This window comes from Sphingomonas sp. R647, from assembly GCF_020177055.1.
Lineage (GTDB): Bacteria > Pseudomonadota > Alphaproteobacteria > Sphingomonadales > Sphingomonadaceae > Sphingomonas.
Genome location: NZ_JAIQXT010000005.1, coordinates 270,336 through 326,218, shown reverse-complemented (window position 1 = coordinate 326,218; position 55,883 = coordinate 270,336). Strand labels below are relative to the sequence as shown.

At 66.7% G+C, this 55,883-nt stretch carries 57 protein-coding genes and 1 tRNA gene (2 of these 58 cut by a window edge); 28 read left to right on the top strand and 30 right to left on the bottom strand.

The window, feature by feature from the left end; all coding sequences use genetic code 11:
* On the bottom strand, positions 1–4,003 hold the 5' portion of the coding sequence (rpoB, locus tag K9B35_RS14620; RefSeq protein WP_224922692.1) for a DNA-directed RNA polymerase subunit beta. It extends 182 nt beyond the left edge of the window; only the first 4,003 of its 4,185 coding nucleotides appear in the window; it begins with the start codon at positions 4,001–4,003; its stop codon lies beyond the left edge, outside the window.
* A gap of 295 nt (positions 4,004–4,298) precedes the next feature.
* Between rpoB and K9B35_RS14615 the strand changes: the two genes are divergently transcribed.
* Together K9B35_RS14615 and K9B35_RS14610 are read left to right on the top strand one after the other, a co-directional pair.
* Positions 4,299–4,382: transfer RNA gene (locus K9B35_RS14615), tRNA-Leu, on the top strand.
* Between the two features lie 43 nt (positions 4,383–4,425).
* A complete protein-coding gene (locus K9B35_RS14610; protein ID WP_224922690.1) occupies positions 4,426–4,710 on the top strand; it encodes a hypothetical protein in 285 nt (94 codons plus the stop codon).
* On the opposite strand, the gene K9B35_RS14605 is transcribed toward K9B35_RS14610, so the two are convergent.
* Positions 4,707–6,905, bottom strand: coding sequence for a TonB-dependent receptor (locus K9B35_RS14605; RefSeq protein ID WP_224922688.1), 2,199 nt, complete (start codon positions 6,903–6,905; stop codon positions 4,707–4,709). The genes K9B35_RS14610 and K9B35_RS14605 overlap by 4 nt on opposite strands.
* Positions 6,906–7,291: 386 nt before the next feature.
* Complete coding sequence (locus K9B35_RS14600; RefSeq protein ID WP_224922686.1) at positions 7,292–8,755, bottom strand: PLP-dependent aminotransferase family protein; 1,464 nt, start codon at positions 8,753–8,755, stop codon at positions 7,292–7,294.
* Between the two features lie 166 nt (positions 8,756–8,921).
* Here K9B35_RS14600 and K9B35_RS14595 point away from each other — a divergent pair, with 166 nt between their 5' ends.
* The 8 genes from K9B35_RS14595 to K9B35_RS14560 all read left to right on the top strand — a co-directional run bounded on the left by K9B35_RS14595 (position 8,922) and on the right by K9B35_RS14560 (position 19,582).
* Positions 8,922–9,551 carry an FMN-binding negative transcriptional regulator gene (locus K9B35_RS14595; RefSeq protein ID WP_224922685.1) on the top strand — a complete coding sequence of 210 codons (630 nt, stop codon included), beginning with the start codon at positions 8,922–8,924 and terminating at the stop codon, positions 9,549–9,551.
* Between the two features lie 3 nt (positions 9,552–9,554).
* On the top strand, positions 9,555–10,919 hold the full coding sequence (locus K9B35_RS14590; protein ID WP_224922683.1) for an amidohydrolase family protein: 1,365 nt from the start codon (positions 9,555–9,557) through the stop codon (positions 10,917–10,919).
* Entirely contained in the window at positions 10,916–12,172 is a 1,257-nt protein-coding gene (locus K9B35_RS14585; protein ID WP_224922681.1) for an amidohydrolase family protein, read from the top strand. The genes K9B35_RS14590 and K9B35_RS14585 overlap by 4 nt, the downstream gene beginning before the upstream one ends.
* A complete protein-coding gene (gene proC / locus K9B35_RS14580; RefSeq protein ID WP_224922679.1) occupies positions 12,172–12,948 on the top strand; it encodes a pyrroline-5-carboxylate reductase in 777 nt (258 codons plus the stop codon). Before K9B35_RS14585 ends, proC begins: the two co-directional genes overlap by 1 nt.
* A gap of 130 nt (positions 12,949–13,078) precedes the next feature.
* On the top strand, positions 13,079–16,261 hold the full coding sequence (locus tag K9B35_RS14575; protein ID WP_224922677.1) for an amidohydrolase family protein: 3,183 nt from the start codon (positions 13,079–13,081) through the stop codon (positions 16,259–16,261).
* Complete coding sequence (locus tag K9B35_RS14570; protein WP_224922675.1) at positions 16,243–17,205, top strand: alpha/beta hydrolase fold domain-containing protein; 963 nt, start codon at positions 16,243–16,245, stop codon at positions 17,203–17,205. Before K9B35_RS14575 ends, K9B35_RS14570 begins: the two co-directional genes overlap by 19 nt.
* Before the next feature lie 77 nt (positions 17,206–17,282).
* A complete protein-coding gene (locus tag K9B35_RS14565; RefSeq protein WP_224922673.1) occupies positions 17,283–18,359 on the top strand; it encodes a PepSY-associated TM helix domain-containing protein in 1,077 nt (358 codons plus the stop codon).
* 38 nt (positions 18,360–18,397) lie between these two features.
* Complete coding sequence (locus K9B35_RS14560; RefSeq protein WP_224922671.1) at positions 18,398–19,582, top strand: carbohydrate porin; 1,185 nt, start codon at positions 18,398–18,400, stop codon at positions 19,580–19,582.
* Between the two features lie 17 nt (positions 19,583–19,599).
* Here the strand turns inward: K9B35_RS14560 and K9B35_RS14555 are convergent, their stop codons facing one another.
* The gene (locus K9B35_RS14555) at positions 19,600–20,223 is read right to left on the bottom strand and encodes a TetR/AcrR family transcriptional regulator (protein WP_224922669.1); all 624 of its coding nucleotides are present in this window, start codon (positions 20,221–20,223) and stop codon (positions 19,600–19,602) included.
* A 160-nt stretch (positions 20,224–20,383) separates the two neighbouring features.
* Between K9B35_RS14555 and K9B35_RS14550 the strand changes: the two genes are divergently transcribed.
* The 6 genes from K9B35_RS14550 to K9B35_RS14525 are packed head-to-tail and all read left to right on the top strand — an operon-like array spanning position 20,384 to position 29,065.
* Positions 20,384–22,627: a TonB-dependent receptor gene (locus K9B35_RS14550; RefSeq protein WP_224922668.1), complete on the top strand. Its 2,244-nt coding sequence runs from the start codon at positions 20,384–20,386 to the stop codon at positions 22,625–22,627.
* Positions 22,624–23,673, top strand: a complete 1,050-nt coding sequence (locus tag K9B35_RS14545; protein ID WP_224922666.1) for a serine hydrolase domain-containing protein — start codon at positions 22,624–22,626, stop codon at positions 23,671–23,673. Before K9B35_RS14550 ends, K9B35_RS14545 begins: the two co-directional genes overlap by 4 nt.
* A 4-nt stretch (positions 23,674–23,677) precedes the next feature.
* On the top strand, positions 23,678–25,045 hold the full coding sequence (locus K9B35_RS14540) for a DUF1254 domain-containing protein (RefSeq protein ID WP_224922664.1): 1,368 nt from the start codon (positions 23,678–23,680) through the stop codon (positions 25,043–25,045).
* On the top strand, positions 25,045–26,988 hold the full coding sequence (locus tag K9B35_RS14535) for a pyrroloquinoline quinone-dependent dehydrogenase (RefSeq protein WP_224922662.1): 1,944 nt from the start codon (positions 25,045–25,047) through the stop codon (positions 26,986–26,988). Before K9B35_RS14540 ends, K9B35_RS14535 begins: the two co-directional genes overlap by 1 nt.
* Positions 26,985–27,758 (top strand): hypothetical protein, encoded by a 774-nt coding sequence (locus K9B35_RS14530; protein ID WP_224922661.1) that lies wholly within the window; start codon positions 26,985–26,987, stop codon positions 27,756–27,758. The genes K9B35_RS14535 and K9B35_RS14530 overlap by 4 nt, the downstream gene beginning before the upstream one ends.
* Positions 27,755–29,065: a hypothetical protein gene (locus K9B35_RS14525; RefSeq protein WP_224922659.1), complete on the top strand. Its 1,311-nt coding sequence runs from the start codon at positions 27,755–27,757 to the stop codon at positions 29,063–29,065. Before K9B35_RS14530 ends, K9B35_RS14525 begins: the two co-directional genes overlap by 4 nt.
* A gap of 5 nt (positions 29,066–29,070) precedes the next feature.
* Here the strand turns inward: K9B35_RS14525 and K9B35_RS14520 are convergent, their stop codons facing one another.
* From K9B35_RS14520 to K9B35_RS14510, 3 genes are all read right to left on the bottom strand, one after another.
* The gene (locus K9B35_RS14520) at positions 29,071–30,090 is read right to left on the bottom strand and encodes a sensor histidine kinase (protein WP_224922657.1); all 1,020 of its coding nucleotides are present in this window, start codon (positions 30,088–30,090) and stop codon (positions 29,071–29,073) included.
* Between the two features lie 118 nt (positions 30,091–30,208).
* Entirely contained in the window at positions 30,209–30,478 is a 270-nt protein-coding gene (locus K9B35_RS14515; protein WP_224922655.1) for an SWIB/MDM2 domain-containing protein, read from the bottom strand.
* Between the two features lie 361 nt (positions 30,479–30,839).
* Positions 30,840–33,551 (bottom strand): TonB-dependent receptor, encoded by a 2,712-nt coding sequence (locus tag K9B35_RS14510; RefSeq protein ID WP_224922652.1) that lies wholly within the window; start codon positions 33,549–33,551, stop codon positions 30,840–30,842.
* Positions 33,552–33,780: 229 nt separating this feature from the next.
* On the opposite strand from K9B35_RS14510, the gene folE reads away from it, so the two are divergent.
* The 6 genes from folE (at position 33,781) to secA (ending at position 39,233) form a co-directional block, all read left to right on the top strand.
* On the top strand, positions 33,781–34,404 hold the full coding sequence (gene folE / locus K9B35_RS14505; RefSeq protein WP_224922650.1) for a GTP cyclohydrolase I FolE: 624 nt from the start codon (positions 33,781–33,783) through the stop codon (positions 34,402–34,404).
* Complete coding sequence (locus tag K9B35_RS14500) at positions 34,404–35,153, top strand: SDR family oxidoreductase (protein ID WP_224922649.1); 750 nt, start codon at positions 34,404–34,406, stop codon at positions 35,151–35,153. Before folE ends, K9B35_RS14500 begins: the two co-directional genes overlap by 1 nt.
* On the top strand, positions 35,146–35,520 hold the full coding sequence (locus K9B35_RS14495; protein ID WP_224922647.1) for a dihydroneopterin aldolase: 375 nt from the start codon (positions 35,146–35,148) through the stop codon (positions 35,518–35,520). The genes K9B35_RS14500 and K9B35_RS14495 overlap by 8 nt, the downstream gene beginning before the upstream one ends.
* Positions 35,507–35,977 carry an energy transducer TonB gene (locus tag K9B35_RS14490; RefSeq protein WP_224922645.1) on the top strand — a complete coding sequence of 157 codons (471 nt, stop codon included), beginning with the start codon at positions 35,507–35,509 and terminating at the stop codon, positions 35,975–35,977. Before K9B35_RS14495 ends, K9B35_RS14490 begins: the two co-directional genes overlap by 14 nt.
* Before the next feature lie 124 nt (positions 35,978–36,101).
* The gene (locus K9B35_RS14485) at positions 36,102–36,371 is read left to right on the top strand and encodes a hypothetical protein (RefSeq protein WP_224922644.1); all 270 of its coding nucleotides are present in this window, start codon (positions 36,102–36,104) and stop codon (positions 36,369–36,371) included.
* A 120-nt stretch (positions 36,372–36,491) separates the two neighbouring features.
* Positions 36,492–39,233, top strand: coding sequence for a preprotein translocase subunit SecA (secA, locus tag K9B35_RS14480; protein WP_224922642.1), 2,742 nt, complete (start codon positions 36,492–36,494; stop codon positions 39,231–39,233).
* Positions 39,234–39,442: 209 nt separating this feature from the next.
* Here secA and K9B35_RS14475 read toward each other — a convergent pair whose 3' ends face one another.
* From K9B35_RS14475 to K9B35_RS14385, 19 genes are all read right to left on the bottom strand, one after another.
* Positions 39,443–40,030: a CC0125/CC1285 family lipoprotein gene (locus tag K9B35_RS14475; RefSeq protein ID WP_224922640.1), complete on the bottom strand. Its 588-nt coding sequence runs from the start codon at positions 40,028–40,030 to the stop codon at positions 39,443–39,445.
* 271 nt (positions 40,031–40,301) lie between these two features.
* The gene (locus K9B35_RS14470; protein WP_224922638.1) at positions 40,302–40,529 is read right to left on the bottom strand and encodes a helix-turn-helix transcriptional regulator; all 228 of its coding nucleotides are present in this window, start codon (positions 40,527–40,529) and stop codon (positions 40,302–40,304) included.
* Positions 40,526–40,753 (bottom strand): hypothetical protein, encoded by a 228-nt coding sequence (locus K9B35_RS14465; RefSeq protein WP_224922637.1) that lies wholly within the window; start codon positions 40,751–40,753, stop codon positions 40,526–40,528. Before K9B35_RS14465 ends, K9B35_RS14470 begins: the two co-directional genes overlap by 4 nt.
* A gap of 226 nt (positions 40,754–40,979) precedes the next feature.
* Positions 40,980–42,764 (bottom strand): type IV secretory system conjugative DNA transfer family protein, encoded by a 1,785-nt coding sequence (locus K9B35_RS14460; protein ID WP_224922635.1) that lies wholly within the window; start codon positions 42,762–42,764, stop codon positions 40,980–40,982.
* Positions 42,761–43,522: a hypothetical protein gene (locus K9B35_RS14455; protein ID WP_224922633.1), complete on the bottom strand. Its 762-nt coding sequence runs from the start codon at positions 43,520–43,522 to the stop codon at positions 42,761–42,763. The genes K9B35_RS14460 and K9B35_RS14455 overlap by 4 nt, the downstream gene beginning before the upstream one ends.
* Before the next feature lie 265 nt (positions 43,523–43,787).
* The gene (locus tag K9B35_RS14450; RefSeq protein WP_224922631.1) at positions 43,788–45,815 is read right to left on the bottom strand and encodes a ParB/RepB/Spo0J family partition protein; all 2,028 of its coding nucleotides are present in this window, start codon (positions 45,813–45,815) and stop codon (positions 43,788–43,790) included.
* Complete coding sequence (locus tag K9B35_RS14445; RefSeq protein ID WP_224922629.1) at positions 45,805–46,239, bottom strand: hypothetical protein; 435 nt, start codon at positions 46,237–46,239, stop codon at positions 45,805–45,807. The genes K9B35_RS14450 and K9B35_RS14445 overlap by 11 nt, the downstream gene beginning before the upstream one ends.
* Positions 46,239–46,469: a hypothetical protein gene (locus K9B35_RS14440; RefSeq protein WP_224922628.1), complete on the bottom strand. Its 231-nt coding sequence runs from the start codon at positions 46,467–46,469 to the stop codon at positions 46,239–46,241. The genes K9B35_RS14445 and K9B35_RS14440 overlap by 1 nt, the downstream gene beginning before the upstream one ends.
* Positions 46,469–46,633, bottom strand: a complete 165-nt coding sequence (locus K9B35_RS14435) for a hypothetical protein (protein WP_224922626.1) — start codon at positions 46,631–46,633, stop codon at positions 46,469–46,471. Before K9B35_RS14435 ends, K9B35_RS14440 begins: the two co-directional genes overlap by 1 nt.
* Complete coding sequence (locus tag K9B35_RS14430; RefSeq protein ID WP_224922624.1) at positions 46,630–46,863, bottom strand: hypothetical protein; 234 nt, start codon at positions 46,861–46,863, stop codon at positions 46,630–46,632. Before K9B35_RS14430 ends, K9B35_RS14435 begins: the two co-directional genes overlap by 4 nt.
* Entirely contained in the window at positions 46,863–47,219 is a 357-nt protein-coding gene (locus K9B35_RS14425; RefSeq protein WP_224922622.1) for a hypothetical protein, read from the bottom strand. Before K9B35_RS14425 ends, K9B35_RS14430 begins: the two co-directional genes overlap by 1 nt.
* Positions 47,219–47,458 carry a DUF2312 domain-containing protein gene (locus K9B35_RS14420; RefSeq protein ID WP_224922621.1) on the bottom strand — a complete coding sequence of 80 codons (240 nt, stop codon included), beginning with the start codon at positions 47,456–47,458 and terminating at the stop codon, positions 47,219–47,221. Before K9B35_RS14420 ends, K9B35_RS14425 begins: the two co-directional genes overlap by 1 nt.
* Entirely contained in the window at positions 47,455–47,745 is a 291-nt protein-coding gene (locus K9B35_RS14415) for a hypothetical protein (protein WP_224922619.1), read from the bottom strand. The genes K9B35_RS14420 and K9B35_RS14415 overlap by 4 nt, the downstream gene beginning before the upstream one ends.
* Before the next feature lie 187 nt (positions 47,746–47,932).
* Positions 47,933–48,106, bottom strand: a complete 174-nt coding sequence (locus tag K9B35_RS14410; protein ID WP_224922618.1) for a hypothetical protein — start codon at positions 48,104–48,106, stop codon at positions 47,933–47,935.
* Positions 48,103–48,555: a helix-turn-helix domain-containing protein gene (locus K9B35_RS14405; RefSeq protein WP_224922616.1), complete on the bottom strand. Its 453-nt coding sequence runs from the start codon at positions 48,553–48,555 to the stop codon at positions 48,103–48,105. The genes K9B35_RS14410 and K9B35_RS14405 overlap by 4 nt, the downstream gene beginning before the upstream one ends.
* A 76-nt stretch (positions 48,556–48,631) precedes the next feature.
* Complete coding sequence (locus K9B35_RS14400; protein WP_224922614.1) at positions 48,632–48,976, bottom strand: ogr/Delta-like zinc finger family protein; 345 nt, start codon at positions 48,974–48,976, stop codon at positions 48,632–48,634.
* Positions 48,973–49,476, bottom strand: a complete 504-nt coding sequence (locus K9B35_RS14395) for a hypothetical protein (RefSeq protein ID WP_224922613.1) — start codon at positions 49,474–49,476, stop codon at positions 48,973–48,975. The genes K9B35_RS14400 and K9B35_RS14395 overlap by 4 nt, the downstream gene beginning before the upstream one ends.
* Positions 49,473–49,694, bottom strand: a complete 222-nt coding sequence (locus tag K9B35_RS14390) for a hypothetical protein (protein ID WP_224922611.1) — start codon at positions 49,692–49,694, stop codon at positions 49,473–49,475. Before K9B35_RS14390 ends, K9B35_RS14395 begins: the two co-directional genes overlap by 4 nt.
* A gap of 364 nt (positions 49,695–50,058) precedes the next feature.
* Positions 50,059–50,355 carry a hypothetical protein gene (locus K9B35_RS14385; RefSeq protein WP_224922609.1) on the bottom strand — a complete coding sequence of 99 codons (297 nt, stop codon included), beginning with the start codon at positions 50,353–50,355 and terminating at the stop codon, positions 50,059–50,061.
* Between the two features lie 66 nt (positions 50,356–50,421).
* Between K9B35_RS14385 and K9B35_RS14380 the strand changes: the two genes are divergently transcribed.
* The 6 genes from K9B35_RS14380 to K9B35_RS14355 all read left to right on the top strand — a co-directional run bounded on the left by K9B35_RS14380 (position 50,422) and on the right by K9B35_RS14355 (position 53,260).
* Entirely contained in the window at positions 50,422–50,814 is a 393-nt protein-coding gene (locus K9B35_RS14380) for a helix-turn-helix domain-containing protein (RefSeq protein WP_224922607.1), read from the top strand.
* A 292-nt stretch (positions 50,815–51,106) separates the two neighbouring features.
* Complete coding sequence (locus K9B35_RS14375; RefSeq protein WP_224922605.1) at positions 51,107–51,754, top strand: zinc ribbon domain-containing protein; 648 nt, start codon at positions 51,107–51,109, stop codon at positions 51,752–51,754.
* Between the two features lie 185 nt (positions 51,755–51,939).
* Positions 51,940–52,278 carry an excalibur calcium-binding domain-containing protein gene (locus tag K9B35_RS14370; RefSeq protein WP_224922896.1) on the top strand — a complete coding sequence of 113 codons (339 nt, stop codon included), beginning with the start codon at positions 51,940–51,942 and terminating at the stop codon, positions 52,276–52,278.
* 39 nt (positions 52,279–52,317) lie between these two features.
* Positions 52,318–52,578, top strand: coding sequence for a hypothetical protein (locus tag K9B35_RS14365; protein WP_224922603.1), 261 nt, complete (start codon positions 52,318–52,320; stop codon positions 52,576–52,578).
* Positions 52,571–52,963: a hypothetical protein gene (locus K9B35_RS14360; RefSeq protein ID WP_224922602.1), complete on the top strand. Its 393-nt coding sequence runs from the start codon at positions 52,571–52,573 to the stop codon at positions 52,961–52,963. The genes K9B35_RS14365 and K9B35_RS14360 overlap by 8 nt, the downstream gene beginning before the upstream one ends.
* Positions 52,964–53,260 (top strand): hypothetical protein, encoded by a 297-nt coding sequence (locus K9B35_RS14355; protein ID WP_224922600.1) that lies wholly within the window; start codon positions 52,964–52,966, stop codon positions 53,258–53,260.
* On the opposite strand, the gene K9B35_RS14350 is transcribed toward K9B35_RS14355, so the two are convergent.
* The 4 genes in view from K9B35_RS14350 to K9B35_RS14335 are tightly spaced (at most 10 nt apart) and all read right to left on the bottom strand, a layout consistent with a single transcriptional unit that may run on beyond the window.
* A complete protein-coding gene (locus K9B35_RS14350) occupies positions 53,257–54,267 on the bottom strand; it encodes a contractile injection system protein, VgrG/Pvc8 family (RefSeq protein ID WP_224922598.1) in 1,011 nt (336 codons plus the stop codon). The genes K9B35_RS14355 and K9B35_RS14350 overlap by 4 nt on opposite strands.
* Positions 54,254–54,556 carry a hypothetical protein gene (locus tag K9B35_RS14345; protein WP_224922597.1) on the bottom strand — a complete coding sequence of 101 codons (303 nt, stop codon included), beginning with the start codon at positions 54,554–54,556 and terminating at the stop codon, positions 54,254–54,256. The genes K9B35_RS14350 and K9B35_RS14345 overlap by 14 nt, the downstream gene beginning before the upstream one ends.
* A gap of 10 nt (positions 54,557–54,566) precedes the next feature.
* A complete protein-coding gene (locus tag K9B35_RS14340; RefSeq protein WP_224922595.1) occupies positions 54,567–54,944 on the bottom strand; it encodes a phage tail protein in 378 nt (125 codons plus the stop codon).
* Positions 54,944–55,883, bottom strand: the 3' portion of a protein-coding gene (locus K9B35_RS14335) for a phage tail tape measure protein (RefSeq protein ID WP_224922593.1). It continues 1,469 nt past the right edge of the window; the window shows 940 of its 2,409 coding nt (coding positions 1,470–2,409); its start codon lies off the right edge, out of view — the gene reads right to left on this strand; its stop codon occupies positions 54,944–54,946. The genes K9B35_RS14340 and K9B35_RS14335 overlap by 1 nt, the downstream gene beginning before the upstream one ends.

The following is a 55,883-nucleotide window of genomic DNA, read 5'->3' as shown; positions in this document are numbered from 1 at the left end:
CGTCGTCGGACTTCACCGTCAGCATTTCCTGCAGCGTGTAGGCGGCACCGTACGCCTGCAGCGCCCAGACCTCCATTTCGCCGAAGCGCTGGCCACCGAACTGCGCCTTACCGCCCAGCGGCTGCTGGGTGACGAGCGAGTACGGACCGATCGACCGTGCGTGGATCTTGTCGTCGACCAGGTGGTGCAGCTTGAGCACATACTTGTACCCGACGGTCACCTTGCGGTCGAACATGTCGCCCGTGCGTCCATCGAACAGGTCGACCTGGCCGCTCTCGTCCAGTCCGGCGAGCCGGAGCATGTCGGTCACGTCCGCTTCGACCGCGCCGTCGAACACCGGGGTGCCCATCGGAACGCCGCCACGGACATTCTGCGCCAGATCGATCAGCGATGCGGTGTCGCGGCTCTTGATCTGCTCGGCATAGTTGTCGCCGTAGATTTCGAGCAGCAGTTCCTTGACCGCTTCGGGGGCTTCGCCCGCCTGCGGGTTCGGATTTGCCTCACGCCATGCGTCCAGCGCCTCGCCGATCTTCTTGCCCAGACCGCGCGCGGCCCAGCCAAGATGCGTTTCGAAGATCTGTCCGACGTTCATACGCGACGGCACGCCCAGCGGGTTGAGCACGAAGTCGACCGGAGTCCCGTCCTCAAGGAACGGCATGTCCTCCTGCGGCAGGATGCGGCTGATGATGCCCTTGTTACCGTGACGGCCGGCCATCTTGTCGCCCGGCTGCAGCTTGCGCTTCACCGCGACGAACACCTTGACCATCTTCAGCACGCCCGGCGGCAGCTCGTCGCCCCGCTCGAGCTTCTCGCGGCGGTCCTCGAACTTGTCCTTGATGCGCTTGACGGCCTCGTCATACTGCGCCTTGACCGTCTCCAGATCGCCCTGGACCTTGTCGTCCTGGACGGCGAACTTCCACCACTCGTGGCGGTCGACGCTGTCGAGCAGATCCTGATCGATCTCGGAGCCCTTCTTCAGGCCCTTCGGCACGCCGGTCGCGACCTGACCGAGCAGCATCTCGCGCAGCCGCGACCAGGTGGCGCGGTTGAGGATGTTGCGCTCGTCGTCGCTGTCCTTCTTCAGGCGCTCGATCTCTTCGCGCTCGATCGCCATCGCGCGCTCGTCCTTGTCGATGCCGTGACGATTGAAGACGCGGACGTCGACGATCGTACCGGCAACGCCCGGCGGCAGGCGAAGCGAGGTGTCACGCACGTCGCTGGCCTTTTCACCGAAGATCGCGCGGAGCAGCTTCTCTTCCGGCGTCATCGGGCTCTCGCCCTTCGGCGTGATCTTGCCGACCAGAATGTCGCCCGGCTCAACCTCGGCGCCGATGTACACGATGCCCGCCTCGTCGAGGTTGCGCAGCGCTTCTTCACCGACGTTCGGGATGTCGCGGGTGATGTCCTCCGGCCCCAGCTTGGTGTCGCGGGCCATCACTTCGAACTCGTCGATATGGATCGACGTGAACACGTCGTCCTTCACGATCCGCTCGTTGATGAGGATCGAATCCTCATAGTTGTAGCCGTTCCACGGCATGAACGCGACGAGCACGTTGCGGCCCAGCGCCAGCTCGCCGAACTCGGTCGACGGGCCGTCGGCGATGATGTCGCCGGCATTGACCAGATCGCCCACCTTCACCAGCGGACGCTGGTTGATGCAGGTCGACTGGTTCGAACGCTCGAACTTCATCAGCGTGTAAATGTCGACGCCGCTTTCTTCCGCCGACACTTCGCCGGTGGCGCGGATGACGATACGGCTGGCATCGACCTGATCGACGACGCCGCCACGGCGTGCACCGATTGCGGCGCCCGAGTCACGGGCGACGGTCTCTTCCATACCGGTGCCGACGAACGGTGCCTCGGCCTTGACCAGCGGCACCGCCTGGCGCTGCATGTTCGAGCCCATGAGCGCGCGGTTGGCGTCGTCATTTTCCAGGAACGGGATCAGCGATGCAGCGACCGAAACCAGCTGCTTCGGCGACACGTCCATCAGCGTGACCGTGTCGGGCAGCGCCATCAGGAACTCGCCCGCCTGACGCGCCGAGACCAGATCCTCGGTGAAGCGCTTCTCACTATCGGTTTCGGCCGAAGCCTGCGCGATGGTGTGCTTGGCCTCTTCCATTGCCGACAGATAGACGACCTCGTCGGTCACCTTGCCGTCGATCACCTTGCGGTACGGCGTCTCGATGAAGCCGTACTTGTTCACGCGGCTGAAGGTCGCGAGGCTGTTGATCAGACCGATGTTCGGGCCTTCCGGCGTCTCAATCGGGCAGATGCGGCCATAATGGGTCGGGTGAACGTCGCGGACTTCGAAGCCAGCGCGCTCACGCGTCAGACCGCCCGGGCCAAGCGCCGACACGCGGCGCTTGTGGGTGACTTCGGACAGCGGGTTGGTCTGATCCATGAACTGCGACAGCTGCGACGAGCCAAAGAACTCGCGCACCGCGGCAACCGCAGGCTTCGCGTTGATCAGGTCGTTCGGCATGACCGTCGAGACGTCGACCGACGACATGCGCTCCTTGACCGCACGCTCCATGCGCAGCAGGCCGACGCGATACTGGTTCTCCAGCAACTCGCCCACCGAACGCACGCGGCGGTTGCCGAGGTTGTCGATGTCGTCGACTTCGCCCTTGCCGTCCTTGAGGTCGACCAGCGTCTTGACCACCGCGAGGATGTCGTCGACGCGCAGCGTCGTCACCGTGTCCTCGGCGTCGAGGTCGAGGCGCATGTTCAGCTTCACGCGGCCCACGGCCGACAGGTCGTAGCGCTCCGGATCGAAGAACAGGCCGCCGAACAGCGACTCTGCAGTCTCAAGCGTCGGCGGCTCGCCGGGGCGCATGACGCGATAGATGTCGGACAGCGCCTGCTCGCGCTCTTCGGCCTTGTCGACCTTGAGCGTGTTGCGGATCCAGGGACCGGTCGAAATGTGGTCGATGTCGAGCAGCTCGATGCGATCGATGCCGGCCTTGTCGAGCAGTTCGAGATTTTCGGCCGACACTTCGTCGCCCGCCTCGATGTAGATCTCGCCGGTCGACTCGTTGATCAGGTCGAACGCGCTGTAGCGGCCGAAGATTTCCTCGGTCGGGATCAGCAGCGTCTCAAGACCGTCCTTGCCCGCCTTGTTGGCAGCGCGCGGGCTGATCTTCTGGCCCGCGGGGAAGATCACTTCGCCCGACTTGGCGTCGACGATGTCGAACATCGGCTTGGCACCGCGCCAGTTTTCCGGCGCGAACGGGATCTGCCAGCCACCTGGACCGCGCACATAGGTGACGGTGTTGTAGAAGTGGTTGAGGATCTGTTCGCTGTTCAGGCCCAGCGCATACAGCAGCGTCGTGACCGGCAGCTTGCGCTTGCGGTCGATACGGACGTTGACGATGTCCTTGGCGTCGAACTCGAAGTCGAGCCACGAGCCGCGATACGGGATCACGCGTGCGGCGAAGAGGTACTTGCCCGACGCGTGGGTCTTGCCGCGATCATGGTCGAACAGGACGCCCGGCGAACGGTGCATCTGCGACACGATCACGCGCTCGGTGCCGTTGATGAAGAAGGTGCCGTTGCCCGTCATCAGGGGCATGTCGCCCATGTAGACGTCCTGCTCCTTGATATCGAGGACCGAGCGGGCATCGGTATCGGGATCGACCTCGAACACGATCAGGCGAAGGGTAACGCGCATCGGCGCGGCGTAAGTGATGCCGCGCTGACGGCATTCCTCGACGTCGAACTTGGGATGCTCAAGCTCGTAGGTCACGAAGTCGAGCTCGGCCGTGCCGGCGAAGTCGCGGATCGGGAACACGCTGCGCAGCGTCTTTTCCAGGCCCGAAACATAACCGATCGACGGGTCCGACCGCAGGAACTGTTCGTAGGATTCGCGCTGAACCTCGATCAGGTTCGGCATCTGCACGACCTCGTGGAGATCGCCGAACACTTTGCGGATGCGGCGCTTTGCAGTGCCGCTGGAGCTCGCGCGGGTTGCCGCGCCAACTTCGGTCGCCTTGGTTGCCATGTGCTGTTTTCGCCTTCTCAGCCTGAATTTCGCCCCGGTATCCGCCGGGACAGGCACGCAAACAGACGCGAAAAGGGCCGAGCGATTCCCTTCGTCGAAACGGGGAAAAACTCAGCCTCTCAAGCGTCTATGATACCCGTCCGGTCCATTCGTACGGCGCGCTGCGCGACGGCACACCATGTCCCGACCGGACGGGGTAGGGCCGCGATATAGGCCGGGGCAGGGCGAGTGTCAAACGCATGCGCCTTAAAGGCTTGCCCAAGCCGGGACCTTCGTCTAGCCACGCTCGCTCGCTGCCCCTGTGGCGAAATGGTAGACGCAGTCGACTCAAAATCGACCGCCGCAAGGCATGCTGGTTCGAGTCCGGCCAGGGGCACCACCACCTTCATCCGAACAATGCGATCGCGGCACGCGTCCGGCTGGTGTGGCTGGTCCTGTGTCGGGGGCCAGCGCTGGCTCGCCCGTACTATTCCCGCTTCCACAAGACGCTCGATCTGTTCTTCGTCGAGCCCGCAGTCGCGCGGCACCTGGCGGCCGGTGCCGCAACAGGCGTCTCGCCCGAACGGTGGATGCTGGCGCCGGAAACCGATGCAGCGGGGCAAGTCGAGCTACCAGATGGTCAGCCGGGTCACCATGATCTGCTTTGCGGTGCGATAAACCGGCTGGAAGGGGCGCGCATCGGCGATGCGCGCCCCCCATTCGCTTAGAAGTCGGCGGTAACCGACAGTTTGAATGTGCGCGGCAGCCCTTGCAGCAGCGACGCATCGAAGGTCGGGAAGCTGGTGAACGACGCCGCCCAGTAACGATCGTTGAGCACGTTATCGACATTGGCGCGGAAGGTGATCGGGCTGCCGCCCATCACCGTCACGAACCGCGCGCCAAGGTCGAAGCGGGTCCATGCGCCCAATTCCAGCGTGTTGCGCATCGTCACCATCTGCGGCCCGGTGTGCATCACGCGGCCGGTGAGCGTGAGGCCGCCGATGACGTCCCATTCGACATTGGCGTTGGCGGTATAGTCGGGCACGCCCACCGCCTTCATGCCGTTCAGCGTCGCGTCGGCGTTGCGCGTCAGCTTGGCATCGTTGATCGCGGCACCGGCGATGACGCGCAGCCCCTCGGTCAGCTCCCCGTCGAGCGACAGTTCGACGCCCTGATTGCGCTGCTCACCCTCGATCACAAAGATGCGCGTCGGTCCGGCGGTCGGCACCGGCGTGATGTTGCGGGTAAAGGCATTGGGGCGCTTGAGCTGGTAGAAGGCGAGGGAGGCGTTGAAATTCCCGATCGCCGCCTTGCCGCCGAACTCATATTGGGTGGTCTTGAACGGCGCGAACACCTCGCCCGAGTTGATCACCGCGGCATCCACCGGAGCGACGCTGCCGGCGACCAGTCCCTCGATGCGGTTGGCGTAAAGCGAGATGCCCTCGCTCGGCTTGATGACAAGCCCGACGATCGGCGTGGTCGTGCCCTTCTGGTACCGGCTGGTCTGTCCGCCCGGCGCGATCGTGCCGGTCTGGTTATAGGCGTAGCGGCGATCCTTGATGATCTGGTGGCGCGCACCGACCGTCAGGAACACCATGTCGTCGGCAAAGCCCAGCGTGTCGGAGACGTAGAAGCTGTGATAGCGGGTCCGTGCGACCGGGAAAGGATCGACCAGATTGCCGCCACGCACGGCGTTCTCCGCCGGACGCGCGACCTGAACCGGGTTGTAGATGTTGGTCGTGTAGGTGTCGTAGCGTTGATAGGCGTTGCGGTTGACCTGCCAGCTGAGCGAGAAACCAAGGTTCAACTGGTGCGAAATGCCCGCCGTGTCGCCCTTGACGCGGAAACCCGCCTGCGCCGCCTCATTATTGTCGGTACGCGGCGTGAACTGCGCGTTGGCGCTGACCGCAGCGCCCGTCGCCAGGTTGGTGAGCGTAACCGCGTTGAGCGACACGCCTGCCTCCATCCCGTCGCGCGCGCCGAACGAGGCATAGAACATCGCCTTGTCGGTCAGGTCATATTCCAGCCCGACAATCCCGAACACGTCGCGCTGTTCATAGGTCTGCCATTGCTGCGAGTAATTGACATTGCCGCGCGGCACTTCGGGGATCACGGTGGTCGTCGTGGGGATCGCGACCTTGTGGCGCAGGCCGCGTACGAACAGCCGCTGATAGGCGAAGTCGGCGGTCAGCCGCAGGCCGCCCGAGTTCCAGTCGAAGCTCGCGCCCAGCACCGTCGCGCGGCGGAACTCGTCATCGACCGCGGTGTCGCCGGCGCGGAACGCGCCGTTGAGGCGGACGCCGAATGCGCCGTCGCCGAAGCGCCGCCCGAAATCAAACGCGCCGCCGAAATGCGCCGTACCCGCATAGTTGAGCGTGACACGGTTGAGATCCTTGTCACCCGCGCGCTTCGAGATGAGGTTGATACCCCCGCCCAGACCCGATCCGCCCGGTGCCGCGCCATTCAGAAACGCACTGGCACCGTTGAGCACCTGAACCTGATCATAGAGTTCGGGCGCGACCAACTGACGCGGGGTCAGGCCGTACATGCCGTTGAATCCGATATCGTCCGACGCAAGGTTGAACCCGCGGACCACGAACAGCTCGGCGGGCGTGCCGAAGGCGGTGCTGACGCGGATCGCCGGATCGTTTTCGAGAACCTGGCCCAACGTCTGCGGTTGCTGGTTGAGGATCAGCGCGGCGTTGTAGCTCTTGACCGAAAAGGGCGTGTCCATTGCGTCCTGATCGCCGAGCGCGCCCAGCTTGCCGCTCCGGCTGACCTGGCTCTGGTTGTCGCGCTGCGCGGTGATCAGCACTTCGTCGTCGCTCTGCGCCTCCTGCGCGAACGCCGGCCCTCCCGCCAGCATCGCGGCAGTCATCGCGAAGAGGCCGACCCCGCGCAGTGCATTCGTTCTCGAAACCATGATACTTCCCCCGAGTTGGTTGTGTCTTCCCTCCCGATACGGCTGGATCAGGGTCCAAGCCTGTTATCGCAGGATCAGCATGTCGGCCTGAACTGGCCCGCGGAACATCCAGTTTGCACAGATGCAAGGGACCAATTGGGTAACTGCTTCACAGCGGCGGGTAAGTCGCTCAGCCGAAACGCTGAACGCCGCCGACAATGGTGCGTAGCACTGACATACTGTTGAGCAAATGCGAATCAGTCGCGACTAGGCCTTGGTGTTCCAGCGATAACGGCGAGGACGGTCATGCGATCGCTCATGCTTGTGTTTGCCTGGCCGTCACCTTCCATCCAGGGGCTGGATCAGCAAACATCCAATTGTGTTGGGACTCGCGGGACCAGTGCTGTTCACCCCGCCGCCTTGCGCAGCGCGGCAATGGCAGTGCGTGCCTCATGCTCGTTGAGGCTGGCAAAGCCGATGCGCAGGCCGCGCGGGGCATCGTCGCGGGTCATGAACGACCGCGATGCGGCAAAGCGCAGCCCCATCGCTGCAGCGCGAGCCTCCATCGTATCGAGGTCGGTGTTGGGAAAACGCAACCAGAAGGCCAGCCCGCCATCAGGCATCCGATAGTCGACCAGGTCACCCAGGCCGCGATCGATCTCCTTCGCGAAATTCTCCCGGCGCTTGGCATAGACCTGCCGCACCTTGCGCGCATGTCGGCGCAGCTCGCCATTCTCGATCAGCTCCGCAGCGGCATTTTCGGTCAGGGTATTCCCCATGCCGTCGGTCAGCGAGACCATATGCGCGATTGCGTCGATCACCGGCGGCGGCGCGGCGACATAGCCGATGCGCAATGCGGGCAGCAGCAGCTTCGACATCGACCCGACATAGATGACATGGCCGGGACCATAGCCCGCCATCGGCAACAGTGGCTGTGATTCGAAGTGGAATTCGTGGTCGTAATCATCCTCGATGATTGCAAAGCCGAACTGGTGGGCGAGTTCGAGCAACCGCAGCCGCCGCTCGGGGCGCAGCGATACGGTGGTGGGGAATTGGTGGTGCGGCGTCAGGAACACCGCGCGCACGGCATTGCGGCGGCACGCGCGCTCGACCGCCGCGACGTCGATCCCGTCCTCATCCAGCCCGACCGAGACGATGTTCGCGCCCAGCGACCGGCACGCTGCGACTGCGGGCTCATAGGTCAGCGCCTCGACCACGACCGTATCGCCCGGTCGGACCAGCACGTGCGCGGCGAGGAAGATGCCGTTCTGGCTGCCGCGCGTGATGCAGATATTCTCGGCCGTCACAGGGAGGCCGCGCTGGCTCTTGAGCATCGTCGCGATGCTCTCCCGTAGCGTCAGCGAGCCGCGCGGATTGCCGTATTGGAACAGGTTTTCGCGTGACGCGCGCTGCGCGGCTGCGCGATAGGCGCGGGCGAGCAGGTCGGCGGGGAACAGGCGACCGTCGGGCGCGCCCTCGTCGAGCTTGAGGCCGGGGCCGGAGGGGAGGGCGAGCGGACGTTCGGGCGGCGGGGCGTAGCGATAGTCGATCGGCACGTCGCTCATCGTCGCCTCGACACCGGCGCGCTGACGGGTCACGGGCTCGGGCAATGAGGCCGAAACCATCGTCCCGCGCGTGCCCGCCGAATCCAGCCAGCCCTGCGCGATCAGGTCTTCATAGGCCAGCACGACGGTCTTGCGGTTGACGCCCAGGATCGTCGCAAGTTCGCGGCTGCTGGGAAGATAGGTGCCCGATGTCAGCCGCCCACGTTCGATGTCGCGGATCAGCGCCTGAATGATCTGCATATAGATCGGAACATCGCGCGACGGATCGATGCGATCCCCCAGGCTGACTTGCCACGGTCGCAGCATTGGACCATCTCCATTGCAATAAATTGGCCTATGATGGTACCAACGCTAACTGTAACCTCGCTGTCATGCAACCGGGGGTGGACCATCGGTCTTTTGTGAATTGGTGCTTGTCCCTGCCCCAGCGTTCGGAAACAAAGGGGGCTACTGATTGCGGGTAATGAGGCAGATGAGCGACGCGGACGGCATGACGGGGGTACAGGTTCCGCTGTTCGAACGGTTCGGTGACGCCGATGTTCGCGCGCTGGTCGAGGGGTATCCGCTCGCCTGGGTGTGCGGCGGGGCGGCTGCAGCGCTGGAGTCGAGCCAGTTGCCGCTGATCGGCGTGTTCGATGAAGCCGGGCATCTGGTCGAACTGATCGGGCATCTGATGCGCTCCAACCCGCTGCATGCGGCGCTGAGCGACGATCCGCGCGCGACGATCCTGTTTTCCGGGCCGCAAGCCTATGTCAGCCCGGAACATGCGCGACGCCGCAACTGGGCGCCCACCTGGAACTATGCGCAGCTGACGGTTCGCGCGGAGATCGCGTTCGACAGCGCTCTCACCGAATATGCGCTCAAGGTGCTGATCGACGCGATGGAGGCGGGCCGCGCCGCGCCATGGGGCGTGGAAGAGCTTGGCCCGCGCTACTACGCGATGCTCGACCGGATCATCGGCTTTCGCGCGCGCGTGACCAGCGTGTCGGGCAAGTTCAAACTTGGGCAGGACGAGGATGATGCGACGCTGGGCGCGATCCTCGAGACGCTGCCCGATGGCGACATGGCGGCGTGGATGCGCCGGTTCAACCGGGGGCGGTAGGGAATGCGGCGGGGGGCGAACATCGGGATCGGAATGGCGGCGGCGCTGCTGACCGCTCCCTTTGCCGGCGCGCAGTCGGTTGCCCCGTGGAAGCAGGACCCGTTCCCCAGCCGCTATCAGGCCCCAGCACCCGACGACATGCTGCTGCGCGGCGCGACCGTGCTCGATGGCGCCGGCGGGCGAATCGACGACGGTGATGTGCTGATACGCGGCGACAAGATCGTGGCGGTAGGCAAGGGACTGGCCAATCCGGGCGTGCGAGAGGTGAATGCCAAGGGCCGCTGGATCACGCCGGGCGTGATCGACGTCCACAGCCACGACGGCACCTATGTGCTCCCCCTCACCGCGATCGACCGTGAGGCAAGCGACGTTTCCGAAGTCGCAACCCCCGACAGCGCCGACACCTGGATCGAGACCGCGGTGAACCCGCAGGATATGGCGTTCGATCGCGCATTGGCGGCGGGGGTGACGACGATCCAGATCCTGCCCGGATCGACCCCGATCTTCGCGGGCCGGTCGGTGGTGGTAAAACCGGTGCGCGCACCGACCGTCTGGGGGATGAAGGCCGTGGGCGGCGTTCAGGGATTCAAGATGGCGTGCGGCGAAAACCCCAAAAGCTGGGGTGCCGATGACAAGAATGATGGCCCGACCAGCCGACAGGGCGTCGTCGCATTCATGCGCCAGTCGTTCAGCGACGCACAGGCGTATAAGCGCGCGGTCGACCGCGGCGCGGCGATCAAACGCGACCTCAAGCTAGAGACGCTCGCCGGGATTTTGTCCGGCGATATCCGGGTCAATTTTCATTGCTATCGCGCCAACGACATCGCGTCGGTGCTAGCGGTGGCGAAGGAATTCGGCTTCACCATCGGCGCAATCCACCATGCGACCGAAGCGTACAAGATCCCTGGCCTTTTGCGCGCGGCGGGGACGTGCGCTGCGGTCTGGGCGGATTGGTGGGGGTTCAAGATGGAAGCGCAGGACGCTGTGCGCGCCGAAGCCCCGCTGCTCGAACGTGCAGGCGTCTGCGTGATGATGCACTCGGACTCCCCCGCCGATGGCCAGCGGCTCAACATCGCTGCGGCGAAAGCGGCGGCGGCAGGGCGGCGCATCGGGATCGCGACTCCGCCTGAAGTGATGATCAAATGGACCACCAGCAATCCGGCGCGGCTGCTGGGGCTCGACAAGCGCGTCGGCACGCTTGCACCGGGCTATCAGGCCGATGTGGTACTGTGGTCAGGCGATCCGTTCAGCATCTACGCCAAGGCTGATCTGGTGCTGATCGACGGCGCGGTCGCCTATGATCGCAGCCGCCCGCCAGCGGTGCCGGTCTCCGATTTTGAGGCCGGCCGCGGGGGTGCAAAACCATGATGCGCCTCGCTCCGCTGATCGCGCTGGTCATCGCCGCGCCCGTGTCCGCGCAAACGATCGCGGTGACTCATGCCGAGGCATGGACGCTCGAGGGCGAAACCCCCGTGCGCGATGCGACAATCGTGATCGCGGGGGGCAAGATCGTCTCGGTCACGCCCGGCGGCGCGGTGCCGGACGGCGCGACGGTCATCGACGCGCGGGGCAGGCCGGTGACGCCGGGGCTGGTCAACGCCGCGACCCAGATCGGACTGGTCGAGGTCTCGGGATCGGGCGACACCCGCGACATGGCGTCCGCCGACGAGCGCAATGCCGGGTTCGACATGAGCAGCGCGCTCAATGGCAATTCGACGTTGGTGAGTTTGGCGCGCGCCGATGGCATCACCCGCGCTCTGATCTATCCATCGCCGTCGCGCTTCGCCCCGTTCAACGGCGAGGCGAGCATGGCGCGGCTGCGCGAGGGGGTCGACATTCTCGATGCCGCCGATGTCGGCGTCTATGCGGTGATCGGCGGTGGGGCGTGGGACCGGCTGGGGTCGCGTGCGGTGCAATGGGCGGCGCTGCGCAAGGCGCTGGTCGATGCGCGACCCGCACTGACCCCGGAAAAGGGCAAGTGGAAGAAGGGCAAGCATGACGGCCCGCCGCCCCCCGGCAAGCGCGCGGGCGAAGCGCTGATCCGCGCCGTGCTGCGCGGCGACGTCCCGATTGCCATCCAGACCCATCGCGAAAGCGACATCCGTCAGGCCGCGGCGCTGGCCCGCGAGTTCGGCATTCGCGTCGTGATCGTCGGCGGGACCGAGGCGTGGCGCGCGGCGGATGTGCTCGCTGCGGCCAACGTCGCGGTAGTGCTCGACCCGCAGATCAATCTGCCCGGCAGCTTCGACCAGCTCGGCGCGCGGCAGGACAATGCAACCCTGCTCCGCCGTGCGGGCGTTGCCGTTGCGATCGGTCAGGCGGGCGGGGCGATCCACAGCGATTACAATGCCGGCATGGCGCTGCGCGAAGGCGCGGGGATCGCGGTTGCCAATGGCCTGAGCTGGATCGAGGCGCTGCGTTCGGTCACCACCGCGCCGCTCGCCATCTGGGGCCGGGGTGGCGGGACGCTGGTGCCGGGTGCCGATGCGGATCTGGTCGTGTGGGACGGCGATCCGCTGGAGCCGTCGACCAATGCCGTGCGGGTGATCGTTGAGGGGCGCGCGGTGTCGAACCGATCGCGCCAGGACGTGCTCGCCGAACGCTACAAGGATGTGCGCTGATGGATGTGTTGCTGATTGGATGCGGGCGGATGGGCGGCGCGATGGCGCGCGGCTGGCGCGGCACGCACCGCGTGCTGGTGTTCGATCCGATGGCGACCGACCTGCCCGAGGGCGGCGAGCGGGTCGATGCGTTCGCCGATATCGAGCCGGGCGGCGATCTCGCGGTCGTGCTGGCGGTCAAGCCGCAGGTCTTCCCCGCGATCGGTGACTCGCTGCGCTCGCTTGCCGCGCGCGACGCCCTGTTCGTGTCGATCATGGCCGGGATCACGCTGCAAGGACTGGGCGACGCGCTGGGCAGCGGTCGCGTGGTGCGGACGATGCCCAACACGCCAGCGGCGATCGGGCAGGGGATCACCGCAGCGGTGTCCGGACGCGATGTGCGGATGAGCGACTTCGCCACGGTCAACCAGCTGCTCGCCCCGACCGGTCCGGTCGTCTGGCTCGACGACGAGCGCCAGATCGATGCGGTGACCGCATTATCGGGCAGCGGACCTGCCTATTTCTTCCGCTTCACCGAAGCGTTGGCCAAAGCAGGGACACAGGCCGGCCTTCCCGCCGACCTCGCGATGCAGCTGGCTCGCGCGACCTTCACCGGTGCGGCGGCGCTGGCGGGCGCCGACCCCGCCGAGCTGGCCGAGCTGCGCAAACAGGTGACCAGCCCCGGTGGCACTACCGCGGCTGGGCTGATGCAGATGGATCAGGACGATGCGATCGACCGGCTGGCCCGGGCGGTTGTCGATGCGGCGGCGGCACGTTCGCGCGAACTCGCCGGATAGCGGCCACGGGCAGTATTCACCGCGCGCATCGGCATCTGACCTGATTGGTGCGCATGGAAATCCGGTCTTGGCCCGTGTCGACCCGGAGGCGGGCGGGTTAGGGTCGGCGTGTCGGTTTCGGGGGAAGCATATGGTTTGGGGTGCGCTGGCACTGGTCTCATTGCTGGCGTTGGCTGCGCCCGCGCTGGCCAGGGACGACCTGCCGATGAAGGAGCGCCGGACCCTCAGCTATGAGGTGTCGAGCGGCACCTTCATGTCGCTGGCGGTGTCGCCCGACGGCAAGACGATCCTGTTCGACATGCTGGGCGAGCTTTACGCGATGCCCGCGACCGGTGGCCGCGCGATCCCGATCGCTCAGGGACTCGCGTTCGAGGTTCAGCCGACCTTCTCCCCCGACGGCCAGTGGATCGCCTATGTCAGCGACCGGTCAGGCGGCGACAATGTGTGGATCGCCCGCACCGATGGCAGCGGCGCGCGCCGGATCACGGACGAGGACGAAGGCGCGGTGCGCACCTCGCCCGAATGGAGCGCGGACGGCAAGTCGGTCTATGTCAGCCGCCACCGCATTCGTGTCGGCCATTACGAGCTGTGGCGCCACCCGGTCGATGGCAGGCCGGGTGAACTCGTCGCCCCGATCAAGACCGCGCGCGGCGCGCAAAGCACATTGGGCGTGTCGCCCTCGCGCGATGGCAAATATCTCTATTTCGCGCGCACCATCGCTGATTCATCCTTCGACCAGCCGGTCGCGTGGACGATCGTCCGCCGCGACATTGCCACCGGTGCCGAACAGCCGGTCATCACCAACTCGGGCGCGCGTGAGGCGGCCAAGGAAACCTTCTTTCGCCCCGCCATCTCGCCCGATGGCAGGCTGCTCGCTTATGCCACGCGGCGCATGGCAGAAACGCGGCTGCGGGTGCGTGACCTTGCTACCGGGCTCGACCGCGACCTCGGCCCCGCGCCGCTCGACCTGATGAACGGGGCTGCGTGGATGGACCTGATCCCGCGCTACACCTTTACGCCCGACAACAAGGCGATCCTGATCGCAGTGGACGGCAGGATCGAGCGTCGCCCGGTCGATGGATCGGCGGCGACTCCGATTCCCTTCACTGCGAAGCTCGACCTTGAAGTCGGGATGCCGACGCGCATCGCGGTGCGCGAGCCGACTGGCCCTGTGCGCGCCAAACTCCCGATGGGGACCAGCCCGTCGCCGGATGGCCAGCGGGTCGCATTCGCGGCGCTCGGCAGCATCTATGTCCAGCCGGTTGCGGGCGGGCCATCGCTGCGCCTGCCGATCAGCGGCGACCCCGCGTCCCAGCCGGGGTGGAGCCCCGATGGCAAACGCATCGCCTATGTCACCTGGAGCGAGCGCGACGGTGGCGCGGTGTGGAGCGTCGCGGCGGACGGCAAGGGCGCGCCGGTGAAGCTGAGCGCGCTGTCCGCCTTCTACACCTGGCCCGCCTTCACGCCCGACGGGCGCAGCGTGGTGACGGTGCGCTCGGCGGCGGCGGCGCGGCAGTTGAGCGGTTACATCGTCTCGCCGCTGCGCGACGGCGAACTGGTTGCGTTCCCCGCCAGCGGCGGCGCCGTGCGGGTCGTCGCGCGGGGCATTCTGGGTCAGCGCCCGCATTTCACGCGCGCGGCACCGGGCGCCGCGCATGTGATGAGTGACGATGGCCTGATCGCCATCGACCTTGCCACTGGCGCCAAGCGCGATGTCGCCAAGCTGCTGACCCAGAATTACTATTTCACCGAAGCCCCGGCGAAGATGGACGATATTCGGATCAGTCCGGACGGCAAATGGCTGGCGGCGCAGGCGCGCGAACAGCTCTATTTGCTCCCCGTTCCCGCCGATCCTGAACAGCCGGTAGACCTCGCCGCAGCGGATAGCCCCGCGCGGCAGGTCACCGATATCGGGGCGAACTACTACGACTGGCGCAGCGATGGTGCGCTGGTCTGGTCGGTTGGCAATTTCCTCCAAATCCTGCCCGACGCAAGCGCGCCCGTGCCGACCAGCCATGTCGAGCTGATCGCGGAACTGCCCCGCGCCCGTCCGCAAGGGAGCATCCTGCTGCGGGGCGGACGCGCACTCACGATGGCGGGCGGTAACCGGATCATCGAGAATGCCGACATCCTGATCACCGGCGACCGCATCGCCGCGATCGGGCCGCGTGGCAGCTTCACCGTGCCCGCCGGTACCCCGGAGCGTGAGCTGGGCGGCAAGACCATCGCGCCCGGCCTGATCGACGATCACGACCATATCGGCTCGATCCGCCGCTATGCGCTTGCCTATGAGGACACATCGATGCGCGCGCGGCTCGCCTTTGGCGTGACCACCGCGTTCGACCCCTCGACCCTGAGCATCGACCAGATCGCCTATCAGGATTTGATCGACGCCGGCCTGATGGTCGCGCCGCGGCTGCGCTCGACCGGCCCCGGCATCTTCGCGCGCGAACGCTTCACCTCGCAGGAACAGGTGCGCGCGATGCTGCGCCGCTACAGCGAAGCGTGGGGCCTGACCAGCATCAAGCAATATCGCGGCGAGAGCCGCACGGTGCGCCAATGGATCGCGATGGAGGCGCGCGCGCAGGGCCTGATCCCGACCACCGAGGGCAGCCACAACCCCAAGCTGATCCTGAGCCAACTGCTCGACGGCTATGCCGGCAGCGAGCATGCGCTCCCGATCGCGCCGTTGCAGGAGGATGTCCTCAAGCTGTTCGCGCTGACCCGTACCAGCTATGTCGCGACCCTGCTCGTCAACACCAGCGGCCCCGCCGCCCGGCACCATTTCGTCGCCAAATACGACCCGGCGCTCGATCCCAAGGTCCGCCGCTTCTGGCCGCCCGCGACGATCGCGGCGAAGCTGGCCCAGCGCGACTGGTCCTCGCTCGCCGCCAGCCGTGCGCCCGTGCTGGCCAGGGATACCGCGCGCCTTGCCGAAGCCGGCGCACTGGTGGGCATGGGCGCGCATGGCGACGATCCCGGCATTGGTTATCATTACGAGATGGAGGCGCATGTCCTTGGCGGGATGACGCCGATCGCGGTGCTCCACGCCGCGACTGCGGGCGCGGCCGAGGTGATCGGGCGGCTCGGCGACATGGGCACGCTGGAGGTTGGCAAATATGCCGATCTGGTGGTGTTCGACCGCGATCCGTTGACCGATATCCGCAACACGCGGTCGGTCAGCCTGGTGATGCGCGGTGGCCAGTTGTTCGACGCCGACACGCTCGACGAACTCTGGCCGCAACGGCGCAAACTGCCCGCGCCGTGGTTCGCGGGCGAGGAGAAGGAAACCCAGTGGCTACCGGACCCGTGACGATCGACCCCGAAATCCGTGTCTTCCTCGATGCGATGTCCGCGCGCTGGGCCGCGCATCCGCCGCTCGGGTCGCTCGACTACCCCGGCCAGCGCGCGGTGTGCGAAGCAGTGCGGTCGCGCTGGGCCGAGGGTGGGCCAGCGATGGCGCGGACCGTAGAGCGGGTGTTCGATCCCGGCGCCGGGTGGCTGCGCATCCGCGTCTATCTGCCCGAAGGCGCGCGTGAGCCTGCGCCGGCTCTGGTCTATCTGCACGGTGGCGGGTTCACCCTGTTCTCGATCGACACGCATGACCGGCTGATGCGCGAATATGCCGCCGCCGGGGGCTTTGCGGTGGTCGGCGTCGATTATCCGCTGTCGCCCGAGCATAAATATCCGGTCGCGCTCGATCGGATCGCGGCGTTGATGCTGTGGCTGCGCGAGCATGGCGACGATCTGGGTATCGATGGCAGCCGTCTGGCGATGGGCGGGGATTCGGCGGGGGCGAACCTCAGCTTCGCCACCGCGCTGCGCCTGCGTGAGCAAGGCGAGGGCGGGGTGGTGCGTTCGATCCTGTCCAACTACGGCTATTTCTCGAACGTGATTTCCGACAAGGCGGAAGCGACGTTCGGCGGGCCGACCTCCAACCTCGATCGCGACGAGGCGCTGGCCTATTACGCCAATTACCTGACCGACATGGCGCGCGAATGCGCCGACCCGCTGGTCTGCCCGCTGCTGGCCGACATGGCCGGAATGCCGCCGGTATTCCTGGTGATCCCGCAATGCGACCTGCTCACCGAACAGTCGGTGGCGATGGCCGCGCGGCTGCGTGCGGCGGGGGTCGCCACGGCGGACAAGATCTACCCCGGCGCGACGCACAGCTTTCTCGAAGCCATGTCGGTGGCGGCGGTGGCGCGGGAGGCGATTGCCGACGGTGCGCGCTTTGTGGCGAAGAGTCTGGAATAGCGCGCCCGGCGTTGGTCCCCGACAGTTCCGGAAAGTGGAGGTTTGGCGGTCCACCCCGTTGCGCCAGACAAGGCCGCATGACCGCATCGACCTCTGCGCCGACGCTTCGTCGGTCGATCCTGAAGCTGCACCGCTGGCTCAGCCTCGGTGCGGCGGTGTTCTGGCTGCTTCAGGCGCTGACCGGCGTGCTGATCGTCTTCCATTGGGAGATCACCGACGCAGGCATTTCGTCGCTGCACCGCCCGACCGATCTTGCCGCGATCGAACGGCGGATCGACGCGCTGGTGCCGCAGGGGGGCAAGGTCGCGTCGATCTGGACCGCAGCGGGCGCGCCGGACCGCTATAATGTCCATTTTGAGGATGCGCAGGGGACCAGCGCCTCGGCCCGGATCGCTGGCGACGGCACCGTGCTCCACGCGCCCAAGCCCGATGAGGAAAGCCTGATGGGCTTCCTCGTCGGCTTTCATCACGACCTGCTCGGCGCGTGGGGCAGCTGGCTGGTGTCGATCAGCGGCGTCCTGCTCTGCACCAACCTGATCCTCGGTATCATCGCCGCCTGGCCACGGCGCGGGACGTGGGGGCGTGCCTTGCGCCCGGCGATGCGCGGCCCTGCCGCCCCACGGCTGTACAGCTGGCACCGCGCGCTCGGCCTGTGGGTCGGCATCCCCGCACTCGTCATCGCGGCGACCGGAACGCTGCTCAAGTTTGAGGACGGCGTTGGCGATCTGGTCGGGGCGGCGCCGGTCGCGATGCCCGCAGTCGCGCCAACCGGTGCGCCGATCGGCTTTGCCGCAGCGGCGCGGGCCGGGCTCGAGGCACTGCCGGGCAGCAGCCTGACCCAGGTCGCCTGGCCCAAGCCTGACGACGCAACCTGGCGCGTCCGGCTGCGCGCGCCCGACGAACTGCGCCGCGCCTATGGCGGGAGCTATGTGCTGGTCGATGCGAATAACGGGCAGGTGCGCGGCGTCTTCCCGATCGCTGAGGCGAGCGCGGCGAACCGGTTCATGAGCGCACTATTCCCAATCCACACCGGCGAGGCAGGCGGGCTGATCGGCCGGATCCTTTCGATCGCGATCGGCCTGTGGCTGATCACGATGATCGTCGCCGGCGTGTTGCTCTGGCTCAAGCGCCGCAAGCCGCGCCGGGCGGCGTAACCGCCGACTGTTCCAACCCCTGTTGATGTTGAGACCCGATGCTGCTTCCCTTCCTCGCCCTGACCGCACTCGAGCCGCCACGCGACGAACGCGAAGGGCAGACGCACACCCATCGCACGCTTCCTGCGCAGGAAGGGGGTGACAACAAGCCGTGGAACTTCGAAGTCGTCTATACCGCCGAACTCATGGGAAACGCGGCGGGCGGGGTGGAGCGGGGGGCGCGCTACCTCGACAATCTCGACATCGTGTTCGACGCCGATCTTGAACGGATGGTCGGTTGGAGCGGCGCGCAATTGTGGCTCTACGGCCTCTACAACAACGGCAATTCGATCAGCGATCTGGTCGGCGATGCGCAGGCGGTCAGCAATATCGAAACCGGTACCCGCGCGATCCGGCTGTATGAGGCGTGGATCGACCAGAAGGTCGGCGACGAGGCCTCGCTGCGCGTCGGGCTCTACGACCTCAACTCCGAATTCGACGCGCTCGACGCATCGGGACTGTTCGTCAGCAGTCCGCACGGCATCGGCACCGATTTCGCGCAGAGCGGGCAAAATGGTCCGTCGATCTTCCCGTCCACCTCGCTCGCCGCGCGCGTTGCCTTTACCCCGGCGGAGGGCTGGGCGGTGCGCGCGGCGGTGCTCGACGGCGTTCCCGGCGACCCGGCACGGCCGGCGCGCACGGCGGTCACGCTGGGCAAGGGCGATGGCGCGTTGCTGGTCGGCGAGGTCGAAGCGCCGCTCGCCGGGGGCAAGCTGTTGCTCGGCCATTGGCGCTACACTGCGGCGTTCGATCGCACCGACGGGGCGGGCGCGGAAACCGGCAACTCGGGCAGCTATGTCCGCGCACAGCTCCCGCTCGCGCGGCGCGACGACGGCACGCTCGACGCCTTCATCCGCGCCGGGGTCGCGAGCAGCCGGTTCAATCCGTTCGACCGGTTCCTCAGCGGCGGGCTCAACTTCACCGGCTGGGTCAAGGGGCGCGACGAGGACGCGTTCGGCATCGCGATCGCCGCAGCGTTCACCGCCGATCCCTATCGCGCCGCGACTGGCGCGGCGGCGTCCGAAGTCGCCGTCGAACTCACCTATCGCGCACAGGTCACACCTTGGCTCGCGATCCAGCCCAACGCCCATTATGTCCGCCGCCCGTCCGCCGACCCCGGCGTCGCCGATGCAGTGGTGCTGGGCGTGCGCACCGAATGGAGCCTGCACGCGCTGCTGAACTAGCGTGCTGTCCCGGCCGGCTAACGCAAGACGCCGCGCAGGGCGATCCGCGACAGATTATCGACGATGTCGGGCACCGCCAGCGGGCCATCGGGGCGGTGCCAGCGCGCCAGCCACAGGATGATCCCCATGATCGCCGACGTCGCCATCCGCGTGTCGACATCGGCCAGCCCGCCCGCCGCCTTGATCTCGTCCAGCGTGGTGCGGACGAAGCTGGAATAGGCGGCCTTGCGCGCCTTGATCTGCGCCGCCTTGTCGGGGCTCAGGCCGCTGGTTTCCTCAAGGATGATGGTCAGCGGGTTGCCGACCGGGGTCGTCACCTGCATCACGCTTTGCAAATGGCCGCGCACGATCGCCGTCAGCCGCTCGACCGGGTCGGCGATCGTCCGCGCCGGAGCGACCACATCCTCCTCCAGCCGCTCCATGCTGAACGACATCAGCGTGAATAGCAGCTCCTCCTTGCTCGCCACGAAGTGATACAGGCCAGCCTTGGTGATCCCCACCGCTTCGGCGATGTTGGCCATCGACGTCGCGGCAAAGCCCCGCGTGCAAAAGAGCTGCGCTGCGTGGACGTAGATCTGCTCGCGCCGTCCGATGATGGCGGGTGTGCCGGTCGTATGTTCCTGCCACATCGCGTCGTTCATCGTCTCGTTCGTAACCGTTCGCTCTGCGCTTTCCTACCCCGGGGCGACAGGTTTTCCCCTCTGGACAAGCGTGTTTCCGCCGGTTACCTACCGGTCGGTAAGTAGCGTGTAAAGGGCACAGACCCGTTACGCTGCTGGTGAACAGGGAGAGGATAGGGCGATGGCTCGATATGCAACCTTGCTGCTTTGCACGGCACTGACCGCACCGACTGCGGCGCTTGCGCAGACCGCACCCACCACTGCGAGCGATGCCGCGCAGGACGTCACGGATGACGCCGATGTCGTCGTCACCGCGCGCAAGCGTGAAGAGCGGCTGATCGACGTTCCGACCGCGGCGACTGTACTGACCGGCAGCGCGATTGCGGATCGTGGCGGCGCGACCAACCCGGTCGAGCTGCTCGGCGGCCAGCCCAGCGTCCGTATCCTCGACACCGGTTCGGCGATGACCAATGAGGTGTCGCTGCGCGGATCGCCGACCACGCGCGGCACATCGGGCGACCCCAGCGTTGGCCTGTTCCGCGACGGCGCCTATATCGGCGGCGGCGGCTTTTCCGGGCGCAGCTTTTCGCGCATCGACCTGTTCGACATCGACCGGGTCGAGGTGCTGCGCGGCACCCAGGGCGCGCTGTACGGCCGCAACTCGGTCGGCGGGGCGGTCAACATCGTCTCGGCCAAGCCCGAGTTCGAGAATAGCGGCTTTGCCAATGCCCGCTACGCCATCGAGAATGAGCAGTTCCAGCTGCAGGGCGTCACCAATGTGAAGCTGTCGGATGCGCTGGCGATCCGGGTCGGCGTCGATTTCGTGACGCAGGGCGGTGGCTTCTTCCGCAACGATTTTCTGGGCACGGTGCTCGACCGCAATGACTCGACCGGCATCCGCGGCCAGATCCGCTGGAAGCAGGGTGGTACCGACCTGGTCGTGCGCGGCGAGACGTGGCGTGGCTTCGTTCCCGCGATCGCCTTCCGCGCCTATATCGATCCGCCGCGCGCCGGCTTCCCGCGCGGCTATATCCAGCCCGAGCGTACCTATCCCTGGTCGACCGACGCCTTCTCGCGGCAGGAGGTGACGAGCTGGATGGGTGAGCTCAATCAGGAACTCGGCTTTGCCAAGCTCCGCTCGGTGACCCAGTATCGCAAACGCAAGGCCGACTATGCGCTCGATCTCGACGGACTGAACCCTGAGCTGCTCGCGCAGCTGCGCGCCGATGGCACGGTAACCAGCACCACCGTCGACCCCCGTCAGGCGCAGGAGCGGGAGGAGGATGCGCAATTCTTCACCCAGGACCTGAACCTGACCGGCGAAGTCGGCGACGGCGCCCTCAAATGGCTCGCGGGCCTCGAATATTTCCACCTGCGCAGCAATTCGGAACAGCGCACGCTGCGCACCCCGACTACGGCCAATCCCTCGCCCGGCAACCGCCAGCCGTTGCGGACCACGTTCGATAGCTGGGCGGTCTATGGCTCGCTCGACTATGCGCTGACCTCGACGCTCAACGTGATCGGGGAGGTGCGGCAGACGTGGGACGAGAAGAGCGCGACCTCGCGCCGCTTCGACCTCGCGACCGGATTGCCCTCGGGCGGCACCGGCTTTGTCGTCGACTTCGCCAATGCCCCCAGCAATTTCAGCTATAACGCGACGCTGTCATGGCGCCCGCAGCCGGCGATGACGCTCTATGGCAAGGTTGGCAGCTCCTATCGCGCCGGCGGGTTCAACCAGGATCTCGGCCCGGCGACCCAGCCGATCCCGATCCCGGCGGCCTATGATGACGAGCGCAGCACCTCGATCGAGCTGGGTGCGAAGGGGCGGATCGCGCGCGGCACGACCTTCGGCATCGCGGCCTATCAGACCTACAGCACCGACATCATCGTTGCGCTCAACAATGGCTGTTTCATCGGCAGCACCGTGTGCAACAGCTCGCCCGTCACCTTCTCCAGCAATGCGGGCAAGGCGCGGATCTGGGGTGCGGAGGCCGAGCTTGCGTCGCGGATCGCGCTGGGATCGGGCAACCTTCAGCTGTCGGCGAATGGCTCCTATCAAAAGGGGCGCGTGACCGACGGTCCGTTCGACGGACAACTGCTGCCCCAGATTCCGCGCTGGACCTTCGCCGCCAACGCCACGCTCAACGCGCCGCTGTCGGGCGACGTGAGCATGCTGGTCAACGTCAACTATAACGGCCAGCGCGGTGGCGTGCACGATCTGGTCGCCCCCGGTGCGCCGGCCCCATTCGACATGGACAAGATCGACCTGCTCAACGCGCGTGCCTCCGTGCGTTTGGGCGGGCTGGAAGCGGGCGTGTTCGTGTCCAATCTCACCGACGCCACCTATGACGTGTTTCGCGGCGCGGGTGCGCGACGGCTGAACCCGCCGCGCAACTGGGGCGTCCAGCTCGGCTATCGCTGGTGAGGCTGCGCTTCGCCCTGCTCGCCTGCGTTCTGCCGGTCGCGCCGGGCGCGCAGGCGCAGGCGTTGAGCCCGGCCTGCGCCGCAGCGGCGGCCTATTCCGACGCGCATCGCGGGCGCGCCGTGCTGATCCTCAAGGACGGCCGCCCGGTCTGCGAAGCCTATGGCGCGGGGACAGGCGCTGAGGACGCGCATCCGCTCTATTCCGGCACCAAGACGATGGCCGGGGCGATGGCGGTGCTCGCCGCGCAGGACGGGTTGCTCGACCTCGATGAGCCGGTCTCGGCGACGTTGGCCGAATGGCGCGACGGGACCGATCGGCAAAGCGTCACCATCCGCCATCTGCTCACGCTGAGTTCTGGCATCGACAGCGTCGTCGGTCGCCCGCCCGATTATGCGCAGGCGGTGGAGCTGCGTCCGGCGGCGGCGCCGGGGACGCGCTTCGCCTATGGCCCGGGACCGTTCCAGATTTTCGGAGAGGTGATGCGGCGCAAGCTAGCCGCGCGGGGCATGGATGCCGACCCCGCCAAGTGGCTGATACAGCGGCTGTTTGCCCCCGCCGGCATCCGGGTCGGGCAATGGCGCCGCACCCCGGACGGCAACCCGCTGCTGCCACAGGGCCTGTCGCTCACCGCGCGTGACTGGGCGCGGTTTGGCGAATGGGTGCGGCGGGACGGGGTGATCGATGGCAAGCCCTCGCTCGCGCCACAGCGTCTGGCGGCGTTCCATCAGCCATCCCCGGCCTTGCCCGGCTATGGCCTGACCTGGTGGCTTCCAGCAAAGCTACAGGCGCTGGCGCCCGATCGCACGCCGCGCGCGGTGGGGCGGCTCGATTTCGCCGCCGCAGGGGCGCTGCCCGACGATCTGCTGATGGCGGCGGGTGCCGGGGATCAGCGGCTCTATGTGTCGAAGCGGCTCGGCATCACCGTGGTGCGCCTGGCGCAGCTGTCGCTGGCCGATGCCAGCGCTGCGCGCGCAGCGGGGGAAGGCTGGTCCGACGGCGCCTTCCTGCGGCTTGCCTTCCAGACGGTTCAGCCAACGACGGAGTAAGACGATGTCCGGTATCAACAGCAAACTGACGGTCGGGCGGCGCACCCTGCTCGCAGGCGCCGCGACGCTGGCGGTGTTCCCGGCGGCGGCCGCGTCGGCGGCGGCGCCCGACCTGACCCGCGCGTTCGACTATGCCTATCCGCTGTTCGAGTTCAGCCGCGCGATGCAGCGGATCGGACAGCTTGCCGATCCGACGCTGCCGCTCGATCAGCGGCTGAACCGCATCTATCACCGCCGCGTCCTCGCCGATGCGACCGCGCGGCAGGTGACCGCGCCCAACAACGACACGATCTACAGCTCGTGCTTTTTCGAGCTGTCGGGTGGCCCGGTGCGGCTGCGCGTGCCCGACATCACCGACCGCTATTTCTCGGTCACGCTGATGAACGCGTTCACCGACAATTTCCGCACGATCGGTACGCACGCGACCAAGGGACGGGGCGGGGATTTCTGGCTGGTCGGGCCGGACTGGACCGGCAAGCCGCCGGCGGACGCGACGCTGATCCGATCGGAAACCAACGATGTGTGGATGCTGATCCGCATCCTCGTGTCCGGTCCCGCCGACCTGCCCGCAGTGCGTGCGCTGCAGGACAGGTTCGCGATCCTGCCCGTGCCCGGGCGCGGGCCGGTGCGGGCGCCACAGGTGCGCGCGGTGGATGGCACCGACGCCGCCCAGATCGTCGATGCGGCGGCGGAAATGCTCAGCCGGTCGAGCGATCGGGTGGGACAGGCGCGGCGCTGGCGGCACTTTGCCGCATCGGGCATCCGTCCCGGCGGCGCGGGCAGCTTTGCCGCGCTGACGCCCGCATTGCAGGCGGCGTGGCGCGCCGAAACCCCGCGTTCCATCGCCCGGCTGCGGGAGACGTTCACCGCCGGGGTGCGGCAAGTGAATGGCTGGGGCGCGTCGACTACCGAGGTCGGCGCGTTCGGTGCGAACGATCGGCTGCGCGCCGCCGTCGCGCTCAGCGGGCTGGCCGCGCTGCCGCCGGACGAGGCGATGTATTTCAGCTCGGTCCGCGACCATCGCGGCGAGCCGCTCGATCCCGCGCGCCGCTACCGCATCCGCATTCCGGCGGAGGGGATTCCGGTCGACGGCTTCTGGTCGATCACCATGTATGCCGCCGAGCCCGATGGCCGCTATTTCTTCGCCGCCAATCCGATCCAGCGCTATTCGGTGTCCGAACGCACGCCCGGCCTTATCCGCCGCGCGGACGGCGCGATCGACATCATCCTGTCGCGCGAGCCGGTGGCGGAGGGTGAGGGCAACTGGCTGCCCACGCCCGACGGTCCGATGCGGGTGTCGCTGCGCGCTTATGTTCCGCGTGCGCCGATCCGGCAGGGGCGCTGGTCGCCCCCGGCGATCGAGCGGCTGTGATGGCGGGCCTGTCCCGGCGTCGCGTGATCGGCGGTGCGCTCGCCGGGTCCTCGCTGCTGGCATTTCCCGCCGCCGCGCGGGCGTCGCGCGCTACACCGGACGGGCCATGGCGCCACTATGCGGGCAACCTTGCGTCGCAGAAATATTCGGCGCTCGACGCCATTGATGCCAGCAACGTCGCCCGGCTGGGCGTCGCCTGGACGTGGGACTCGCCCGACGCCGAAATCCTCGCCGCCAACCCCAATCTGAAGCCCGGCGAGTTCCAGTCCACCCCGGTCTTCGCCGAAGGACTGCTGATCACCAGCACTGCGATGTCGCAGGTCGCGGCGCTCAATCCGGTCACCGGCCAAACGCTGTGGCGCTTCGACCCGCTAAGCTGGAAGCGCGGGCCGACCACGACCAAGGGCTTTCTCCATCGCGGCATCGCGGTGTGGGGCCGCGGCAAGTCGGCGCGCGTCATCCTCGCCACCGGCGACGGGCGGCTGATGGCGCTGGCGCTGGACAGCGGCAAGCCGATCGCGGGCTTTGGCGACGATGGCGTGGTCGATCTGCGCGGCGTCGGCATGGTGCGGCCAGTCCCGGACGAACCCGGCATCTATGGCATCACCTCCCCGCCCTTGGTCGCGGGCGATGTCATCGTCATCGGCAGCTATATCGACGATCGCGCCGATGGACGGTTGATGCCGCGCGGCGACATCCGTGCGTTCGACGCGCGCAGCGGGCGGCTGCTCTGGGTATTCCACACCATCCCGCTCGATGGCGAATTTGGCGTCGAAAGCTGGAAGGACGGATCGCACCGCCGCACCGGCAACACCAATGTCTGGGCGCCGATGAGCGCCGATCTTGAGCTGGGCATCGTCTATGCCCCGGTATCGACGCCGACCAACAACTTTTATGGCGGCGACCGGCCCGGCGATGGGCTGTTCGGCGACAGTCTGGTCGCGATCGACCTCAAGACCGGCAAGCGCCGCTGGCATTTCCAGACCGTGCATCACGGCGTGTGGGACTATGACCTGCCCGCCGCGCCGATCCTGGGCGATGTCACCATCGCCGGACGCCGCCGCAAGATCGTGATGCAGGTCACCAAACACGCCTTCCTCTTCGTGTTCGACCGCGCGACCGGCGAACCGATCTGGCCGATCGAAGAGCGCCCGGTCCCGCAATCGACCCTGCCCGGCGAGCGCACCAGCCCGACCCAGCCGCACCCGACCCGGCCCCTGCCGTTCGACCGACAGGGGATCACGCCCGACGACCTGATCGACTTCACGCCGGAACTGAAGGCGGAGGCGCAGGCGGCGCTGGCGGGCTACCTCCACGGGTCGATCTTCACCCCGCCCGGCAGCAAGCCGACGATCATCATGCCGAGCTTTGTCGGCGGCGCGAACTGGAACGGCGCGGCATTCGATCCGGAAAGCGGGCGGCTGTTCGTCCCGTCGGTCAATGTCCCGCTGCACATCGCGCTGGATGACAAGGGCAATATCCGCGCGACCGAACAGGCCGAGGTCGAGGTCGCCGGGGCACGCGTGATCGCACGCGGGCCGCGCGGGCTGCCGCTGCTCAAGCCGCCTTATGGCCGCACCACCTGTATCGACATGACGAGCGGCGAGCATCGCTGGATGACGCCGAACGGCCGCGGAATGAGCCGGCTGCCAGCGTTCCGCGCCCTCCACCCCGGCGATGCCGGGTCGTTCGGCCGGGCGCAGATCCTGGCGACGAAGACGCTGTTGTTCGTCGGCGAGGGGCCGCAGGACCGGATCACCGCCGAACCCCGGCTGCGCGCGCTCGACAAGGCGAGTGGCGCAGTGCTCGCGACGCTCACGCTCCCCGATTTCATGCTCGGCGCGCCGATGACCTATATGGCCGGGGGCGAGCAATATCTCGTCTTTTCAACCGGCTATCGGCGGCTGCCGCAGCGGCTGGTGGCGATGAAGGTGATGCCATGAAGCTCTTCGCTCCCTTGCTGGCACTCGCCGCGCTGACCGCCCCGGCGGCGCGTGCGCAGGAGGTGCCGATCCAGCATTTCGTGATGGTCGAGGTGAAGCCGCCGGTCGATCTGCTCGCGGTCGACCGCTGGTACATCACCTATCACGCCCCCGAGACGCTGGCGCGCGCACAGAACCGCCAGACCCGCTATGTCAGCCACCGCAGCTATCGCACGACGCCCGAAGAGGCTGAGGAACTGAAGCTGGTCGATGGACGCCTGACCGAAATCGGCTTTGCCAGCGTCGCGGCGTTCCGCGCCGGGGTGACGGGGGAGGCGATGGCCGCGCATCCGCCGACGCCACCGGACCCCGCCGTTGCTACAGGGATCAAGACGCGGACGGTGACGGTCAAGCTGCCACCGGTCGCGGTGAAGGACGCCGCCACCCCCGACAAGGCGGTGCCCTATGCCCGCTGGGTGGTGTTCATCCGCCCGCCCGCCGGGACTGCCGACGCGGATGCATGGGTGAAGGAGGCGCTCGCCCCGCTCACCGCGCTGCCGCAGACTCGCCGGGTCCAGCTGCATGCTGCGGCGATCCCGCGCGGCTACAGCCATGTCGCGGTGTTCTGGTATGACGATGCCGCTGCCTGGCGCAGTGCGATGGCGGCGCAGGGCGCGGCGCTGATCACCCGCCTCTCGGCGCAGGACAGTGCCGAGGCGCCGACCCGCACGATGCTGGTCGGGGAACGCCCCGATCTCGATTTCCGCACCGACAAGCGTGTGACGCCATGAACGGCGGCGGCCCCTTGCTCGACCGCCGCACGACGCTTGCACTCGGTCTGGCGACCAGCCTGCCCGCCGGCATGGCGAGCGCGGCGGCGGCAGGGCCGTCGCTGATGGACGATGTGCGCCACTATGCCGCGCTCGGCCCGCACCGCACCGGCACGCCCGGCAACCTCGCGACGCTCGACTGGGTCGAAGCGCGGCTGGGCGCGGCGGGGTTCGCGGTTGCGCGCCAGCCGGTCCGCTACGCCGACCATGATGTTGCCCGCGCCACGGTCGCGACCGGCGCGGTCCAGCTGGAGGGCATCGTCCAGCGCCCTGCGTGCCCGACTGGCCCCGCCGGTGTGTCCGCGCCGCTGGTACTCGCCGACGAGCCGGTGGGTCCGGCGCGGCTGGCCGGAAAGATCGCGGTGATCCGTCTTCCATACGCGCGCCATTCCTCGATCCTCGAAGGACGCACCGCGCGCGCCGTAAAGGCCGCGCTCGCCGCCGGATGCGTCGGGCTGGTGCTGGTCACGCGCGGCCCGTCGGGGGAGGCGCTAGCGCTCAACGCCCCGCTCGAACACCCGGTCTCAGCAGTCCCGACCCTCGTCATCGCCCCGCGCGACGCCGGGCCGATCATCACCGCGGCGGCGCGGGGCGATGCCGGACGGATCGTGGTAGAGGGCCAAGCGATCACCGCATCCTCGGCGAACATCGTCGCGCAGCGGCGGGGGCAGGGGCGGGCGATCATCGTCACCACGCCGCTGTCCGGCTGGTTCGGCTGCGCGGGCGAGCGCGGCTCGGGGATCGCCGCCTTTCTGCACGTCGCGCCGCTACTCGCGCGCCGCTACCCCGATGCCGATCTGCATTTTGCCGGGCTGGTCGGGCATGAGCGCGAATATGTCGGTGGCGATGCCTATGTCGGCGCGCACGCCCCGCCGCCCGATCAGGTGCGGCTGTGGGTGCATCTCGGTGCAGGCTTTGCCGCGCGCGACTGGCATGAGGTCGCCGATGGCGTGCTGGCGCCGCTGCCCGCCGCCGATGCCCAACGCTATCTGCTCGCGCCCGAAGCCTGGCTCGGCACGCTCCGGCCCATGCTCGCCGCGCTGCCCGGCTATCAGCAGCCCTATCCCGCGACGATCGAAAACAGCGCAGGCGAGGCGCGTCATTTCATGGAGCGCGGCTATCGTAACATGGTCGCGACGATCGGCGCGCACCGCCTGCACCATGCCCGAACCGACGATGCCACCGCCGTCGATCCCGCCAGTCTTGAGGCAAGCTGGACCGGCTGGAGCCGCGCGCTGCTCGCCCTGATCGACCGGCACGCGACGTAAGTTCGTTACCCAGCGGCCGGCTTGAACTGCAGCGTCGCGATCGCGCCGCCCCCATCGCGCGGCGTCAGGTCGAAACTGCCGCCAAGCTGATCGGCCAGGGTGCGCGAGATCCGCAGGCCCAGGCTGGTCGCCGCCGCCGCGCTGAAGTCCGCTGGCGGGTTTGCACCGTCGTTCGCGATCGTGAGCGTGACGCTGCCGGCGCCCGCGCACATCCGTACGTCGATCCGCCCGGTCTCGCGCCCGGCAAAGCCGTGCTCGACTGCATTGGCGATCGTTTCCGCGACGATCAGCGCGACCGGGATGATCGAGTCCGGCGGAAGCTTGATCGCGCTGTCGACTTCCACCGTCGCGGTGACGCCGGGGCGCCCCGACGTCGTGAGCAGATCATCGACCAGGTCGGGCAGTATCCGCTCCAGCGTCTGGGGATCGCCGCTATGGTCGTAGAGCTGGCGCTGGATGCGCCCGATCGTCTGCAGTTTCGCCCCGGCGTCGACCAGCGCCTGCCGCGCCGCCGGATCGGCGACGCTGCGCTGCTGCAACGCCAGCACCGCGCCGACCATCTGCAGATTGTTCGACACCCGGTGCTGCAGCTCGCTGAACAGCAAATGGCTGCGCTGCGCCAGCTTCTCACACCGCTCACGCTCCTGCCGCAGCTGCGCAGTGCCGCGCTGCATCCAGTCGATCAGCAGCAGGTCCACCGTGACCACGCCGACATAGAATCCCATCGCGAGGGCGGCGCCGCTTTCGAGCGCGAAGCTCATTTCGGGCGGGATGAAGAAATACCAGGCGAGCGCTCCGCACAGCACCGCCGACAGGATGCCCGGGCCACGCCCGAACAGGAACCCCGACAGCACCACTGCCGGGAAAAAGGTGAGGAACGGGAAGCCCGGCGGGAAGGAATCGGCCAGCGCCCATCGCGTCACCAGCCCGATCAGCGACAGCAGGATGGCAGCGCTATAGCCCTGCCAGCGATGCGCGCGGGCAAGCGGAAGTCGCTCCAGCAGTCTCCCCGTATACCCGTTCACCCGTGGTCCCCCCGGTCCCCCCGCCACCGCGAGGTACTATCTTCGATCGAAAAAGCCTCCGAAACCAGCGGCTTCGGAGGCTCTCGCTGTCCGATCCGGATTGCTCCGGAACGTAAACTTACTTGACGTGCTTGGCGATGTGCTTGTTCATCTCGAACATCGTCACCTTGTCCGCGCCGAAAATTGGCTTCAGCTTGTCGTCGGCCAGAATCTCGCGCTTGTTCTCGGGATTCTGAAGATTGTGCTTCTTGATGTATTCCCACATCTTGCTGACGATCTCGCTGCGCGGCAGCTCGGCGGTGCCGACGATCGCGGCGAGCTCGGGCGAGGGGGTGACGGGCTTGGCGATCCCGCCACGGGCGCCGCCAGATGCCTTGTTTTCGGCCATTCTATTCTTCTCCTCTGCGGTCCGGCAACCGATGCCGGATCCCGATCTTGGTCAGCGCCGACGGCCAGAACTAAGCCTTGCCACCGTTGTCGCTGCGCCGGATGTAATCCGGTTCTCTCCACGATGCACGTATTTGATGCGGTTCCAAGGGGGTTTGATACGTTTGTTTGTGGAGAACTCGCCTCTCCACCGCTCTAGAGGGGCGATCCGGCGCAATCGAGCGGCGTTTCGACCTGTTCCCACCAGCAAAGCCGCACGTGCCACCGCAATTCAGCAAAGCTGACAAAAGGGGCGCGCCCGGTGTCCCGAACGCGCCCCATATCTCGCAGGACCGGATCATCCGGCCCCGATCAGGTCAGGGTCAGAAGCCGACCTTCGCCTTCACGCCGAAGAAGCGCGGCAGACCCGGATAGGCGGCATAGTTGCCGGTCTGCTCGGGCACCGCGAAACCGGTGACGTGGTAGTACTGGTTGGTCAGGTTCTCGACAAAGAACTCCAGGCTCTTCTGGCGGTCTTCGGTCTGGATGCCGATGCGTGCGCCAACCAGCGGATACCCCTGATTGTACAGCGCGGTCCGGCCCGTGACCGGGTTCGGGTTGTTCGACGGGATGTTGACCTCGCTGTTGTAGCGCATGTCGACATGGATGAGGCCACGGATGCCCGACGTGATGCTGGGCGTCCAGGTCGTCGCCACCGTCACCGTGTGCTTGGGCTGGTTGCTGACCTGACGGCCTTCCTGACCCTGCAGCGGGGTGCCGACGAAGTTGTTGTCGGCATCATATTGCGCGTCGATATAGCTGTAACCCAGACGGACGGTGAAGTCGCGCACCGGCTGGACGATCGATTCGACCTCGACGCCCTTGCTGGTCGTGCTGTCGACATTCTGGACGACGAAGTTGTTGCCGCTGAACACCAGCGACTGAAGGTTGCTGAACTTCTGGTAGAAGGCGGCGATGTTGAAGGTGAAGGCGCGGCCCCACTGCGTCTTCACGCCGATTTCATAGGCGTCGACCGATTCCGACCCGAACTCCAGATCGCTCGCCTGCGGGCCGTTGCCGCCCAGCAGGACGCTGTCGAACGTCGCCTGATCCATGTTGTAGCCGCCCGACTTGTAGCCGCGGTCATAGCCACCATAAACGAGGATGTCGGAATTCACCTTGTACGCCAGCTTGGCGGTACCGGTGAATTTGCTCTCATCGCGGTCATGCGCATAGCTGCCGTTGAACTCGGTGTTGATCGCCGGGTTGCAGCTCAGCAGGAACAGGTTGTTGAACAGGCCGAGTTGGCGGAGCAGCGTGGCGTACTGGACCGCCGCCGTGTTGCCCGCACGCACCTGGTTGAAGAAGGTGCAGCTGCCGGTGTTGTTGCTGACCGTCGCGGTGAAGTCCTTCTTCTCATAGTTCCAGCGCGCACCCAGCGTCAGCGACAGCTTGTCGCTGATGTTGATGATGTTGTGCGTGAACAGCGCGAAGGCGTTGGTCTTGACGCGATAGTCGTTGTTGTTGCCCTGGCCGGCGGTCACGCCGGGCAGCGGGCTGGCGGCGAGTGCGGCAAGGCCCGCGACCGGCGTCGGCGAATAGCCAAGGGCGTTGCAGGTCGCGACCGGCACCACGCCCGACGGCGCTGCGCCAACGGCCGTGCGGAAACAGCCGACGACCGGCGCCAGCGCCGCGCCATATGCCGCCTGATAGGCGAGCAGCGAGTTCGGCACCGCCGGGTTCAGGAACACACCGCCCGGCGTCGGGGCGGAGCCCAGCGAGCCATAGAACTGCACCGCTCCGCCGAACGACGGGCCGGCCAGTGCGTTGAAGATCGAGTCGACATAGCGGTTGCCGTCATTGCCGACGCGGACCGTGTCATGGACCTTGTTGGTTTCGTTGAGGTAGAAGCCGCCGACCAGCCAGTCGAGCGCGCCACCGAACGCCGACCCCTGGAAGCGCAGCTCCTGAGTGAAGTCGACCAGCTCGTTGCGATAGCCTTCGCGATAAGCGCGATCGATGCCCGAGAAATCGACATCCTGGTTACGCCGCACGCGCCAGTCGCGATAGGCGGTGATCGACGTGAGTTTGATGTCGCCCAGCTCGGCGTTGATCTCGCCCGAAATGCCCCAGTCGCGCACGCGCTCGCTCAGATCGCGGTTGGGCGACGCGGCCATGCGGCGCTGCTCGGGATCGACCGTGGTCGGCAGACCGCCGACGGTGCGGTTCGTTCCGACGAACAGGCCGGTCCGGCCCTGTGCGGCGGCAATGCCCTGGATCAGCGGCGCGAACGATCCGCGCACGGCCGAGATCGCGCCACAGCACTGCTCGTCGGTCTCGTAATAATCGGCGATCAGGCGCAGCGAGAAGGTCGAGGTGTCGTACAGCGCCTGACCACGGGCGTACCAGCGGTCGACATTGTTGAACGAGCGGTCGGCGTTAACGTCCTCGATATAGCCGTCGCGCTTGCGATAGCCGCCATCGACGCGCAGCGCGAGCTGGTCGGTCACCGGGCCGGTGATCGCGCCCTTCAGCTCGAACGCGTTATAATTGCCGTAGCTTCCCTCGATATAGCCGCCAAGCTCGAACGCCGGCTGAGCGGTGAAGATCGACAGCGCGCCGGCCGAGGTGTTGCGGCCGAACAGCGTACCCTGCGGACCACGCAGAACTTCGACGCGCTCAAGCTGCGGCAGCTCCGAAATCGCGACACCCGCACGTGCGCGGAACACGCCGTCGATGAACACGCCGACTGCCGGTTCGAACCCGGGGTTGTCGCCCGCGGTGGTGATGCCGCGGATATACAAGGTGGTGCCGGTCGCCGACGACTGGCCGGTCGAGCTCTGCAGCGACGGTGCCAGCTGCTCCAGCCCGCGAATATCTTCGATGCCCGCATTCTCGAGCAGCGCGGCGGGGACCGCGGTCACCGCGATCGGCACATCCTGCACGGTTTCGTTGCGGCGGGTCGCGGTGATGACGACTTCGTTACCCGAAGCCTCTTCTTCCTGCGCGGTGGGGGTGGCGGTGTCCTGGGCGATGGCCGGGGTGGCGGCGATCAATGCCAGGGCGGATGCGGAAAACAGCTGGAGCGTTCGCATGGGGTCTCTCCTCTCTGGGTCGCCGGGGTCTTCCCTCCGGGACCATTCTTCTCGTTGTCGTTAACCCGCACGCTACCGTCGCTCGAATCCTTACGTCAACGTCAAATCGCCCCGGCAATCCGGCGGAAATGCTTGCTATTTCCCGTTACGATACCATCTGTGGCCGCTGGGCAACACGGTCGCATCCGCATGCCGTAGCGTAACAGGAAGTTTCGGGGGACGGGGCCGGATGAGCTGTCATAATCATGACGAACCAATGGATGGCGACATGGTGACGTCGCCGCCCAAGATTCCAGTGCCGGATGAGGTCGCCGACGCAATCCGCACGCTGCTGCGCTGGGCCGGTGACGACCCGAGTCGCGAAGGGCTGATCGACACGCCCAAGCGCGTGGCGCGCGCGTGGAAGGAATATTGCCAGGGCTATGGCGAGGACCCCGCCCATCACCTGAGCCGCGTGTTCGAAGAGGTTGGCGGCTATGACGAGATCGTCCTGCTCAAGGACATTCCGTTCCAGTCGCATTGCGAACATCACATGGCGCCGATCATCGGCAAGGCATCGATCGCCTATCTGCCGCAGGACCATGTCGTCGGCATTTCCAAGCTCGCCCGCGTGCTGCACGCCTTTGCCCGCCGGCTTCAGGTGCAGGAGCGCCTGACCGCCGAGGTCGCCGATTGCATCTGGGAGCATCTCAAGCCGCGCGGCGTCGCGGTGGTGATCGAGGCGAGCCATGCCTGCATGACCGCGCGCGGCGTCCGCACCCCCGGTGTCGGCATGGTGACCAGCCGCATGATGGGCACATTCCGCGAAGACGAGCGCAGCCGCAAGGAAGTGCTCGCGCTGATGGGGTATTGATGCGGATTCTCGTCACTGGCGGCGCGCGGCGGATCGGCGCGGCGATCGTGCGCCGGCTCGTCGCGGACGGGCACGCGGTCGCGGTCCATCATCATGACTCGCATGACGAGGCAGCGGCACTCGCGGCCGAACTCGGCGTTGCGCCCGTCACCGCAGACCTGTCCGATGCAGCCGACACCCGCAATCTGATCGCCGCCGCCGCCGATGCGCTGGGCGGGCCGGTCGAGGGGCTGGTCAACAACGCCTCGCGCTTTGCGTGGGACGCGATGCCGCTCGCCGACTATGCCGGGCTCGACCGGCACATGCACATCAATGTCGGCGCGCCGCTACTGCTCGCTTCGGCACTCGCGGCGCAGGTCGGGCTGGGGGAGGGGGCGATCGTCAACCTGCTCGACCAGAAGCTCGCCAACCCCAACCCCGACTTTCTGACCTATACGCTCAGCAAGGCGGCACTGGCCGAAGCAACGACCCTGCTCGCGATGCAGCTTGCCCCGCGCGTCCGTGTCAACGCCGTCTCGCCGGGCCTTAGCCTGCCGAGCCTCGACCAGACGCCGGAAGAGTTCGTCAGCGTCGCCTCGGCCAATCTGCTCGAGCGCCCGGTCGACCTCAGCGATCTCGCCGCGACCGTCGCCTATCTGCTCACCACCCGCAGCATTACCGGCCAGAACGTCTTCGTCGATTGCGGCCAGCGCCTCGTGAAGCGCGACAGCGACGTGATGTTCACCGGAAGGGATCGCCCGCATGGCTGAATACACCATCCATCTCGACGGCCTCGTCGCCGAAATCGGCCTTGGCATCCACGACCATGAACGCGCCGCCCCCCAGCGGGTCGAACTCAACGTCGCGATGCGCTGCGTCTATGATGTGCCGCCGCACGACGCGATCGATGCGGTGGTCGATTACGACTATCTGCGCACCGGAATCCTCGCACTCGCGGCGAAGGGGCATATCGAGCTTCAGGAAACCCTGTGCGACGCCGTCGCCGCGCTCGCTTTGTCCGCCGACCCCCGCGTCGCCGAAGTCCGCGTCCGCTCGATGAAGCTCGACGTCTATCTCGACGCGCGCGTGGGGTGTGAGGTGGTGCGGGCGCGCGGGAACGCTGATGCGGCTCGATGAACGGCTGCCCGATCGTGGGCCGGGCGCGCCGGTGCGACCCGGCAATGATCTGGCGCAGCTTCTCACGCTGATTGGCGCGCTGGCGGCGATTGCCGCAATCTGGGCGGTGGTGATGCTCGTTCAGTCGGCCCTGCAGCCACCCCCGAACGATCCGCGCCTGGCGAACAATCCAGCGCAAAGCGTGGAGAGCCCGGCCACTTGGGTCACCCCCGACGACTATCCGCCAAGCGCCCGTCGACGCAATGAAGAGGGAGCGGTCGGCGTCACCTTCACCGTGGATGTCTGGGGCCGCGCAACCCGATGCACCGTGACGGTCTCCTCGAATTCGGACGCGCTCGATGAGGCGACCTGCGCGCTGATTGAGCGCCGCGCGCGCTATACGCCTGCCCGCGATGCGGCGGGACAGGCGGTGGAGAGCAGCAAAACGCTGCGCTTCCGCTGGATGCTGGAAGATTGATCGCTCGCCGTTTGGTTCGGCAGCCACGCCACTTTTGGGGTTGGAGTCATTCACCCCAGCCCCTATGTCCACTCGGTCCGCCGTTCAGCGGCGGGCAACAAGGGGCCGTTTAACGGGTTTTCGCGTGCAATTGCTGCTGTTCCTCTCTGCGCTCCTCGCGAGCCTCACCGGTGTTATCGCCGGCGACCGGGATATGCGCGGATTCCCGCAGCGCAGCGACACCGCCATTTCCCGCACCGCCGACACGACTGTCGAAGCGGTGTCGCGCGTCGCGGCTGCGGTTGCCAGCCGACCCCTTGCCACCCGTGAAGCGCCCGCTGCTGCGCTGTTCGCGATCCATGACGCCCCGGCCGGCAGCTCCGCCCGCCTGACCAGCGAACGCCGGCTCGAATAGCCGCGCGCGCCGCCGCCTGTCCCTGTCTGGGGCCTGCGGCTGGCATCCATTTCGCATTCGAATCGTTGGCGCTCGCGACGCGGGCGCACACCCTGCAATTTCACACGACTGGAAATCATCATGTTCGGCGGCTTGGCCAAGTCCCTGTTCGGTTCGTCCAACGACCGGTACGTCCGTTCGCTCAACCCCATTCTCGCCAAGATCGAGGGCTTCGAACCCACGCTCAAGGCGATGTCAGACGACGAACTGGCGGCGCAGACCGTCAAGTTCCGCGAACGGCTCGCCAATGGCGAAAAGCTCGACGCGATCCTCCCCGAAGCGTTCGCGACGGTGCGTGAGGCCGGCGTCCGCGTGCTCGGCATGCGCCATTTCGACGTGCAGATGATCGGCGGCATCGTGCTGCACCGCGGTGAGATCGCGGAAATGCGGACGGGTGAGGGCAAGACGCTGGTCGCGACGCTCGCCTGCTACCTCAACGCGCTGCCCGGCAACGGCGTGCACGTCATCACCGTCAACGACTATCTCGCCCGCCGCGACTCCGAATGGATGGGTCAGATCTACCGCTTCCTCGGCCTGTCCGTCGGCGTGATCGTCCCCAACCTTGCCGACCATCAGCGGCGCGAGGCCTATGCCTCGGACATCACCTACGGCACCAACAACGAATTCGGCTTCGACTATCTGCGCGACAACATGAAGTACGACCGCGCGTCGATGGTCCAGCGCCCGTTCGCGATGGCGATCGTCGATGAAGTCGACTCGGTCCTGATCGACGAGGCGCGCACCCCGCTGATCATCTCCGGCCCGACCGACGACAAGAGCGAGCTCTATGTCGGCGTCGATGCGATCGTGAAGCAGCTGACGCCCGAGCTGTACGAGAAGGACGAGAAGCAGAAGAGCATCGTCCTGACCGAGGAGGGCATCGAAGCCGCCGAGCGGATGCTCGAGGATGCCGGGCTGCTCAAGGGCAGCAACCTCTATGATTTCGAGAACACCCAGGTGGTCCACCACCTCAACCAGTCGCTGCGCGCGAACGTCATGTACAAGCGCGACATCGACTACATCGTCAAGGACGGCAAGGTCGTCATCATCGACGAATTCACCGGCCGCATGATGGACGGCCGTCGCTGGTCGGACGGCCTGCACCAGGCGGTCGAGGCCAAGGAAGGCGTGCAGATCGAGCCTGAGAACCAGACGCTCGCCAGCATCACCTTCCAGAATTATTTCCGCATGTACCCCAAGCTCTCGGGCATGACCGGCACCGCCGCGACCGAGGCGCCCGAATTCTTCGACATCTACAAGATGAACGTCGTCACCATCCCGACCAATGTTTCGGTCAAGCGGATCGATCAGGAGGACGAGTTCTACAAGACGATGCAGGACAAGTTCATCGCCATCGCCCGCACCATTCGCGAGCATGCGGTGAAGGGCCAGCCGGTCCTCGTCGGCACCGTGTCGATCGAAAAGTCCGAATTGCTCAGCGAATATCTCACCAAGGAAGGCGTCGACCATTCGGTCCTCAACGCCCGCTTCCATGAGCAGGAGGCGCATATCGTCGCCCAGGCCGGCCGGCTCGGCGCGGTGACGATCGCGACCAACATGGCGGGCCGCGGCACCGACATTCAGCTCGGCGGCAACCTCGAATTCCGCGTCAAGGCCGAATTGGGTGAGATGCCCGAGGGGCCGGAGCGCGACGCCGCAGTGGCGCAGATCAAGGCCGAGATCGCCGCCGAAAAGGCGAAGGTGCTCGAAGCCGGCGGCCTGTTCGTGCTCGGCACCGAACGCCACGAAAGCCGCCGCATCGACAACCAGCTGCGCGGCCGTTCGGGTCGTCAGGGCGACCCCGGCCTGTCGCGCTTCTACTTGAGCCTCGACGACGATCTGCTGCGCATCTTCGGCCCGGACACGCTGTTCGCCAAGATGATGCGCAACAACATCGCCGATGGTGAGGCGATCGGCAGCAAGTGGCTGACCAAGGCGATCGAGACCGCGCAGAAAAAGGTCGAGGCGCGCAACTACGACATCCGCAAGCAGGTCGTCGAATATGATGACGTGATGAACGATCAGCGCAAGGTGATCTACGAACAGCGCGCCGATATCATGGACGCCGACACCGTCGGCGACGTGGTGGAGGATATGCGCGCCGAAGCGGTCAACGACATTGTCGGCGCCGCCTGCCCGCCCGAAACCTATCCCGAGCAATGGGATATTGAGGGGCTGAAGACCCGCGCGCACGAGATGCTGGGCATCGAGGCACCGGTCGAGGAGTGGATCGCGACGCAGGACGGCATCGAGCCCGAGGATGTCGAAACCCGCATCCGCGATCTTGCCAGCGCGCGGATCACCGCCAAGTCGGACGAGCTTGACCCGGAAACCTGGACCTCGATCGAAAAGTCGATCCTGCTCCAGAATCTCGACCATCACTGGAAGGAGCATCTCGCGATGCTCGACGCGCTGCGTCAGGTCGTCCACCTGCGTGCCTATGCGCAAAAGACGCCGATCAACGAGTATAAGCAGGAAGCGTTCGCGATGTTCGAACGCATGCTGGTCGCGATCCGTGAGGATGTGACCCGCACGATCGCCTGGGCCGAATTCCAGTTCCAGGCCCCGCCCGAACTGCCCGAACTGCCCGATTTCCTGACGACGCATATCGACCCGCTGACCGGCCTCGACAACAGCGCTGACTGGGATGCGGGCAGCGCGGGCCTGATCTCGAACCAGCTCCCCCCGATGCAGATCCCACGTCCGGCGGGCGACGCGCTCGGCGACGACCCCGCCACCTGGGAAGGCCGCGTCAACCGCAACGCGCCCTGCCCGTGCGGCTCAGGTCGCAAGTACAAGCAATGCCACGGCGCAGTGGTGTGATCGTCACCCAGCGCTGACATGAAAAAGGGCCGCCCGGTCTGACCGGGCGGCCCTTTTTCTATGTCCCCCTCCCTGGAAGGGAGGGGTTAGGGGTGGGTGGCTCTCCGCCGGGCACTCGATCGAAGCCAGTGCCGATCGGTCGCCGCAAACTGCGGCCAACCCACCCCCAGCCCCTCCCTTCCAGGGAGGGGAGCTTCTATGCGATCACCTCACCGCGGACGCTGCGGCGCGATCGACGCGCCCAGATTCTCGATCACCTCGCGCGCATTGAACGCGCGGACATTGTCGGGCTTGCGGCCCTTGCCGATCACGATCTCCGCGCTCGCCTCATAGCGTTCGACGGTGCGGATATCGATGTCGCGGTCAAAGAACGGATCGCCGCCCCATGGGCTCCAACTGCGCCAGCCCCAGCGCGGGCCGTAATAGCGCCACGACGGACCCCAGCCGCCCCACGGGCCGCTGCTGAACGGGCTGGTCGTCGCATAGGTGCGCGACTTCTTCTCGGTGTCGCGGTCGGACAGGATGAAATGGTCGCCACCGCGCTCCACCGTCAGCTGCGCGGCGCGATAGAGCAGATAGCGCTCGACCGTCTCGCGCGACGTCATGCTGTTGCCGGCAAAGGTGACGCGGAAACGATCGCTCTCGATCTGTTCGTCCCAATATCCGGTGCGCGACATGCCCATGCCGGTCGCCGGCTGATAGGGCGTCGGGGTGGCGCAGGATGCGAGCACGCTCGCGCTGGCAAGCGCAAGCGCGGCCGCCGCAATCCGCGAACGGCGTGCGTGTCTGCTGGACATCATTTTCCTCCTAAGTGCTTCGTTCTGCGGCGAATCGTGCCGATGCTGCGATGACAACGAACAGCATAGGCCAAATGTCCCTGAGCTGAACGAAACGACAGAAACCCGCTCAGCGCAAGGGGCGCGGGCGGGTGGCCGGTTCCGGCAATGTCGGAAAAAGGCTGGCTCCCCGAGTTCGAACCGAACTGCATGACTAACCCCCTGAAAAAACATAGCTGATTTGGTGATGGGGCGGGCGAGTGCCCCCGATAGCGCCCCCGGTCTGGGTTCTTCAGCCGTCGTCGATCGCGCTGGCCCGGGTGAGTTTCCACGCGAGATAGTCGCTCTCGAACCACCCGATTCGGTTGCCGCTCAGCTTGCGCTTCGGCGGAAACTGGCGGGCCAGATGGAGGCGGTTGATCGTGCGCTTCGAGAGCCCGCTGTCAGCAACGACGTCCTTCATGCTGAGAAAGCGACCGTGCGGCGCATTGGCGGCGGGCGCGATGGGTTCCTGGTTCATGGCAAGGCTCGCTGGCTGGTGTTGAGCAGTGGGGAGTCGCGCGGGATGACGCCGGCGTCGAAGAGTGCGCGGCGATAGGCGGCACGCAGGGCGGACTCGAGCTGGATGCCCAGCGTCGGAAAGCGATGGACGAGGTCGCGCAGCGCGGCCTCTTCGGCTTCGCGAAGCGCATCCGGCGTGGATCCGATGAAGAGGTTGAGCCGCGTCACCGGCTGGCCTTCCATTGAAGCCACGCCGAGGCGTGTTCGGGGCAGAGATCCTTGTCCGGCGCCGGTGATGTCGCGCAGCTCGCGCAGATCGGCCGGTCGCAGGTGCCGCTGCGATTGCGGGGCATCTTCCAGTCGCAGAGCAAAGGGGCGAGCGCTCCGCACGCGCAGCGCGCCTGGCGCGGCCGGGGGCCGCAGACGATCGCGCGGCCTCCATCGGGCAGGGTCACGTTTTGGCAGGGCATCAGAAGGGCACCACGAGGATGTCGACCGCGCGAAAGGTGCCGGCACGATCGTCCGCGTCGAGCAGGCCGTGATCGCGCAGCTCCTTCAGCCCGGCGCCGACGGTGCTCGAGGTCGGGCTGACGCCCGAGCGCTCGCAGATCTCGGCGCGGGTCAGCCACTCGCCGGCATCGACCAGCGCCTGAAGCATGCGCCCGATCGCGGGCTGGAACGCGGCGACCCAGAACGCGACGAGCTGCTCGCGGGAATCGGGGACCTCAGCCAAGGCGAGCGCGTTCGCGCCATCTGTGCTGATCCGCCAGTTACCGTTGTGGATCTGTTCGACCACGCCGCTGCCCTGGAATTCGCGGAAGTGGTGCGCCCACTGGCTCGACTTAATGCCGACCTTCGCGATCGTGGCGGCGTGCTCGATCGGGATGGCGCGAGGGTAGAAGCGCGCGAGCGTCTCGATCAGGCGACGGCTCATCTGGGCCAGGCCGGAAAGGGCAGGCGCGCCCGCAGGTTGCCGCGTGGCACTATTGCCGCCTGCGGGTGCGCCCTCCACCTTCGGCGCGGATTGACGGCCCGGTGCCGGGGTGGATTTCGTTTTTTTGCCGGCGAAGATCGCGTCGATTGTAGCGCGTTCTTCAGCCATCTCTGACGACCCGAAGCGATCGAAATCAGCTGCTGACGCCCAAGCGGCCTCCCGTACGTCCTTCAACTTGTAGATCAGGAAGTCGCGCTGCAGCTTGTAGGTGTGAGCCCGTGCGCGGGCGGTGTCTCGCTCGCGGGCGATCTCCATGGCCCTCGCCTCCGTCAGCGCGTTTGTGGCCTTGAGGTCAGCGATCTCCGCGTCGCGCTCAATCAACATCGCCGCGACATCACCACCCTTGCGGTATGCCGCGACGGGGTCGGCCGGAATGGTGTCGTCGGGAAAGCCAGAATTCTGGCTTTCTGGCTTTGGCGCCAGCGCGGCGGCGATCGCGCTGGTGTCGAGAGCGGCAAGCGGGCGCGCCTCGAGCGGTGTCTCGCCCGGCTCGGGCGTGCGCGAGCTGTCGAAGGTCGCGAGCGGCGTGGTGGTGCCACGCTCGAGCACGCCTTCAGCCGGGGAATAGATCCAGCGCTCGCCTCGGCCGAGTCCGGCGAGGCTGGCCATCACTTCGCGGCGCGCCTCGGGCGTGCCGTGGCCCTTCAGGTAATCGTCGATCGCCTTGCGGTCGGTCGGGGCGATCAGCTGGTGGGCGACGATCGTCTGCGCCTGGCTGATCACCGCCTTGGCGATCTCGGCTGTGCGTTGCGTGATCCAGGTGGGCACGAACCCGGCGACGCGGCCGCGCTTGGCGATCCAGATCAGATCCTCGCGCAGCGCGAAGCCGATATCGTCGGCGGGGCGCTCGGCCGCGAACTCGTCAGCCTCGTCCATCACCAGGTGGAAGTTGCCGCGCGGCTTGCGACGCAGCTCGGCGACGAAGTCGCGCATGAAGCGCCGCCAGTTCTTGCTGGTCTCGATCGCCGACAGATCGACGATCGCGGACACCCGCTGCTCTACGATGATGCGCGCGATCGCGGCGCCCTGGTCGGCCGTGATCGCGATGTCGCCATGCGCGCCGCCGAAGATGTAGAGCTGCGCCCCGTTCGGATCGCCCGAAGGATCCGCGCGCATGCCCCACCAGACGCCGGTCGGATCGACGATCGCGACGTGGCGATTCTGGGCGAGCAGCTGATCGACTTCGTCTTTTGCGGTTACGGTCTTGCCCGAGCCGGTGGCGCCGACGATCAGTTTTGAGGTGTCGAGGAGGGCGGTCATCGGGGACCCTCCGGAATTGGAGAGAAACCGGTCGCGACTGCGAGCATGGCGGATAGCCAGCGGATGCGCTCTTTCGCGTCTGTCAGGTTCGCGATGTGAGGGGTGAGAAAGACCGCATTCGCCAGCGCCAAGTCAGGCACGCGCGCTCGGCTGGGCGCGATATTAGGATCATCGAGCGAACGCAGGGCCATGTCGCGTCCCTCGGCGGTGGCCCAATGGCCGGGGAGCGCTTCAGGCAGATACTCCCGCGCGGTGAAGGAGGGGAACGACGGGTAACCCTCTTCCGGGTTCTGCCGCACCCAGACCAGCGCGGCGTCGATCTCCTGCTGCCACTCTTCGCGTGTTGTCGCCATGCGCAGAGCATCGCCGTGCCACGCCAGCGCCCGACGTAGGATCTCTATTTGGCGAGCGGCGGCCGGATAAGCGTTTGTCTCGGTTGCGTAGCTGAGCAATGTGCGCAGCGCCGCTCTTTCAATTTGTACGTGCTTTGTGTCGCTCGAAATCGTGCTCAGGCACGACCGGCCATGCTCGACGGCCCGATCGACAACCGCCCGCTCGATACAGGGTGACGGCGTGAGGGCGAGAATGGCGTCGGCATCGAGATAGAAGTCGCGCTTGAACGACAGCGGAAGGTTTTCCCAGTGGTCCAGCGCGTAGCTGCCGGGCTGCGGCTCGGGCAGGCGGGAAGCTGCCCGCTCTTTGAAACGCTGAAAAAGCGCCCGCGCAATCGCCTCTCGCTGTTCAAGCGCGTGGGTCATTCCGGTGAACCGCCACTGACGGCCGGAATTGCGGGTGCAGCTTCGTACCGCTCGCCACAAAACGGGCAGAAGGTCGGAAGAACGATCGCGGGGCCACCGCGTTTGCGGGTCTCGATCTTCTCTGTTTGGATCGTCGGCCTGGTATACCAAGGGCTGCTGTCGCGCGGGATCCCGAGCGTCCCGACTATGCGCGTGTTATGCTCGAGCAGCGACTTGTTGAAATTGGCAACGCAGTCGCACGGCATCGGGAGGGGCTGAGAGGCGCTCATTCCGCCGCCTCACCAAGCTCGGCCGCGATCGACGCGGGTTCGCTCGTCTGGAACTGCAGGGCGGGGTGGACCCAGCAGACGCGCTTGAGTGCGCGGGTGACGGGGGCGATTGTCTCGGCCGCCTTCAGCCCGGGCAGCTTGCGCCTGGTCGCCTCATCGAGGTGGGGATCGGCGATCTCCTGACGCTTGGCCCGGGGCAGGAGGGCGATGAAGCCGTCGGTCGGCTCCCACAACTCGCGCAGCGCCGCGTCGTCGTCGAGGCTCATTTCCCAGATCAGGTGGTCGTGGATCGGGAGGCGATAGCCGTCGAGGTTGGCGGTCCTTGCCAGCGCCATGCCAGCGACGGCGGCGGCGGCGAACTCCTTCCATTCTGCGGTCTCGTCCCGGAACGCGGCGAACGCCGCGACCGGGTCACGTTCGGCGACCGCCGCGTGCGCGCGCAGCTGGGCGAGCTGGGCGGTCCAGGCCGCGTGGGCAGGGGTCTCCGCGACCGCGCGCCGCACCGCGTCGTGCATCGTGAAGGGCGGGGCGTCGTCTGAACGGGCAAGGCCGCGGGCGCCGATCGCGCGGTGGTCATGCCCCTCGCCCAGCTCGCGGCGCAGCAGACCCCAGATCAGGTAATCGTGGCCGATTTCGCAGCCATAGTCGCCGATCAGCGCGGCGCGCAGCATCTCGCGGCGCACCGCGCGCACGATCTGGACACCCTCCTGGGTGAAACCGTGCTCACCTTTTGCCGCGTGATCGGCCTGTTGCTGGTTGGCCGATCCCTGCCCGGCATCGACCGCCAGGGCGATGGGGGCGGCAACCGTCTCGCCGATCGGGCCGGCGGAGACGAGGCGCTCCGGCTGGGGCTCCTCCGCCGCCTTCTTCGCTTTGTGGCTGGCCCACCACCAGCGCGCCTCGATCTGTCCCGATTCCTCGATCAGCACGGTGGCGTAAATGTCGCCCTCGGGAAGCTCGATCGCGCGGCGCTCTTCGATGGCGGCGATCTCTTTGCGGCAATCGGCGACCTCGACAGCGGCGGCGGTTGCCGCGGGCTCCTCGGCGCGCTTGGCCTGATATTCCAGCTCGACCAGTTCGTCGATCAGGTAGGCGAGACGGGTCGCGTCGGCGCCGGTGGTGTGGAGGGCCGGTACCAGCTCGAGATCGCGATCGACGCCGCCATAGCGCGCCTGGGGATATTCGACGGCGAAGCGCAGGTCGGCGCGGTCGGTGCGGCGGCGCAGGCTTTCGCGAACGCCCTCCAGCTTTGCCTCGGCCAGCTCGCGCAGCAGGCCGGGCTGGACGACGTGGCCGCGATGCTCGGCCGCCTCGGCGAACAGGTCGAGTTCGAATACGCCGCCGGCGGCGCGAAACTCCTGCTCGCCGACAAAGCGCAGCAGCCGCTGGTCCTCGCGATCGCCGACCTTCATCAGCAAATGGATCTTCGCGACCGTCTTGTCCCAGGTGGGCAGGTGGCCGTACGCGTCCCATGCGGCGAGCTGAAGCTGATGATCGGCGGTCGCCGCGAAGGCGCGCGCCTGGTCCTGCGTGATCGTGCCGGCGACATAGGCGGCGAAGATCGGCTCGGCGAGATCGGCAAGGCGCAGGTGCTGGCGCACCCAGGTGATGCTCTGGCCGGTGACCTCGGCGATTTCTTCAGGGGTCGCGCCCCGCTTGGTGGCGCGCCGCAGCCCCTCCATCACCTCCCAGGGCAGCAGATCGACGTGGAGCAGACCGGCGGCGCTGGAGATCTCCAGCAGCTGTGCCTCGCTCTCGATCTCGCGCACGCTGGCGTCGATCGGCCAGTCGGTTGGCAGATCGCCGCGACCGATCAGGTTGCGAATGGCGCGGAAGCGGCGGCCCCCGTCGAACACGCCGTGTTTCTTCGACCCCTTCATGGGGTGGACGGCGAGGGGAAGGATCAGGCCGACGCGCAGGATCGACGCCTCAAGCCCGGCGAGGCTCTCGATCGCGCGGCGATCCTTGCGAACGTTGAACGGCGATACGTCTAGCTGTGCAGCAGTGAAGGTTCTAACGGTCATGGACGGTCTCCGGTGCGGGAGGTCGAGGCGCGCCGGCGGGGGCTACCGCTGGCGCGCCGATTTCGGGGGACAGGGGCGGAAAGGGCTGCGCGACCGGGATTTCCGGGCGCGCAGTGGTCAATGGATTGGGGTGGTAACCGCGCCGGTGCAGGGCGGTGGCCCGCCGCATGATCCATTGGGCATGCGCCACCGTCCGGCTGACCATTTCGAGCGAGCCGGACATGCCCATGCAGTAACGGAGGCCGATCTCCTTCGAGGGAGCGAGGCCATATCCGTTCCACCCCGCGTCGAGATGCGGCGCGGCGGCGGGCAGCCAGCGATCGAGAAAGTCGTCCGGCTCCTGCTCGGGCGGATTCCAATACAGCTCGTCGCGCCGCTGCCACTCTGCCACCATGGCGATCGTCTCGGGGCGGGCGTCGCCCATTACCCGCGCCCCGCAACGTGATCGACGGACGCGATTATGCGGATCGCGATCGGGTCGAGCGCCACTCCGCTATGACGAAACAGGTGCGCGCCGAGGCCGATACAGAAGGGCGTAATGGCTAGCTCGGTCCAGAGCTGCCCGTTGCGCAGGCGCGCCTCGTACTTCGTCCAGACCGGGGGGACCGGGTCGGTCCCGTCGCCGCGCAGCTTTGTCCAAGGCCCAGCGCGCATCACAGCACCTCGTAGCTGGCGATGTCGAAGGGGTGGCCGGTGCAGGCCCAGCTGGCACCGCCCTTGCCGTCGGCGGGCCAATCGTGCTCCTCACCATTGACCAGGGGCACGCGAACGCGCTTGCCGATCGCCTCCGGGGGCAGGAGGCCAGGATTCGGTTTCACCGGGTGTGACCCGTCGCGATCGATCCGATGCCGAGGGCGTCGGCCTTTGCGCGCTGGCGGAAAGTCTCGCCGCCGCAGCCGAATGGATCCGTCGTACTGCCGCCGAGCGTGCGCCAGAAAGGATCGATGTCCTCGAGCTGGAGCAGCAGCTGCGGCGGATTGACCCCCGCCCGATACGCGTCGCGATCGAGGGCGTGGGGCGTGCCCGGGTAGAGTACGGGTTCGGACATCAGCGATCTCCCAGTTGAGCGTCGATCGCCTGCAGGTCGGCGATCAGGCTGCGCAGGCCGGCGCGGGAAAGGATCGTGACCAGGCCGTCCGGTTCGCCGTTGCCGCCGAACTGAACGAGCGCGACGTCGCCGACCGGCTTCGCATGAGCCCAAGCCAGGTGCGTGCCGCGTGCGATCGGGGCGACGGCCTCGTGCCCGCTGGGGTGGGGGACGATGCACCTGTCCCCGGAGCTGAGCAGGACGATCGGCCGGGCCATCGGCGCGAAGTCGGCGCGCAGCGGGCAGGCGCGGTCGCGCGGCCAGATCGGCGTCTCGATCTCGCGCTCCTGCGCGGCGGGGGTGCGGAGAGCGCCCATCACTGCATCCCCAGCGCGGCGCGGTAGACCTCGAGCAGCGCGTCTTGCTCGTCGAGCTGGTGCTTCTCCATCTTCCGCAGCCGGATGACGGTGCGCATGATCTTCGCGTCGAACCCGGTCGCCTTGGCCTCGCCATAGACGTCCTTGATGTCCTCGCTGATCCCCTTCTTTTCTTCCTCGAGCCGCTCGATGCGCTCGATCAGCAGCCGCAGCTGCTCGGCGGAGATGCTATCGCTCATTGCAAAGCACCTCGCGCCTTGAGGACACGGTTGCGCAGATAGTCGCACGCTCGGTCGGTCAGCAGATCGTCCTGGTCTTCGTCGGTGTGGGGGTGCGGTATTGCCTTCGCGCAATAATCTAGGTGCGCTTTGAGCATCCCCGCCGCGAGATCGCGGGCATCGTAGCGATCATCATGGGCGAGCTGGTGCTCGGCAAGCGCAGCGGCGGCGTCGATGAACGCAGTGACCTTATCCGCGATTTCGCTGATCAGCGTAAGATCGAGACCATTAAACAGGGGATGGCTCATAGCACGGGCACTCCAGAGCCGGCGGAAAGGAGCAGGGCGATGACGGTGCCGAGGGCGAGGCCGATCAGGACGCGCGCCGCGACCCCGTTCCAGTCCAGCGCGCTATCGTCCTGATTGCAGCAGCTGCAGTCGATCGGATGGAGGTCCGTCGTTCGGCGTGGCTCGTCATGGGGGCGGGCGTGTCGCATCAGCGCTTGTCCTCCTGTTTGAGCTGCCAGAGCAGCGCGAGGATGATTAGGAAGGCGGCGATCGCGGCGGCGATCACTGCCTCGGCCGGTCGGCGCAAGGCGGCGAGCGCGACGGCGATTCCGACGACGATCGTCGCGGCGTGCGCCGCGCGGATGGCCCGGCGCGCCTTCATGCCGCGCGGGTTTCAGGCTGGAGGGCGGCGGCGGCGGCCTGCGACGGGGTGCAGGCGCTGCACAGATCGGGTTCGACCCAGTGGCAGCCGATCCATTGCCCGCCCTGGCCTCCGCAATTGCAGGCATCATGCTCGCTGCACGCGCAGCGGCGGCACAGCCGGGGCCACGCCCGGGTGGTGTCGCCGGCGGCGATGTCGATCAAGCGCACGAGCACTTCGGGGTCGAAGCGGAACGAACCCTGTTCCTCGGCAGCGCGCATCAGCGATCCGATGACGTCGTCGCCGATCGGCGCGATGTCGGCCTCGATCGAGCGCAGCAGATCGGCGCGCGAGGCGAGCGGAAGGCTCGGCTCGGTGCGGACCAGGGCGGCGACGTCGTCGATCGACAGGCGCTGCGCCTCACGCCGAATGCGGAGGTAGGTTCCGGGGCTGGGCAGGGTGCTGGTCATGGGGCGTTCCAGGCAAAGCGATATCGTTCCCGCCGGAGGGAGCGGCGGGTCCGTGTTTCGGTGAGGGCGGGGGCGATCAGCCGGTCAGGCCGGCGACCGCATCGTCATTCAGAGCGGGCGGCACCTCCGCGCCGCTTTCAAGCCGCTTGGGCTGATCGTCGTTGGCATGTGCCCGGCGCGCGCGCGGCGCGGCGAACGGCAGCTCGACCGAGGGGTCAGGGCTGGCGCTGGGCGAGATCTGATGCGTGATGCCGCTGCTCGCGCCAAAGGATGCACCGCAAGCGGGATTCCTGCACTGCAGTACCTTTTGCTTGAAAAGCGGCGTTACCGATCGGCTCGACCGGGTGGCGAGATGATGGCCGCAGTGCGGGCATTTTGCTCGCTCCTTATCGGCTCCGAAGTCGTTGGGCTGGCTTGTCATGCGCCTCCCTCCCCGGGGGCTACACGCGCACCGTCGCCGAAAGACCCCGCGCCCTTCTTCAAGGCGGCGAGCGTGTCCGTGTTGGCGCTGATCGCATCGACTTGCTCCCGGATCGCGGTCGCAAAGTCGGCGTCGGTCGCGCCGGGAAGGGCGCAGGCGATTGCCGCCTGCGCCGCTTCCGCTCCCTCCACGATCGAGATCTGGACGCGCCGCGCGATCTCCGCCTGAGTGGCGAAGACGTCGGCCCGATCGATCTCGAGCTGGAGGGCATAGGTCTGAAAGATCGGCGCGCCTTCGCCACCGTTCTGCTGGAACAAGATGTCGAGCGTGATGGCGTCACGCGCGCTGATTTCTTCGGGCGTGTCGGGATCACCGTAGTTGCGCACGGTGCGCTCGGCCTTGCCGATCGCGTCGCCCATGGCGAGCCAGCCACCCTCAACGAGACCGGCAATGCGGTCCAGCGCGGCGTTGATCGACAGGGGCGGGCGGACCTTGGTCATGGTGCGGTCGAGCCCCAAGCCACGATCGACAACCCCAAAGCGATGATCGCGAGACCAACGGCGAGGCCGAGCAGCCTCACTCCGCGAACGAACTGGGGGTGATAGACATCGGCGCAAGATGACGCTGGCATACGAGTGAGGGCGAACACACCCGCGAACCACAAGGAGATAGCCGCGACCGCCAGCACGATCGAAAGAAGGTCGGCCGCGCCGGTCACCGTGCGCATCCCACGCTGGTGGCGCCGGCGTTCGACGCGGGGCGCACGGCCATGCGCGCGGCGCCGGGACGGGCCGCGCGCCCGAAACGGGAAAGCCGCGCCGATGACACGAGGCCATCGGCGCGGAGGTTGACCGCGCGTGTTGCGAAGCGCGCAGGCCAGGGAAAGGAGGCTGCAAAAGCGGACGCCGACCGCAAGAGACGATCGGCGCCCGCCTTGTTACGCAGTACATGGCGAGCAAGGGGCACCGCGCGGCGACCGGGAAGCAACAGCGCGGCGTTCCGGTCCGCTCGCCGGGGACCGAAGGGGGGAAAGGTAGGTGAGCGCAGAGCAGCTGCAGTCGAGCCACTGGACGGCAAGCCGGTCATCGGCATGCCCCCTCGAGGCCGTCGCTTGCGAGATTTTTGCGCGGCAGCGGCGGATCCTTGATGCCCAACGCCACCGCGACTTCGTGCTGCGCGCCGGTCGTGCACGGGCGAGTTCCGCTCAACACCTTCTGCACGGTGTCGACCGCGAAGCCATTTTCCCGAGCCCAGTCCGCAAAGGTCTTGCCCTCGCTGTCGAGTCGGGCGCGGGCGGCACTCAACCGCGCGGGATCGGGGCGCTGCGCCCTAGGGCGACCGCGCTTTGTGATCCCGATCTTGGCAGAGGCCGATTCCATGCTATGCCCTAATTACCGTCTATTTCGGGCGTGATTGCACACGCACGTTGTCACGTCAAGGGATCTATGAGCACGGACGTTGTCAGTTTGTCCGATGTCGGCGCGCGCCTTCGCTCTGAGCGGGAGCGGTTGGGCGTGAATCAGGAGGCTTTCGGACTGATCGGCGGCGTGACCCGGAATTCCCAGGCCACCTACGAGGCGGGCCGGCGCCCGTGCGATGCCAGCTATCTGCTCTCGTTACTGCAGCAGGGCATCGATGTCGGCTTCATCATTACCGGCACGCGCGCCAGCGACCAGATCGCCGCCGATGAGGCAGAGCTTCTGGACTGCTTTCGCAGTCTGGTGCCTGGCGAACGCATGGCGCTGCTGACGATCGCGCGATCGATGCGCGGGCACCCTGCGCCGTCCAACCGGGTCCATGCGACCACGGGCAGCTATCACGGGGAGAGCGAGAGCTGAAAGTTCGACCGCTCCAAGATTTACTCCGAATAACCGACCCTTGCGGCACGTTCCTCCGAAACGGGGGGGGCGAATGGGGTCGGAGCGACGGCGCCGGTATGGGCGTTGAAATATCTGGAGCTGGAATTGCGCGAGTATTTCGACCGGCTAGACCGCGCCGAGCAGATCGCGCTGGTCCAAGTGGCGAGATCGATGGCGAGCAGTAAGTCTGCGCCCGAGCGGCGCAGATGGACACCGGTCAGCTTTATGCCGGCGACAATGGGGCAGGGCCGGAGATCAGGAGGGGGACGGGATGAAGCCGGACGAGCGTAAGTGCCCGCAATGTGCGGAGGCGATCAAGATCGACGCCAGGATCTGCAAGCACTGCGGTCACGTGATGAGTGATGGCGAGATTGCAGCCGGCAAAGCAGCCAAGCGCAGGGAACTGTGGCAGGGCGGAATCGGCTGCCTAGTGCTGGTAATCCTTGCGGGCCTTGCCGTAGCAATGTGCAGTGGCGGAGAATCGCCTCCACCCAAAACTCCCCAGGAGGTCGATCCGCTCATCAAGGCGGCGACGTACATGGGGCCGAACCTCAATATCGACATGGATCTTGGCGCGACGGGCGACTTGCCTGTCGAGCGCGCAGGCGAAGCGGTCGAAAAGCTGGGGAAGGCGCTCAAGTCGGGGATGCCCGGCCCGACGGCTGAAACCAAGTATGTGCAGGTGGTCGTTCGCGGCCCGACGCTCGGTCGTTTGGGGGAAGAGGACACAAGCAAATATTTTCAGATGCGCTTTTCTGTGAGCGACCTGAGGCGCGCGAACTATGACAATTTGACCTGGTTCGACATTCTCAATCTAGCAGATGAAATCTACATCGCTCGGGTGGCGGATCCAGCTGTCGCGCAGTTCTGCACAAGCTACGCCGACGGGGCTCGAAACTTCTGTCGGCAAGCCTTGTGACCGCGATCGGTGCCATCGCGATCACCGCCACCGCCCTCGCCTTTCAGCTCCCCTGTTTGACTGATGCTGAAATAGAGCAGGCGATCGGTGCGCAGATCAGGAGCGGCGTGGCGGTGGTGAGCACGGCGGGTCTTCGCAGTGCACCGCTCTGCTCCGCAAAGACGCTCGCGCAGCGGATCCAGGAGATGCGGCGCGAAGCGTTCCCCGAGCCGATCCGACGGTCTTTTGCCGAAGAGACGGAGGAGGCGGCGCCTCCCGCCCGGGCTGCCGCGCCTGTTGCGCTGGCGGTGCCCATACCGGTCGAAAGGCCAAAGGTTGTAGTGACTCAACCGACGACCCGCCCGCGGAGGGCGGCAGACCCGGCGCCGCGCGCCGGCGCGCGCCGCGCTCAGCGATCGAGCGGAGCGAGTTACTATGCGAATTGCAGCGCTGTGCGCGCCGCCGGTGCAGCGCCTATCCGCCGGGGCCAGTCGGGCTATAGTCGAAAACTTGACCGGGACGGCGATGGGGTCGCCTGCGAGTGAGCTACAGGAAAAGCCAAGCTATTTTCGTTGGAGATTGCCGTGAGTGATGACGAACCCGACCGGTTTTACTTTGAAGTCGACGAAATAGCGCTCGATCGACCTCTAACGGTCCGCGAGGCGCTCTTGCTCACGAACAGCCTATCGAACCTCAGCGCGACTATTGCGCATGCGCTCGTTGCCAATGCCGCAGAAAACAAGCCGCAGCTAACCGAAAAGCTCGACGAGGTGATCTCTCGACTCACCAACTACCAAAGGCTGATGGGAAGATTGGCCGTCGCAAGGGAGCCGCTCGATGGTTGACACGCGCAATCAGCCGATATGGGCAGAACTGAGCGAGTTACGGGCCAAGGTGCGCGAATATGAAGACGCCGGATTGAAAGGCGGCGGAGGAGGGGGCACATCAGGCGGGATGACGGATGATTGGAAGGCAAGCGTCGAGACCCAGCTCGCCAGGCTGCACGGCGATATCCGCGCCATGCTGCGTATTGGCGTAGCGTCGGTCGTCGCTTTGGCCGCGATGGTCGGCGGCCTATATTTCTACATCGACCAAAAGGACGATGCGCGGATGGCGACCCTACACGCTATGCAAGTCGAGCAGACCAAAATCTCCGCGAAGCTCGACGCGGTGCTTGAGCTACGCGAACAGTCCAAAGCTGAGCGAGCGCCTCGCCAAGCGGAGCGCTGAGTGAGCAACCCTCTCAACGGCATCGACGCCGATCGATGGTATCTCGTCTGGCTGGCGGTCAGCGTCGTGCTCCTCGTCGCGTCGATCGCCGCCGATAAGCCGCTCTATGCGGGCCTGTGTGCGGGGCTGACGGCGATCGGGATGGGAGAGACCATCAACCACCCTCTCCGCCAAGGGTTCGTCCCGGGTTACGAAGTGACCATCAGAACCAGAAGTCCCAAATTCCTGGGGTGGCTGCTCGATATCGTCGGTGTCGGCCTCCTGTGCTGGTTCACGTACAAGCTGGCGGTAGCCTAACCCCGCGTCTCCAGCTTCAGCTTCGTCCGGAAGCCTTTTTTGGTGAGCTCGTGGCTGACCTCACTGATTAGCCATTTGTGGGCATCTATCTCGTCTTTGAAGCCGCTGACGGTGCAGGGGCGATCGGGATAGAGGGCAGCGTTGCCGATCGCGAGGTTCAGTTCGAGCTCGGCCGCGCCGCGGGCGACGCGGCGCGCCTCGGCTGACGCGGCTTCCAGCGCCGCACTCTCGCTCGCATAGACGCGGCGCAGCCGCTTTTTCTTCCCCTGGCCGGATCCGGCGCTGACGGTCTTGCGGCCGCCGACGTCGCTGTCGTGCCACCGCGCCTCGGCGCCGCCATATTTCGAGCGTTCGAGCCGCCGATAATCGTGGCGATCGCCGGCGCCACGGCCGATGACGGTGTCGGGAATTGACTGCCCGCCGGGAGTCTGCCCCTTACCCTTGGCGTTGAAGATCAGCTTGCCTGCCTTCACCGTCGCGACCGCATCGTATCGGCGGCCGAGTTCGCGCACCAAGGCCATGTCGCTCTTTTCATGGCTGGCGAGCGCCGGGATCTGGACGCCGCGCAGATCGGGATCGATCGACAGCTGCAGCCCGTTTGCGCCGGCGAGCTCGCCCAGGACATCGCCGAGCGTCGTATCGGTCCAGCTGCGCTCGCGCCGCACGCGGTAGTCGCCGGTCAGATCGGCGGAGCGGGCGCGGACAGTGACCTGATCTGGCGGGCCGGAGTGGCTTGCCTCATCGACCTTGAAGCGACCCTTGTCGATCAACCCGGGCGCAACGCCGGTGCCCTGCTTCCACCCGAGTTGGACAGTGATGACGGCCCCTTCCTTCGGGATCGCGAGCTTTCCGTCGGTGTCATTGAGGACGAGGTCGAGCTGATCGGCCGAGCCGTCGCGCTTCTCCTCGAGGCGCAATGAAATCAGGCGGGCCGCGACGGTAGGCGTGATGTCCTTGCCGTCGACGGTCAGTCGGTAATCGGGGATCAGGGCACTACTCGTCGCCATTCGGCACCCGCCCGAACCCGATCAACTTGCCGCCGTCATATTGAGCGCAGATCGGCCCCCAACCAGCCCGAGGTCCATCTTCATAGCGACCCGCGAAGCCGTTCAGCAGCCCAAGGATGCCGCAGACTGCGACATCATCGACAATCCCGGCCTGTATTGTGGGATGGTCCACGACTCCCGAGTTACACGGAAGGCGCGTGTCGACCAGGGCGGCGGTGAATCCCGGGTCGAGCGCAAGAAGCTGGTTCAAGAATTCAATGATGTCATCGGTCGCAGGATGAAGTGTCACTAGTACCTCCCTAGCCCGTGCGCACGAGCTGGATCGCGAAATCGGTCATCCGCGCCTGACCGTTGTCCATCAGGTGACGGCGCGTCTTGTCGATCGCGGTGATGCGATAGGTGCCGAGCACTTCGCCCGCACCATCGACCAGTGGGTAATCCTCGCCCGCGTCGGCCATCTCGCTCAGCGTCTTCAGCGCGGAATCGCGGGCGCCGAGCTCAGGCACGAGCCGACCGGGGATCGAGACGTCCTCCGGACCGGGCCCGGTGAACTGATAGGCGGGGCGCGCACCGATACGCTCGGCCGCCGCGTGCTCCCAGTTGGCGCGCGAGGTCAGCTCGTCGGGGAGCATCGTCTCCCGCTCGAACACGAACAGGCCGAGGGCGAGCAGCTGCATCAGTCGTTGTCCCCATAGTCGGAGGCGGCCGCAGCGCGTGATTTGCGCTCGATGACGGCCGCGACCTTTTCTGCGAGCTCTTCGGTGTCCTCCCCCGGCTGCGCATGGATCGTGATGCTGATCGCCAGATGTTGGATGATCGCCGGTCGCCCGCCGCCGCCGCCCCCGGGTGGCGCAGCGGCCGCCGGCGTCATGCCAGCGGAGCCGATCGCGAGCGCCGCGGTAACCTGACCCGCGAGGCGGCGCATGCGCGCGATCGGCTCGTCTGCGCCGCGTTCGAGCCCCATGGTCAAGCCTTGGGTCATGTATCCGCCGAGGCCCATGAAGACCCGGCTCGGCGACTTGATCCCCAGCACGCCCTTGAACCAGCCGACCGCCTGCTTGCCGAGTCCGACGATCTTGTCGCGTAGAGCGGAGAGCTTCGATGAAATGCCGGTGATCAGGCCCATCATCAGCTGCGCGCCGATCTTGAGAAACTGCATGCGAAGATTGGTGAGGAAGCGCGCGCCCTCGACAAACCAGCCTTTGATCTTCTCCCAGTTGTTCCAGATCAGCACCCCGGCAGCGATCAGGGCGATCGCGATCGCGCCGACGATCCACGCGGGCAGGCCGACAAAGGCCGCGATCGCGCCAATGCCCCATAGGGCAGCCTGCGCAACCAGGCGTAGCGGCGACAGGATGAAGCTGAGTACGCCGCCCAGCTTCATCAGCCATCCGATGCCGGTGACGATCGGGCCGACGACGAGGCCGAGTCCGCCGGCGACCACGAGGAACGCGCCGATCGCGCCCACCAGCGTAAGCAACCCGCTGGCGAGCTTCGGGTTCGCATCCATCCACGCGCTGGCGCGATCGGCCCAGCGGCCGAACAGCTCCGCGCCCTTCTCGATCACCGGAAGCAAGCGCTCGCCGATGCCGATCTTGAGGGCGTTCACGCGGTTG

Coding starts and splice junctions, on each gene's coding strand:
- K9B35_RS14605 (WP_224922688.1), bottom strand. CDS start 6,905: ATGGTTTCGAGAACGAATGCACTGCGCGGGGTCGGCCTCTTCGCGATG.
- K9B35_RS14600 (WP_224922686.1), bottom strand. CDS start 8,755: ATGCTGCGACCGTGGCAAGTCAGCCTGGGGGATCGCATCGATCCGTCG.
- K9B35_RS14595 (WP_224922685.1), top strand. CDS start 8,922: ATGAGCGACGCGGACGGCATGACGGGGGTACAGGTTCCGCTGTTCGAA.
- K9B35_RS14590 (WP_224922683.1), top strand. CDS start 9,555: ATGCGGCGGGGGGCGAACATCGGGATCGGAATGGCGGCGGCGCTGCTG.
- K9B35_RS14585 (WP_224922681.1), top strand. CDS start 10,916: ATGATGCGCCTCGCTCCGCTGATCGCGCTGGTCATCGCCGCGCCCGTG.
- proC (WP_224922679.1), top strand. CDS start 12,172: ATGGATGTGTTGCTGATTGGATGCGGGCGGATGGGCGGCGCGATGGCG.
- K9B35_RS14575 (WP_224922677.1), top strand. CDS start 13,079: ATGGTTTGGGGTGCGCTGGCACTGGTCTCATTGCTGGCGTTGGCTGCG.
- K9B35_RS14565 (WP_224922673.1), top strand. CDS start 17,283: ATGACCGCATCGACCTCTGCGCCGACGCTTCGTCGGTCGATCCTGAAG.
- K9B35_RS14560 (WP_224922671.1), top strand. CDS start 18,398: ATGCTGCTTCCCTTCCTCGCCCTGACCGCACTCGAGCCGCCACGCGAC.
- K9B35_RS14555 (WP_224922669.1), bottom strand. CDS start 20,223: ATGAACGACGCGATGTGGCAGGAACATACGACCGGCACACCCGCCATC.
- K9B35_RS14550 (WP_224922668.1), top strand. CDS start 20,384: ATGGCTCGATATGCAACCTTGCTGCTTTGCACGGCACTGACCGCACCG.
- K9B35_RS14540 (WP_224922664.1), top strand. CDS start 23,678: ATGTCCGGTATCAACAGCAAACTGACGGTCGGGCGGCGCACCCTGCTC.
- K9B35_RS14535 (WP_224922662.1), top strand. CDS start 25,045: ATGGCGGGCCTGTCCCGGCGTCGCGTGATCGGCGGTGCGCTCGCCGGG.
- K9B35_RS14530 (WP_224922661.1), top strand. CDS start 26,985: ATGAAGCTCTTCGCTCCCTTGCTGGCACTCGCCGCGCTGACCGCCCCG.
- K9B35_RS14525 (WP_224922659.1), top strand. CDS start 27,755: ATGAACGGCGGCGGCCCCTTGCTCGACCGCCGCACGACGCTTGCACTC.
- K9B35_RS14515 (WP_224922655.1), bottom strand. CDS start 30,478: ATGGCCGAAAACAAGGCATCTGGCGGCGCCCGTGGCGGGATCGCCAAG.
- K9B35_RS14510 (WP_224922652.1), bottom strand. CDS start 33,551: ATGCGAACGCTCCAGCTGTTTTCCGCATCCGCCCTGGCATTGATCGCC.
- folE (WP_224922650.1), top strand. CDS start 33,781: ATGAGCTGTCATAATCATGACGAACCAATGGATGGCGACATGGTGACG.
- K9B35_RS14500 (WP_224922649.1), top strand. CDS start 34,404: ATGCGGATTCTCGTCACTGGCGGCGCGCGGCGGATCGGCGCGGCGATC.
- K9B35_RS14495 (WP_224922647.1), top strand. CDS start 35,146: ATGGCTGAATACACCATCCATCTCGACGGCCTCGTCGCCGAAATCGGC.
- K9B35_RS14490 (WP_224922645.1), top strand. CDS start 35,507: ATGCGGCTCGATGAACGGCTGCCCGATCGTGGGCCGGGCGCGCCGGTG.
- secA (WP_224922642.1), top strand. CDS start 36,492: ATGTTCGGCGGCTTGGCCAAGTCCCTGTTCGGTTCGTCCAACGACCGG.
- K9B35_RS14475 (WP_224922640.1), bottom strand. CDS start 40,030: ATGTCCAGCAGACACGCACGCCGTTCGCGGATTGCGGCGGCCGCGCTT.
- K9B35_RS14470 (WP_224922638.1), bottom strand. CDS start 40,529: ATGAACCAGGAACCCATCGCGCCCGCCGCCAATGCGCCGCACGGTCGC.
- K9B35_RS14465 (WP_224922637.1), bottom strand. CDS start 40,753: ATGGAAGGCCAGCCGGTGACGCGGCTCAACCTCTTCATCGGATCCACG.
- K9B35_RS14460 (WP_224922635.1), bottom strand. CDS start 42,764: ATGACCGCCCTCCTCGACACCTCAAAACTGATCGTCGGCGCCACCGGC.
- K9B35_RS14455 (WP_224922633.1), bottom strand. CDS start 43,522: ATGACCCACGCGCTTGAACAGCGAGAGGCGATTGCGCGGGCGCTTTTT.
- K9B35_RS14450 (WP_224922631.1), bottom strand. CDS start 45,815: ATGACCGTTAGAACCTTCACTGCTGCACAGCTAGACGTATCGCCGTTC.
- K9B35_RS14445 (WP_224922629.1), bottom strand. CDS start 46,239: ATGGGCGACGCCCGCCCCGAGACGATCGCCATGGTGGCAGAGTGGCAG.
- K9B35_RS14440 (WP_224922628.1), bottom strand. CDS start 46,469: ATGCGCGCTGGGCCTTGGACAAAGCTGCGCGGCGACGGGACCGACCCG.
- K9B35_RS14430 (WP_224922624.1), bottom strand. CDS start 46,863: ATGTCCGAACCCGTACTCTACCCGGGCACGCCCCACGCCCTCGATCGC.
- K9B35_RS14425 (WP_224922622.1), bottom strand. CDS start 47,219: ATGGGCGCTCTCCGCACCCCCGCCGCGCAGGAGCGCGAGATCGAGACG.
- K9B35_RS14420 (WP_224922621.1), bottom strand. CDS start 47,458: ATGAGCGATAGCATCTCCGCCGAGCAGCTGCGGCTGCTGATCGAGCGC.
- K9B35_RS14415 (WP_224922619.1), bottom strand. CDS start 47,745: ATGAGCCATCCCCTGTTTAATGGTCTCGATCTTACGCTGATCAGCGAA.
- K9B35_RS14410 (WP_224922618.1), bottom strand. CDS start 48,106: ATGAAGGCGCGCCGGGCCATCCGCGCGGCGCACGCCGCGACGATCGTC.
- K9B35_RS14405 (WP_224922616.1), bottom strand. CDS start 48,555: ATGACCAGCACCCTGCCCAGCCCCGGAACCTACCTCCGCATTCGGCGT.
- K9B35_RS14400 (WP_224922614.1), bottom strand. CDS start 48,976: ATGACAAGCCAGCCCAACGACTTCGGAGCCGATAAGGAGCGAGCAAAA.
- K9B35_RS14395 (WP_224922613.1), bottom strand. CDS start 49,476: ATGACCAAGGTCCGCCCGCCCCTGTCGATCAACGCCGCGCTGGACCGC.
- K9B35_RS14385 (WP_224922609.1), bottom strand. CDS start 50,355: ATGGAATCGGCCTCTGCCAAGATCGGGATCACAAAGCGCGGTCGCCCT.
- K9B35_RS14380 (WP_224922607.1), top strand. CDS start 50,422: ATGAGCACGGACGTTGTCAGTTTGTCCGATGTCGGCGCGCGCCTTCGC.
- K9B35_RS14375 (WP_224922605.1), top strand. CDS start 51,107: ATGAAGCCGGACGAGCGTAAGTGCCCGCAATGTGCGGAGGCGATCAAG.
- K9B35_RS14370 (WP_224922896.1), top strand. CDS start 51,940: ATGCGGCGCGAAGCGTTCCCCGAGCCGATCCGACGGTCTTTTGCCGAA.
- K9B35_RS14360 (WP_224922602.1), top strand. CDS start 52,571: ATGGTTGACACGCGCAATCAGCCGATATGGGCAGAACTGAGCGAGTTA.
- K9B35_RS14350 (WP_224922598.1), bottom strand. CDS start 54,267: ATGGCGACGAGTAGTGCCCTGATCCCCGATTACCGACTGACCGTCGAC.
- K9B35_RS14340 (WP_224922595.1), bottom strand. CDS start 54,944: ATGCAGCTGCTCGCCCTCGGCCTGTTCGTGTTCGAGCGGGAGACGATG.